The organism is Corynebacterium sp. c3Ub_189, from assembly GCF_039907195.1.
Lineage (GTDB): Bacteria > Actinomycetota > Actinomycetes > Mycobacteriales > Mycobacteriaceae > Corynebacterium.
Map to the genome: position 1 here is coordinate 1 of NZ_JASBOF010000003.1, position 57344 is coordinate 57344.

Here is a 57344-nt window from a genome sequence, read left to right on the forward strand (position 1 = left end):
TAATAAGATTGCGGAGCACAAGGATCTCAACGACGGCAAGCAGACCGTTAACTCCAAGGAGGATAGGCCTTCTGAGTCCACGACTCCGTCTACGACTACGACTGACGTCGTGCCGGATAAGCCTGGTCACGGTGGCGAGGGTGAAACCTCTACGCCTTCTTCCTCTGAGGATTCCTCTACCTCGACGACTAGCGAGACCAGCGAGTCTGAGGAGCCGGGTGACTCTGAGAGTGAGAAGCCTTCCGAGTCTGAGGAGCCGGGTGACTCTGAGAGTGAGAAGCCTTCCGAGTCTGAGGAACCGTCTGAGTCTGAGTCCAGTGAGCCTTCTGAGTCCGAGTCTGTAGAGACCACGTCTTCTGAGGCTTCCGAGACCTCTGAGTCTGACAAGCCTTCGGACGGCGAGTCGACGACCCCGGATAAGCCGACCGAGCCTTCTGAATCGACCGAGCCTAACGAGCCGGGTACCCCTGGTGACGACGAGAAGGACACCCCGAAGGTTTCCACCAACGCGGACTTCGAGGGCGGCCTGCGTGAGGTTGTTGCTGGTGCCAAGATTGTTGACAAGGTCACCTATGAGGGTCTGGTTCCGGGTAAGGAATACATTCTGGATGCCCAGCTGATTTCCAAGGAGGACGGCAAGACCGTTCTTGGTGAGACTAAGGGCCACAAGTTCACCCCGGATGAGGCTAACGGTACTGAGGCTGTCACCATCGTTGTTGATGACAGCGTGACCGAGCCGGTTGAGGCTGCGGTTGCCTTCGAGACGCTGACCTCCACCCAGGTGGATAAGCACGGTGAGGACAACCCGACCGATGAGGACAACCCGAACCCGGTTGGTGAGCACAAGGACATCAACGACAAGGATCAGACTGTCCCGAAGAAGTCCCCGAAGATCAGCACGAATGCTGACTTTGAGGATGGTTCTCATGAGGTTGTTGCTGGTGCCAAGATTGTTGACAAGGTCACCTATGAGGGTCTGGTTCCGGGTAAGGAATACACCCTGAAGGCTGAGCTCATTAACAAGAAGGACGGCAAGTCTGTTCTGGGCAAGGGTGAAGTTACCTTCACTCCGAAGGAGTCCAACGGCATGGAGCCTGTCACCATCACCGTGAACGATGATGTGAAGGAGCCTGTCCAGGCTGCGGTTGCCTTTGAGGAGCTCACCTCTACTGAGGTCAATGACAAGGGTGAGGACACTCCGGATACCACTCCGGAGAACCCGAACCACATCGCTGAGCACAAGGACATCAACGACAAGGATCAGACCGTAACCTCGCACGAGGTTCACGATCAGGACACCCCAGGCGGTTCTTCGGATGGTTCCTCTGACGGTTCTTCCCATGGTTCCTCCAAGGACAGCAAGTGGTGGCTCATCCTGATTCCGGGCATCGGCTTGGGCAAGATCATCAAGGATCACTTCGACCACAAGGATCATGGCAACCACAACGGTGGCCACGGTGACAACACCGGTAACCACGATGGTGGCAATGGTCACGAGGTCCAGGGTCAGGATGCTCTTAAGGGCGGCAACTCTGACAATGGTCACGAGGACAAGGGTCAGGATGCTCCTCAGGGCGGCAACTCTGATAATGGACACGGCCGTGGCGTCGAGGTCCAGGGTCAGGAACCTGAAGAGACTGGCAACGCACTGCCATCCAACGCCGACCGCGTTGAGATTAAGTCCGTTCCGTCCGGCGCAACCGAGCTTGAGCCGGGTATGCAGGATTACATCAAGTAGTCCATAAGCATCGGTGAGGCGGCCCGCGGGTCGCCCCACCGGGGTTGAGACTTAAACACCAAAAATCCCCTCCAGGGTGTGACTGCACACGCTGGAGGGGATTTGCATATAACCTGCACAAGGTAGACAAATCGAGGAAGTAGAGGAAGCTAGCTATGGGAAAGCACGCGCAACCACAGCAGCCGGAAGACAATGGAATGTCGCAGCATCCGGCGAGTAGGGAAGAAGGGGGCGTCGGCAAGCAGGGCATGGGCCGTGGCAAGCTGATCGCTATTATCGCGGCCATCGTTGTGGTGGCATTGGTCTTGTTGCAGGTAGTGCTGTACCTGGCGCGCGATGATGAGGATGAGGATGGTTCGGCGCCGGAGACGGTAGCCAGCGAGAGCGCCTCGGAGGAATCCGGGCCGAAGTCCGATGCCTTCGTGGATGATTCGGGCCAGCAGGAGCACGAGTATGAGGCCGCGCCTGGTGAGTTCAAGGGCTTTGAGGGCATGTCCGTGGGTATCGATGGCGAATATGCGGCTGTAGACCCCGTACAGGTCACGGACCAGGGCGTGCTGCTTCCGCCACACGACGTCACCCGCGTGGGCTGGTACTCCGCCTCCGCTGTACCGGGTGAGCCGGGCAATGTGGGCTCGAGTGTGATTACCGGCCACATTAACTACCAGGGCCAGGGAACCGGTTATGCGGAGAAGTTCACCAAGCTGAAGAAGGACCAGGAATTCACTGTGGTCATCGACGGCCAGGAGCGCACCTTCCGCGTGACCGAGGCGCCGTACCGCCTGCCAAAGGGCTCCGGATTCCCGGACGTGGTCAACGATAAGGAAGGCGAGAACCGCCTGGTTCTCATTACCTGTGGCGGCCAGTTCGTTGGTGGCGCGCTGGGTTATGAGGACAACATCATTACCGTGGCGGAGCCGGTAGGCGAGCCAGAGCAGCCCGCCGAGCAGCCGGCAGAGGAGGCACCGGCTGAGGCACCTGCAGCCTAGGCTGAAACTCCTACGGCGCCCTGCGGAATTGCCCACAGGGCGCCTTCGCCTATCCGGCTCACCTGGCATGTAGGTGGTGGGGTTGGGGCCTAAATATGAAATAATTTAAGGCAGTAAACGCCGCTGCCTGCGGCTTAGAAGGAGCATTTTCATGGATAATCCAGGCGAGATCGCCGGTCATATTGGCACGCCGCTGACCAGCAATGCCACCAAGGTATTGCTGCTGGGCTCGGGCGAGCTGGGCAAGCAGCTGGCCATGTCCTTCCAAAACTTGGGCTTGGAGGTCCACGCGGTGGACTCGTATGCGGGCGCGCCGGCGCACCAGGTGGCGCAGTATAGCTACGTCGCCGATATCAAGGACACCGGGCGCATCCTGCAGTTGGCCCAAGAGATTCATCCGCATTTTGTGGTTCCGGAGGTAGAAACCGTTGCGGTAGAAGCGCTGGAGGAGATGGAGGCGCATAGCGACGCCGTCGTGGTCCCCTCCGCCCGCGCCTGCGCCATGACGCAGGACCGCCAGTGCGTGCGCGAGGTGGCGGAGAATATTGGGCTGCCGGTTTCCGCGTATCGCTTTGCTAGCTCCGTGGAGGAGCTGGAAGAAGCGGTGGGGGAGCTGGGCTTTCCGTGCATTATTAAGCCGGATGTGTCCACCTCCGGCAAGGGCCACATGATTGCTCGCGACGAGGAGGATGTGCGCACCGCGTGGGAGACCGTGCGGCGCGTCTCCTCGGATTCGCAGCGCGTCGTGGCCGAGCGCTTCGTGGACTTTGACCTCGAGGTCACCCTGCTGGCCATCCGTTCCATCGATCCGGCCACGGGCAAGTTGGCCACGTGGTTTAGCGAGCCTATCGGCCACCGCCATGAGCGCGGCGACCTCGTGGAGGAGTGGCAGCCTACCGGCATGAGCGAGATCGCGCTGGAAAACGCGCGTTCGGTGGCCGCGCGCATCTCTAATGAGTTGGGCGGGCGCGGCGTGTACTGCGTGGAGCTCTTTGTCGCGGGCGATGACGTGTACTTTTCCTCCGTGTCCCCGCGGCCCTCGGATACGGCGATGCTGACCTGCTATACGCAGCGTTTTTCCGCCTTTGACCTGCATGCGCGCGCGATTTTGGGCTACCCCATCGACGCCACCCTGGTCACCCCTGGCGCCAGCGTGGTGATCCACGCGGATGAGGAGCTGAATGAGGTGGCCTATACCGGCATCGCCGCGGCCCTCAACTACGCCGAGACGGACGTCAAGCTCTTTGGCAAGCCCGGGGCCTACAAGGGCCGTCGCATGGGCTTGGTGTCTGCCACCGCGGAAAGCGCGGAGGAGGCGCGCGACCGCGCAGCACTAGCCGCGCACAAGATCGAGGTGACCTCCACGCCGGGCCTTTTGGCCCAGGGCGGTGCGCGCGGCATCGATCCAGAGGCCGAGAACGTTCCCGATATCGAAGTTGTGGAGTACGAGGGCGGCGTGGAGCTCGACCCGAAGCTCGCCTCCGGCGTGGACGACGCCGACTAAGAAGCGGGGCGCAGCATCGGCTGGTGGGGGACTCCCTCATCATCAAATGGCTCGCCAATCGGCGTGAAGCCGAAGGAGGCGTAGTAGTCCACGAGGCCGGCCTGCGCCTCCAGATAGAGCGGCTTGCCTGGGTGCATGCGCTCGCCTAGGTCGACGGCCGCCTGGAACAGTTCGTGGCCGAGGCCCGTGCCACGCGCGGCGGGCGCGAGCGCGAAGCGGCCGATTTGGACGCCGGCGGCGTCGGAAAGCGCGGCGTCAGTGGGCGCGGCCGGAAAGACGCGGGCCGTGCCAAGCAGGTCATGGGAATCCGCATCCCAGGCCAGCAGGTGCACGGTCTGGGGGTCGGCGTCGGTGGCGTCAATCTCGGCGTACGGGCAGCGCTGCTCGTGCACAAAGACGTCCACCCGCAGCTTGTAGAGCTGGTGGACGTCCAAGGCCGCCAGTTGCCCTAGGGGCGCGGCGGAAATGATATGCGGCACGGTTTAGGCCTGCGGTCCGGCGTGCTTGACCATCTCGTCCCACTCGACGATCTTGATGCGCTCGCGGCCGTGGGCCTCGCCGGCGGCACGCTCAGCGGCATCCAGGCGATGCCAGCCTTCCCAGGTGGTCACGGCGATATCGCGGGAGGCCAGGAAGTCCAGGATATCCTGCGGATCGCGCTTGGTGGCCGGCTCCAAGTCGCCGGCCTTGTAATCGGCGATGAGCATGGTGGTGGTGTCCTTGGCATCGGACTTGGTATTGCCGATGAGACCTACTGGGCCGCGCTTAATCCAGCCGGTGGTGTAGAGGCCGGGGATCTTTTCGCCATCGACATTGGCCAGCACGTGGCCGCCGTCGTTGGGCATGGTGGCCTGGGTTTCGTCGAAAGGTACGCCGTCGACGGACTGCGGGTGGTAGCCCACTGCGCGGTAGACCGCCTGCACCGGCCACTCGGTGAATTTGCCAGTACCGGTTACAGTGCCATCGCCGTTGAGCTCGGTGCGCTCGGTCTTAATGGCGGTGACGTGGCCGTCCTCGCCCAGTACCTCTACCGGGGACTCGAAGAAGTGGATATAAAGCTTGTGCGGGGCATCGCCCGGCTCGCGCATGGCGTAAGACTCTAGGGTCTGGCACACCAGGTCAGTGGACTTGGCGGCGCGGCGGGCCTCTACAGAAGCCTCGTCATACTCGATGTCCTCAGGGTTGACGATGACCTCGATGGTCGGGGACTCGTCCAGCTCCTTAAGCTCCTTTGGCGTGTACTTAGCCTGCGCCGGGCCGCGGCGGCCAAAGACGTGGACCTCCTTGGCGCGGTTCTTCTTCAGCGCTGCGTACACGTTATCCGGGATCTCAGTAACCAGCAGCTCATCTGCGGTCTTGGCCAAGATGCGGGAGACGTCGAGGGAAACATTGCCCACGCCGACGACGGCAACGGATTCTGCCGAGAGATCCCAATCGCGCTCGAAGTTGGGGTTGCCGTCATAAAAGCCCACGAATTCGCCGGCGCCATGGTTGCCCTTGAGGTCCTCGCCCGGGATACCCATGCGCTTATCGGCGGTAGCACCGGTGGCGAAGATGATGGCGTCATAATACTCGCGCATCTCCTCGACGGTGATGTCCTTGCCCACCTCGATGTTGCCCAGGAAGCGGATCTCTTCCTTCTCCATAACGTTGTGCAGGGACTGCACGATGCCCTTGATACGCGGGTGATCCGGTGCCACACCGTAGCGGATCAAACCGAACGGCGTCGGCATCTTTTCAAAAAGATCGATCTGCACATCGAGGTCGGATTTCACTAGAAGGTCAGAGGCGTAAATGCCTGCCGGGCCGGAGCCGACCACGGCGACGCGCACTGGGGTAGTCATGTGCTTAGGGTGTCCTTTCTTTCGTTTTGCTGCATATTCTACGCGGTCACTATGCGATAAAAACCACAGCATTACTAACCCCAGTTTAGGGAGGTTACGATAGGGCATAGGAGGGGGTAAATCGCGTACAGTGGAATAGTCACCGCGTGTTAATAACTGTGACGTATGACATGAAGTTATGACGCGCGTTAATTGTGTTCAAGTGACCGTGAATGAAAGGTAATTTGCATGTCTGCATCCCATTCCGCAGTTATTAGCGCTATTGGCCGGGGCTTCGATGGCCTCGACGTGCCGGCCCTGGCACAAGAACTGGGCGCGGAGTTCATCCGCCTCGAAGACTTCGATGCTACCGTCAGCGCCGTCCTGGCTAACGCGCCTGCCGCCGAGAACATCGTGGCGCAGGGTACCGGTGATATCGCCTTCGATGCCGAGGCGGCTGCTGCCCTTGGCCTGCCGCTGGCCATCATTTCCGGCGCCCCACAGCGCACCGGCGAGCTTGCCCAGCACAATGCGGAATCCCTGGGTGCCACCGTAGCCGGCATCTTCACCGACCTGGAAGCGGTCCCGGGCGCACTTGCCGCGCTTGGCGACGTCTCCCCGGTCATGTCCGCAGACCTCTTCCAGAAGCAGCTCATCGACCAGGCCCGCGCCGCCGGTTCCCACATCGTCCTGCCAGAGGGCGACGATGACCGCATCCTCGAGGCTGCCCACGTGGTGCTGCGCGATAAGGTTGCCAAGCTGACCATCCTGGGCAACGAGGCCGATATCAAGGCCCGCGCCGCTGAGCTCAAGCTCGACTTGGCTGGCGCCGATATCATCAATCACCTCGAGTCCCCACTGGCAGAGGAATTCGCCGCTGATTTTGCTGAGCTGCGCAAGAAGAAGGGCGTTACCCTCGAGCAGGCTCGCGAGACGATGCAGGACATCTCCTACTTCGCCACCATGATGGTGCACAAGGGCTTGGCCGATGGCATGGTCTCCGGCGCTGCTCACACCACCGCGCACACCATTAAGCCTTCCTTCCAGATCATCAAGACCAAGCCGAACGCTTCCGTGGTCTCCTCCATCTTCCTGATGGTCATGCGCGGCCGCCTGTGGGCCTTCGGTGACTGCGCCGTCAACCCGAACCCCACCGCCGAGCAGCTGGGCGAGATCGCCATTGTCTCCGCACAGACCGCCTCCCAGTTCGGCATCGACCCGCGTGTGGCCATGCTGTCCTACTCCTCCGGCACCTCCGGTTCCGGCCCGGACGTTGACCGTGCAGTGGCCGCCGTGGAGGCCGCCAAGAAGCTGGATTCCTCCGTCAAGGTGGATGGTCCGCTGCAGTTCGATGCCGCCTGCGATCCAGGCGTTGCGGCTAAGAAGATGCCGAATTCTGAGGTTGCCGGTCAGGCAAACGTCTTCGTCTTCCCGGATCTTGAGGCCGGCAATATTGGCTACAAGACGGCACAGCGCACCGGCGGTGCGCTCGCCGTGGGCCCGATCCTGCAGGGCCTGAACAAGCCGGTTAACGATCTGTCGCGTGGCGCGACCGTTCCGGACATCATCAACACCGTTGCAATCACCGCTATTCAGGCTGGAGAGAAATAAATGTCATACGTTCTGGTCCTTAACTCAGGTTCTTCCTCCGTTAAATTCCAGCTGGTCGATCCCGAGTCCAGCGCCACGGATACCCCGCTGGTCTCTGGCCTGGTCGAGCAGGTTGGCGAGCCCCTCGGCGCCGTCACCGTCAAGACCGGTGGCGAGAAGTACAAGGAAGAGCTGGAAATCCCTACTCACTCCTTCGGCCTTGAGCGCGCTTTTGCCATCATGAGCGAGCACAACGTTGGCCCGACCGACGTGGATGTTATCGCCGTTGGTCACCGTGTTGTTCACGGCGGCCGCCTCTTCTCCGAGCCACAGCTCATCGTGGACCAGATTGAGTCCATGATTGAAGACCTCATCCCGCTGGCTCCGCTGCACAACCCGGCCAACCTGGACGGCATCCGCGTGGCCCGCAAGATGCTGCCGGATATTCCGCACGTTGCCGTCTTCGATACCGCGTTCTTCAACACCCTGCCGCCGGCAGCTGCGCTATATGCCATCAACAATGAGGTGGCATCCAAGTACGATATCCGCCGCTACGGCTTCCACGGCACCTCTCACGAGTTCGTCTCCCAGCAGGTGCCGGCCCTTTTGGGTCGCGACCCAATGCACACCCACCAGATCACTCTTCACCTGGGCAACGGTGCTTCTGCTGCGGCCATCCGCAATGGCCGCGCCATCGATACCTCGATGGGCCTGACCCCGTTGGCCGGTCTGGCTATGGGCACCCGTTCCGGTGACATTGACCCGGGCATCATCTTCCACCTCGTCCGCGAGGCGGGCATGAGTGTGGACGAGATTGACACCCTGCTCAATAAGCAGTCCGGTGTCAAGGGCATCTCCGGTGTCAACGACTTCCGTACGCTGCGCGAGCGCATCGACAACGAAGACCAGGACGCGTGGCTGGCCTACAATATCTACATTCACCAGCTGCGCCGCTTCATCGGTTCCTACATGATTTCCCTGGGCCGCGTTGACGCCATCACCTTTACCGCCGGTGTGGGTGAAAACGATACCGAGGTGCGCCAGGATTCCCTCTACAACCTGGATATGTACGGCATCCACTTTGATAAGGAGCGCAACCTGGTCCGCTCCGACCAGCCGCGCATGATCTCCACCGAGGATTCCCCGGTCAAGGTCTTCGTTGTGCCGACCAACGAGGAGCTGGCGATCGCCCAGAAGTCTGCCGAAATCGCCGCTATGGCGCGTGAGGCTGGCATGTACAAGTAAAGATTCTCACGTCTAGCTAGCGGCTGGAATATGAATAAGGGGCGTGCGGTCCGCAAGGGATCGCACGCCTCGTTTTTGTCTCTGAACCTAGTACAGCAAATGTTTCGTTTATTTCGGTTATTTTGTAAGGTGAGGGTATGAAGGACTTACAAAATGGCGGGGCAACTCGGGATACCAGCCCAGCGGAAGAGGCTTTACTAAGGCTCAATTCTGTGTTGGAGGCAAAAGATTCACCGGCACCAGTGGATATATTCGTGCAAGGAACCGAGCAAATAATCGCAATTCCGCGAGAAATCGCTGAAACCCTGCAGAAAGTTCTCGTCATTGAAGCGGCAGGGAAATCGGTCCGCGTAGTGCCCGAGGAATCCGAATTCACCACGCAACAGGCAGCAGACTTTCTCAATGTTTCGCGGCCACACGTTGTAAAGCTCATTGATGAAGGGAGCCTTCCCGGCTACAAGGTTGGTTCCCATCGGCGCGTGAGTCTTGCGGATCTGCAGAAATACAAGAATGAAAGAGATGTCCGTCAGCGCCGTGCCGTAGCTGAATTAACAGCCTTATCGGAGGACCTGGAGCTATATTAGTGGGGCGGCTGTACGAGCCTGTGTAGCGATTAGAAGGTGGTGACCGGGCGGACCTGGTTGGCAAGGTCAACGAGCGCGTAGCGGTGGCGGCTAAACGGCGCTTGGCGGGCGAGGGCACGGAGGGTCTCGGACAAGCCGGTGCGCAGGCCACGCTGGGTAAAGGCGTATTCGAAGAGGTCGTTGGGGGAGGCGGCGCGCGATAGATCAGCGTTGCGCAGGAAATTCAGGCCAGCGGAAATGACGGCGATCTTGATCTGGAGGAAGCGCGGCTCGTTGGTGGGGACCTCTTCGAGGCGTCGGGCAGCGCGGCGAATGCGGGATTCGGAAAGGTCCTGGACGATGAGCTGGAGGATCGTCGTCAAGCGGGCCATGCGGTAGTGGCGCGACGCATTGGGAACCTTGTCGAGGACCACGACGGCTACCTCCACCTGGCCCTCGGAGCGCAGCTGGCGGGCGAGGCCAAAGGAGGAGGAGACGGTGGTGGGGTTGGTAGACCACACGATCCCGTAGAGGCGCATGGAGTTAAAACGCAGCGCGGCCGGGTCCTCCGTGACGTGGTTCCAAATTTCGGGTTGGCCCTCAAAGGCGGAGTTGGGGAGATCAGCCAGGGTGGAGTGCATATTGGAGCAAGCACGGGCCACGGTGGGGTCAATGAGAGAGGTATCGCTGTAATCGAGCTGTTGCAGGATGAGCTCGTTGATGGCGGCGATGGCGAGCTTGGGGGCCGCCTCGCCCGGCAGGAGGTCGAGGACGGTGGAGAAGTATTTCTGGGCGTCGCGGTAGTCGTCGTGAAGCAGCTCGGTAATTCCGGCGTACCACTGGAAGCGCCAGTCTTGGCCAAGGCGGTCTTCGATGGAGCTTAGCCACTGGCGGGCCTGGCCGGTATAGCCCAGGTCAATCATGGAGCGGACCACGCCCAGCGGGATTTCGGCGGAGTGTTCATACTCGGGGGTCTGCATGGCCTGGCGGAGGGTCTCCAGGGCTTCCTGTGGCTCGGCATAGGAAGCACCCTGGAGGAGGCCGGCGCCCACATCGTCGCGGTCCAGCAGCGGGGTGGGCAGCGCGGAGACAACCTCGGGGGCGGTGATTTGGACGGTGCGATCGATGCCGTCGATAAGCTGGTCGGTGCGAAAGACCAGGTGTTTGGTGCCAAAAGTGGTACGTTGCGGCGAAAAGAGCGAGTGCTGGGACGGATATTGGAGGCCGTCGCGGATGGCAATGACCTCGCGCAGAACGCCGTAGAGCTGGGTGCGCAGCTCTTTGATGGAGGTAAAACGGCGCTTTGGGTCCGGGTCGGTGGCGCGCTGTAACAGGCGGTACAGCGAGAGGAAGCGGCGCAGCTCCGGCTCCTCGGTGGGGGTAGGAATGCCCGGCAGATAGACGCCGTCTTCAGTAGGCAGCTTGAGGCAGAGCGCAGCCAGGGTACGGCCGATGGTGTAGATATCGCTGGCGATGGAGGGCCCTTCGGTGGCTACCTCTGGGGCCTGGTAACCCTTGGTGCCGTAAATATAGCCAAAGGCGCCGATTCCGGAAACCGCTCCCAAATCAATGAGCTTGACCTGGTCCTCGGTGACGATGATGTTATCGGGTTTAAGGTCGTTGTAGACCACCCCGCGCGAATGCAGGTATTCCAGCGCAGGCAGGATTTCTAAGATATAGGCGATGGCGATATCAACCGGCAGGAGCTTATCGGGTTGCTTTTTGCGCCTGTTTCTTAGCGACGGCCCGCCAACGTACTCCATGACAATAAAGCCACCGGGTACTCGCTCGTCATCGATAAAGTTGAAAATCTTGACGATACCGGGGTGGGTAATATCCGCGAGAAACTCGCGTTCGGCCACCGCAGCGGCGGTTTCGTCGGCCGATTTTTGGGCCTGCATACCTTTGAGAACCACCACTCTTCCCGAGACAAAGTGGTCATTGGCCAGGTAAATCCATCCCATGCCGCCATGGGCGATAACGCCCAAGATTTCGTACTGGCCGGCCACCACGTCACCGGGCTGCAGCTGCGGCGGCGGGATCTTTTTGCCGGATGTTTTCTCGGCCGGATCGATCAGGGCATCGGTGGGTTCGGACGGGGTGATAAAGGGCAGCCGCACCATGCCATCGGCCACGCGGCGCTCGGTGCGGTGGGTGCCGCGACGCTCACGGAAGGTATCGAGCGCGCGGCGGCGCGAGCGTTGCGAGGAATCCTCTTGGGCCTTCTGGGCGCGCTGCTGTTCGCGTTGGGCGCGGATATTATCCAGATCCGCCAGAAGGCTGGAGATGTGGTCTGGGTCGATGGAACCATCGCCATCTTCATCGTCGTCCGCGAACGGATCGAAAGCCACAGCAGCGGTGCCGGTTTCCTCCCCGGACTCCTCATCGGCGAAGGGGTCAAAGGCCACGGCCGCAGTGCTCTCTTCCTCTTCGTCCGCAAAGGGGTTGAAAGGAACGGCGGCGGTGGCGGGGCCATCGTCCAGCGCATCCGGCTCCTGCGCGGAATTGGAGGCATTGGTGGGCTGGCGGAAGGCGCGCTGGGTATCGAGGTTCTCCGGTTCGATGTACTCGAGCTCGTCGTCGCTAAAATTCGGGTTATGGCTCATGGCTTAGCGTCCTCCTCGATGTACTTGCCGGCCGGCAGGGTGGGCTCTTCCAAGTAGGCGCCGAGCCACTCCTTAAAGATTGCGGACCACGTGCCGTCGCGGCGGACGCGCTCGAGCGTGGAATTTACTTGGCGCAGCAGCGGGCGGGTGTCATGCTGCTTGCTGGGGCGGCGCACGGCCACGCCGTAGTTCTCGGTCTCTAGCGGCTCGCCCACGATGGAGGTATAGGAGTCTTGGGCGGCCATGCCGGAGAGCAAGGCATCATCGACGACGATGCCGTCGGCCTGGTTAAGCTGCAGGGCCATCAGGCAATCGCCCCAGGAACGGGTAACCAAGAGATCGGACTTGGGGGCGTGCTCGCGGATGGTATCCAGCGCGGTGGACGCGCCTACGCCGCATAGGGTCTTACCGGCGGCGTCTTTCACGGACCTAATGCCGGAATTGGTGAGCACCAGCATGCGGGTTTGGGTTCTCATATAGGGAATGGAAAAGGCCACGTCGCGCTCGCGCTCAGGGCTAATGGTCATGGTGCGCACAATCATGTCCACCGCGCCGGTATTGAGGGCATCGACGCGGTCGGAGGATTCCACGAAGCGGAAGTCCACCTTATTAGGATCACCAAAGATATCGCGGGCAATCTCGCGGGCGATATCCACCTCGAAGCCGCGCACGTCGCCGGAGGCGGCATCGCGGTAGCTCATCAAATTATTGGAACGATCCACGCCCACGATGAGGCGTCCGCGCTTGACGATGTCCGGCACCCGCTCCTTTGCCTTCTTATCATCCGGGCGGTAGCTGCCCTTGATTTCCTCATCAGAGGCGCGGTGAGCTGCGGTAGATCCGGCCTTTTCAATTTCCGCTCCTTCCGGCAGCGGCGGGCCTGGCCGGGAATCGAGGGCGTGCTCGGCGGGCGCCTCCAGCGGAGGGGCGGTGCGAACGTCGCAGGAGCTCAGTGGAAGCGCGGCGCAGACGCAGGCAAGCGTGGCGAGGGTAAGGCGTGTGCGGCGCATTAGAGGTACTCCTGCAATCGGGGACGGATGCCCAGCCACACGGCAATAATGGCGCACAAGGTCAGCAGGAACACGGCCGAGGACACCGCAGTCATGGCGGTCAGGCCGCGCTCCAAGTAGCTGCGCATGGCGATGCGCGCCTGGCCGATGAGATCCGAAAGCTCCGCGTCGAGCTCATCATAGGAACGCGCCGCGGTCATCTCGCCATCCTTGGGCTCGGTGGCCGTGGCCTGGTAGATGGCCTCGTCATAGTCGCCCTCCTTAAGCGCACCCATGAGCTTGTCGTGAGTGCCACGCCACTGCTCGGCGGCCGCCCGGGCACTATGGATGAGTTCTGGGTCGGTGACTTCCACGTCCTCATCATTGAGCGCTTCCTCATAATCCTCCAGGGCCGCTTCGATGGAGTTGATGGAGCTGGAAAAACGCACCATCGTATCCTTCTCGGAGGAGCGCAGCACCAGCGCCAGGGTCTCGGAGGTGCGCGCCTGCTGGGCCTCAATCCGCGAGGCCGTCAGCGAATCCCACGGGCGCGAGGCGGTTTCAAACCCCTGGTGGCCGGTGGACCAGGTGGCGAGGTTGGATAGCGCCACCCAGGAGATGGCCAAGAAAAGCAGCACGCTGGCCGTTAAGAAGCCGCGGTTAAAACGCCGGCGGGTCTGGCGCCACAGCCACCATTGGGCCACGGCTAGGAAGAAGAGCGCCGCCAAGAGGCCGGAGAGCGGCACCCATTGCGGGGAAGTGAGCTTTTGCTGCTGCTGATTCACCTTGGCGGTGGTCAGCTGGAACAGTTCGGAGGCAGCCGGCAGGATACGCTCGCGCATCAGCGCCGAGGCATTGGACATATAGGAATTGGCCACCGCATTGCCCGCCCGGTGGTTGGAGCGGGCCTTTTCCACCATCGCGGTATAAACGGGAAGCTCGCGTTGGATAAAGGTCACCAGCTCACGGACGCGACCATCCTCTTTAGTGGTACCCAGCACGGATTCGGTGGCTGCCACGGAAGCCGCATCAATGGCCTCGTTATAGCTATCGCGGTTGCGCTCCGATTCCACGCCGGCCTGCACAAAGCCGGTGGTGGCCACGGTATCGGCCACCGAGAGCGAACTATAAAGGTGGTGCGCCGCGTTCGACATCGGCTCGGTGGTGCTCAGTAGCTCGTCCAAGTCGGAGTGGCGGGCGGCGGAAGATTGGGACATCGATAAGCCGGCGGCACCTAGGGCTACGGTGAGAATGAGCGTGACCGTAAAAAGCTTGCCTGGGGTGGTGGAGGCGAAGTAGTAAAAGCGGCGCAGCAGGCGCGCCGGGCCCGCGAACCATTCCATGGCGCGGCTACTGAGCCCGCTGAAGGCCGGGCCGGTGGGCGCGGTAACCTCATCGAGCCAGTGATCGCTCGGGTGAGCGTGCTCATCGTGCACGCTTTCTGCCCGGACTGCCTGCTCGGTCATTCACTTAGAATAGCGCCCGCAGTGTGCTGGGCGCCACCATATACCCGCGTGTGTGGCTAGGATAGGCAGCATGCATAACCCTCACAGTGGAGACGGCTGGGCGGCAGGCCCCGGCGGCATTCGCGTCTGGGGAAAATTTGGTGCCGCCGGCCTGTTCCTCGTCGCCGGGCGCAAGGTGCTCCTCCAGCACCGCGCCGCGTGGACCAATCACGGCGATACCTGGGGGATTCCGGGTGGTGCCCGCGATTTTACGGAGACGCCCACCCAGGCCGCTCTGCGTGAAACCCATGAAGAATGCGCGATTGCACCCCAGGACGTAGAGGTGCTCGACGCGCGCGTAACGGCCGGGCCCTATCCCGCGGCGGGGGATCTGCCGGGGGAGTGGACCTACACCACCGTCCTAGCACGCACGCGCACCGGCGCACCGCTTCCTACTACAGCTAATGAAGAGTCCTATGAGCTGCGCTGGGTGCCTTTTGAGGAGGTAGAAAGCCTCCCCCTTTTGGCCGCCTTCCGTCACGCCTTTCCCGCCCTGCGGGAGAGTGTGGAGACATTGAACAGGTAAAGTTGCCGGATTTATGGCACGCTAGTGCCATGATCGAAGTAGAAGGACTGACTAAACAATATAAGTCTGTCCGCGCCGTTGATGATCTCACCTTTCAGGTAAAACCCGGTATGGTCACCGGGTTCCTGGGCCCCAATGGCGCGGGCAAATCCACCACCATGCGCATGATCCTGGGCTTGGATACGCCCACGGCCGGCAGGGCGCGCATCAACGGCAAGCACTACCACGAGCTGAAGGATCCCCTGCGTGAGGTAGGCGCCTTGCTCGATGCCAAAGCGGTGCACCGCAACCGCAGCGCCGCCAACCACCTGAAATGGATTGCGCAGTCCAACGGCATTTCTACTTCCCGCGTTGACGAGGTCTTGGGGCTGGTAGGGCTTTCCGACGTCGCCGGTAAGAAGGTCGGCGGCTTCTCCCTCGGCATGGGCCAGCGCCTGGGCCTAGCCGGCGCGCTGCTCGGTGACCCGGGCATCCTCATCCTGGATGAGCCGGTCAACGGCCTTGACCCGGAGGGAATTCGCTGGGTCCGCCAGCTCGTGCGCGCCCTAGCCGATGAAGGCCGCACCATTTTGATTTCCTCCCACCTGCTCTCGGAGATGTCTCAGACCGCCGATCACCTCGTGGTCATTGGTAAGGGCCGCTTGGTGGCGGATCAGCCCACCTATGACTTTGTGAAGGACCACTCGCAGTCTTCCGTGCTGGTGCGCTCCGATCACCTCGATGCCTTTGGCTCCGCGCTGCGTGCAGAGGGAATCGCCTTTACCGAGTCCACCGACGAGGAAGGTCGCCCCCGCCTGGTGATTTCCAACCAGACCACCGATTTTGTGGGCCAGCTGGCCTACTCCACCGGGGTGCCGCTCAATGAGCTCAGTCTGAAGCGCGCCTCCTTGGAGGATGCCTTCATGGAGCTTACTGGCGACGCCGTCCAGTACCACGGCTCCACCGGTGCCCCCACCCCCGGAACCGCTGGCGCCGCCACTCCGTTCGCTCGACCCACCCAGCAGGAGGTTTAATTCGCCATGCTGAATACCTTGAAGTCCGAATGGACCAAGCTGCACACCACCCGCTCCTTCTGGTGGACCACCTTCATCTTCCTCTTCTTTGTGTGGGGCTGGGCTATCTTGAATGCTCGCCTTACCCAACCGGCAGAAACCCCCGAGGATGCCGCGTTGGGCATGGGTGTTATCACCCCGGATGGCGCGGTGTCTGTTCTTTTGGGCCTTGGCCTGCCCGTGCTCATGATCCAAGCCATCATGATCGTGACCACCGAGTACCGCTATGGCACGCAGACTATTACGTTTATGGCTACCCCGCGCCGTTGGTCGGTGGCCTTGGTCAAGCTGCTCATGTACGCGGTTATCGCGGCCGCGCTGACCTTTATCGCCGTGGCAGGTGCTTACCTGCTTACCGAGCTTTTTGCCCACGATGAGGTAGCCGCGCAATTCCACCCTTGGGACGATGAGATGGGCCAAAAGCAGCTGTGGAAGTACCCCCTAGCCGCCGCGCTCCTTGTCCTCTTCGCACAAGGCCTAGGACTGCTGCTGCGCTCTACGGCCGGTGCCGTGGCTATCGGCCTCATCCTCTTCCTTGGCGTGGACAATCTCGTAGCCACCATCCCCAAGGTCGGCAGCAAGCTGGCGAACTTCATGCCGTTCAAGTCTTTCCAGTCGTGGCTGCTGGAAATGGAACCGGTTGATGCTCCGTGGAAGGAAAACTGGGGATTCTGCCTGGTATTTATTGCCTGGGCCGTTATCCTGTGGGGCCTCGGTGTCCTCTTGCTACAAAAGCGCGACGCTTAGGCATCTCACCGCTTAAGCTCTTTACCGCCCCGGTCGGCAGTTCATTCGCTGCCTACCGGGGCGGTTCTTTGTCTCTGCAGTTATTTCCGCTGCAGCTGCTGCAGCCGGTGCCCGCTTTATTGCAGCGCGGAGGTTAGGCGCATGACATTATCCACGTAGCGGCGGATGAAGCCGCGCTCATTCCACTCCTCAAGGGTCAGCTCGTGGCATACGGCGCGGTAATTGGCCACGAGCTGGTTGAACTGGTCAATGAGGTCTCCCTTGGCCACCAGCATGGTGGATTCATAGTTCAGGCCGAACGAGCGCGGATCCATATTGGAGGAGCCGAACATGCACAGCGGGTCGCGGCCGGGGTCATCCGGGTCGGTGATGATGAACTTGGAGTGCAGCACAAAGGGATAGGGGAATTGGTAGATGTGCACGCCCGCCTCCAGCAGCGCCTGGTAGTAGGAGGATTGGGCGTGGTTGACCATAAACTGGTCCGCCTTTGCCGATACATAAAGTTCCACGTCCACGCCCCGGTAGCAGGCGGTGGTCACGGCCTCCAGTAGGGATTCATCCGGGACGAAGTAGGGCGAGCACAGCACCAGCCGGTCTTTGGCGTGGTGTACCAAGGAGTTGAACATGCGCAGGTTGGGCTCCGTGGTGTAACCAGGGCCGGAAGGGATTATCTGGAGGTGGTTGGCGTCGGCAGTCTGGGCGTCGTCATATGGCAGCTCATCCAGTGGCAGGTTCTCTTCTGCCTCGAGGTACCAATCCACGGCGAAGATTGCGGACATGGAGGTCACAATCGGGCCGGAAAGCTCCACCATGTAGTCAATCCAGTAGCGGTCCTTGGTCTTGTACTGGCGCTTAATCATATTCAGCGAGCCAATAAAGCCCACCTTGCCATCGATGATGACCAGCTTGCGGTGATTGCGCAGGTCAGGGCGGCGGAAGCGGCCCTTGTGCAGCTGGATGGGCAGCATGAGATGCCAGTCGACGCCTATCTCCGTTAGCCGCTTGCCCAGCTTGAAGTAGCCCTTGTACTTGAAGCTGCCGATCTGATCCAAGAGCAAGCGCACCTTTACACCTCGGGCGGTAGCCCTGCGCAGCGACTCAAAGAAGACGTCTGTGGTCTCATCCCAGGACTGGATGTAGATCTCGATGGATACGTACTTCTCGGCGCGGTCAATAGCGGCGGCAATGGCGCGAATGGACTCGTCATAATCCGCGTGCAGGCCCAGGTTGTGGCCCACCAATGCTGGGAACCCAGTCAGCTCGCGGTTAAGCCGAATAACCGACTCTACTTCCGCTGAAAGGAGGCCCTGCGGATGATCCGGGGTGCGGGCCGTGACGTTTTCAATCTGCTCGTTTGCTTCTTGCTGGATGCGGTGGCGACGCCGGTTGATATACGGCGAGCCCATGAGCAAAAACAGCGGCAGGCCGATAAACGGCAGCACCAGAATTGCCAGCAGCCACGCGGTCGAACTGGAAGGTCGGCGGCCTTCGGGCACGAAGCCAACGGCAATGATCTTGATGCCGTAATCAAGGATCAGGAATACGAGCTGCCAGAAGCTGAGATCAAGAGACCAAGACATTTAACGCACGGAATTGAAATCGGGCAGATTGTAATCTGCGAGAAGCGGACAGTGATCGGAGGTTTTATCGCCGGCGCGCTCCACCATGTCTACCTGTGCGCCGGTCACATGCTTGGCAAGCGGGGCTGAAGCCAACTGGAAGTCAATGCGCATGCCTTCGTTCTTCTGGAATCGCATGCCTTTGTAATCGAAGTAGGTATAGCGCTGGTCCTCCGTGAACCGGCGGGTAACCTCCTCGAGGCCTGCTTCTTCCAGCATCTGGAACGCGGCGCGCTCTGGCTCGGTGACATGCGTCTTGCCACGGAATGCCTCAATATCCCACACGTCTTCATCGCGCGGGGCAATATTGAAATCACCGGTCATAAGCAGTTTGGACTGCGCATGATTTTCCGCATAGCGCGCCAAGTGATAGAGAAAGTCCAGTTTGTAGTCATAATGGCGATCCGTGATCTCGCGGCCGTTGGGTACGTAGAGAGACCAGATTTCTACGCCACGGACGTGAGCCCCGAGTGCTCGGGCCTCACGGTCCTGCGGCTTTTCCGGATCCTTGGCAAAGCCCGGCTGGCCCGGAAAGCCGACCAAGACCTCCTCGGGCTCTTCCTTGGACACAATGGCCACGCCGTTCCACTGATTGAGCCCGTGGCAGGTGACATGTAGGCCCGCGTCCTCGAAGGCCTCGCGTGGAAACTTATCGTCTTTCACCTTAGTTTCCTGCAGGCACAAAACATCGATGTCGTGCTTGGAGATAAGGTCCAGCGCCCGCTGTGTGCGGGTACGAACGGAGTTAATATTCCACGTGGCGATGCGCATGCCATATAGGTTACCTGGGTAGTGAGTCAAGCTCACTACCCAGCCCACAAGGAACAGCGGGCAGTCCCATAAGGCTCACCGCCCAGACCGGGGAAGGACGCAGCGCGGGGCTCAGTCCCGCAGGCGGGCGTAGATGCGGCGGTGTTGTTCGATGAAACCGAGCTTCTCCGCCAGTCGCACGCCGGCGATATTCGAGGCCGGCACGGTGAGGTAGGCGTGCTCGGCGCCGTTGTCGTGGCCCCAGTGCAGCAGGTGCTGGAGTGCGAGCGTGCCGCATCCGCGGCGGCGGAAGTCCTCGGCCACTTCGACGGAAGAAAGACCCAGCCACGTGGTGCCATCGCCGGATTCGCTCAGGGTGCCGCGGGCAATGGCGATGGTCTCGCCATCAAGGACTAGGCGGCCAAAGCCGAGCGTTCCCTCGACGTGGGCGTCAAGACTCTGCAACGCCTCGGCAGGAAGGGCCTCGGTGTGGGATTGATACATCGCCAGCCACTCGTCGTCGGGCTGGGCAGTGAGGTGGAAGGTGGGGGAGGAAGAGGGGGCGTCGGCAAGCGAGGGCAGATCCCGCAGGACCATGGCGAGGATCTCTGGCTCGGTCTCCCAGGCGGGGTCGGCGAGCAGGCGCTCAGCCGGCTTGCCAATGCGCTCCGGGACTAGCAGGCGCACCGGAAGATCGTGGCGGGCGTAGAAGGCCTTAATCTCCTCCAGTGGCACTGGTGTAAAACCGGCCGAAGGCCCCACGGGCACGGCCGAGTTGGAGTGGCCGGAAACCCCGTCGCTCGCGCGCAACAGCCAGGAACCGTCGTTGGTCCAGGCGTGGTCTGTGCCGGGGAAGGCCGCGGCCGCGGCAACCTCGACGGCGCGGATATCGGAATTGCGGACCATACGCGGAGAGAGCCGCTTGATGATCTTCAGCTGCTCTGGCGGGATCTCCACCGCATCTAAGTCGGAAGGGTAGCCGCCGACCTCCTGCGGGCGAATGACCAGCGGATTGAGGCTGAGCACGTGCCCAATGACATCGCTATGGACGCCGCCGAAGTCGCGCCGGGCCACCACGCGCTCGCCTACCTGGACGGCATCGGAGCGGAAAATGCGAGACATTAGTCGTCGTGGCCGAAGGGATCGGCGTCCTCACCCGGTACCCAGGAATAGCCCGGCTCAGTCCAACCATTGCGCTTGATGGCTTTTTTGGCCTGGCGCTTATAGCGGCCGATGAGGGTATCGGTGTAGAGGAAGCCATCGAGGTGGCCGGTCTCGTGCTGCAGGCAGCGGGCGAAAAAGCCATAGCCCTCGACGGAAATGTCATTACCGTTCTCGTCCTTGCCGGTCACGCGCGCCCAGTCGGCGCGGCCGGTGGGAAAGCCCTCGCCCGGCACGGAGAGGCAGCCCTCGTCATCGGAGCCGTCGTCGGCAGGCATGGTCTCTGGAATCTCGGAGGTCTCCAGCACGGGGTTAATAACGCAGCCCTTGCGCATGCCCGCCTCCTCGGACGGCAGCTCGGTGCCATTGGGGCCGTCCGTATCGGGGCAGTGGTAGACAAAGAGGCGCTTGCCAATTCCTACCTGGTTAGCGGCCAAACCTACGCCATTGGCGGCGTCCATGGTTTCATACATGTCTGCAATGAGCTGCTGCATTTCCGGGGTGGAAATCTCGGATTCTTCCACCGGTTGGGTGGGTTCATGAAGCACGGTCTCGCCGTGGATAACGATGGGGCGAATAGTCATGTCTTACAGTTTAGGCATGAACCCCTTGTCTGACCTAGACGCCGCCATTTTGGACTTCGAGGAAACCGCGCCGCGCAGCATCGGCCGCAAGGAAGAGGCTATCCGCGCGCAGCTGGACATCTCCCCGGTGCGCTACCACCAGCGCCTTAACCTGCTTCTCGACGCCCCCGCGGCCGCCCAATCACATCCCCTCCTGGTTGCACGGCTGCGTCGGCTGCGCGAAGAGCGGGAAAACACGCGGCGCGCCGCGCGGGGAAATCCCCCATCTAGTTAATGCTGGGTACTAGTGTTGCGTATGTGACTAATGTGAATCCGGAAAATTCAACCGACAAGGTATCCGACGAAACCCGCGCCGGCTCCGCTGCCGGTGCGTCTGCTTCCCGCGCAGCTAAGCGCCCCGCTGGTGGCGGCGCGCACGCCAAGAAGGGCGGGCTGCCGCTGCGTGGCCTGGCTATGGTCCTCATCGCCGTGGCCGTCATGCTTGGCCTTTGGGCTTTGTACTCCATGACCTCGGGAGACGATGACTCCACCGTTGCCTCCGAGAGCAAGCAGGAAAACTCCACCGGTTCCACCATCGGTGCCGCGCCCGAAGGATCTGCCGGCCCCGACGCCGCAGGCTCCCGTGCCCCTGGCGCTTCCGAAGGTGCTAGCGCCCCTGCCCCCGCACCGGCGCCCGCACCAGGTGAAGGCGATGCTGCAGGCGACCCGGCCGCTTCCGGCGCTGCCGATGAGCGAGCCGCGGCCAAGGGAGATGCCGCCGCAGGTGAAGAAAACGCCCACTCCGCCGCGCGCGACCGCAACGATATTAAGGTCAGCGTTCTCAATAACTCCGGCGAGGTAGACAAGGCCAAGAAGGAAGCCGATTCCCTCAAGGGCGGAGGCTTCAAGGTTGGCTACGTGGGTAACCTGCCTGGCGATGTCCTCACCGTTCCAAAGACCACCGTCTTCTTCCCAGAAGGCGATACCTCCGCTGAAGCACTGGCTAAGGAAGTAGCCGCCCGCTACCAGGCTGATGTCGCCCCGATGAATCGCGACCTGCCTAAGGAAGCAACCGATGACGGTGCCGTCGTCGTCGCTCTGGCGGTACCGCAGGCCTAAGCAAGCCGCGCACCTGACTTAAAGTCCAAGGCCATCCGGCCGAAGAGCAAGCACCATAGTTCTTCGGCCGAACGCCTTGGACTTTTGTGATCTGAACGTTTCCGCGCCCGCACGTCCGCCGGTGTGAACAGGTTAAATAAAATTCACTCCTTAATACCTGTCACCCGTTAAGCTGAATGGGTGAAGATCCCGGCAGAACAATTCGCCCGCTCTCCCGAACCAACGCTCGGCGTGGAATGGGAGGTGGCGCTCGTGGACCGCGAGACGCGCGACCTTGTCCCGCGCGGCGCGGAACTCATTGACCTCGCCACTGCAGCCCACCCCGAGATTCATCTGGAAAAGGAATTCCTCCAGAACACGGTGGAGCTGGTCACCGGCATCTGCCATACCGTGCCGGAAGCCATCGCTGATCTGAGCACTTCCCTGAAAGCAGTGGAAGAAGCAGCCGACAAGCTGGGCATAGACATCTGGGCCTCTGGCGGCCACCCGTTTACGGACTTTCGGGAGAACCCGCTTTCGGATAAGCCCAGCTATCAAGAAATCATCTCGCGCACCCAGTACTGGGGCAAGCAGATGCTGCTATGGGGAACGCACGTGCACGTGGGCGTTAGCCACGAGGACCGCGTATGGCCCATCATCAATGCATTGATGACCAAGTACCCCCACCTGCTAGCCATTTCTGCGTGCTCGCCTGGGTGGGAGGGCCTAGATACCGGCTATGCCTCCAACCGCACCATGCTGTACCAGCAGCTGCCCACCGCAGGCATGCCGTATCAATTCCGCGATTGGGCCGAGTGGCAGTCCTATATGCGCGACCAAGCGATTTCCGGCGTTATTAACCACACCGGTTCCATGCACTTTGATATTCGGCCGGCGTCCAAGTGGGGCACGGTGGAGGTGCGCGTCTCTGATGCGACGTCCAACCTGCGCGAGCTGTCCGCCATCGTGGCGCTGACCCACTGCTTGGTGGTGTACTACGACCGGCTTATCGACGCCGCGGAGCCCCTTCCCACCCTGCAGCCCTGGCACGTCGCAGAAAATAAGTGGCGCGGTGCCCGCTATGGCATGGATGCGCTGGTGATTACCTCCCGCGAGACCGATGAGGCCTGGGTCAAGGATGAGCTAGCACAAATGGTAGAAGAGCTCGCCCCCATCGCCCGCGAGCTGGGATGCTTTAATGATCTGCAGCTTATCCACGAAATTATTGATGGCGGCGCCGGCTATGAGCGGCAGCGCCGTCTCTTCAAAGAGACCGGCAGCTGGCGCGAGGTGGTCGAGGAGACCTGCCGCGAGTTGCATACCTTCCGCCCGCTCTAAAGCGACAGGAAGGTTGGCCCGGGGCTAGTCCTCGGAGCGCGAGTGGCGACCGTAGGCCGGGGTATCGGGGATATCGGTGATGTCCTGAGCCGCCGGGAAGGCGCGCGTTTCCGGCCCTACCGCGGGCATTTCTGCCGTTTCATCGCTGACGGGTTGCGCTGCCCGTGGATGGCCCTGGCTCCTCCGGCTCGTAGCTGCCGTATTAAACGAGCGCGCCGGGAGTGCCTCGGCCTCCGCGGAAGCAGGTTGCGCGCCAGCGGTCTGCGCGGCATCGAGCTGCGCGCTAGCGGGCTGCGCAGGCAGGTGGTGGCGGCCTGGGGCGGGCGCTTCCTCTTCCGGCTGGGTGCCAGGGATAAAACCCCACACCGCGTAGAAGGCGATAAAGAGGACGCCGGCGCCGGTGAAGGCCAACATTCCCCACGGCTGCAGATCCCAGTGGTTGAGCGAGCGGCTAGCAGCAGACAGCCACACGGGGGCGGAGATGAACGGCAGGGTCACCGCACACATCGCCAGCACCGATACGAGGCCAGCGACCTGCGCGCCAAGGATGCCGGGCAGGCGCTTGCCCAGACCCTGGTTGACGGCAACCAGCACGACGATGGCCAGCGGCACCGTCCACACCCAATGGTGATACCAAGAGAAGGGGGAGACCAAGCAGGAGCTGATGCCAGCAAGCGCAAGTGCGGCGGAATTATTGCGGTGCTTCATCGCGGTGCGCAGCGCCAGGCAGGTCAAAATGAAGACCACGACCACGGCGGCGAGCCAGATCCAGCCGCCATCGATGCCCCACGCGCGGACCATCACCGAGCGAATGGACTGCGCACCTGGGTTGGTGTGCTCGCCCACGCGGGAGGACTTAAAGATAGCGTCGGTCCAGAAATCGGCGGCATCCGGAATGGTGACGAAACCAATGGCAACGGTCACTGCGAAGGTAAGGATGGCGATGATCGCTTGCCACCAGCGCTTCTGGAAGAGCAAGACCAGACCCATATAGGCCGGGGTGAGCTTCATACCCGCGGCCAAACCAATTCCGATGCCCGGCAAAGCGCGCTTGCGCGGGAGGATGTCCAAGGCCACCAGCAGCATCAAAAAGATGTTGATCTGGCCAAAGAATAAGGTGCCGTGCACCGGCTCATTCGCCGGGGTGCAGCACAGCAGCAAAAGGCCCAGCAGCCACATTGCCGGGGAGAGCTTGAGACCGCGCTCGCGCAGGACCAGCATAATAACCGTGAACAAGGCGAGGGCGGTGCCGCCCTGCCAGAGAAGGATCAAGGGGGCGTCGGCAAGCCTGGAAAGCCACGTGAAAAGAGTTCCGGAAAAGGGTGGATAGGTAAAAGGCAGGTCGCCTATGTAAGCGTTATCGTAGAGATCCGCGCCTTGGGCCACCTCTCCGCCGGCGAGCCAATAAATCTTCAGATCCAGGGGAACGCGCCACACAAAGGCGCTATTGCCGTCGAAGATACTGAAGCGGTAGACGATGACGCCGATAAGAGCGGCGAGCACAGTCACCACAGTGGGAAGCCCATAAAGCTTTTTCACGGTGAAAAGCGTCTCCTACTTGCGGCGCAGCGACTTCGCGGCGGGTCGGTCGTTGCGGGACATGGTTTCCTCGGTGCCGTACAGACCCTCGCGGCGTGCAATACGCGAGGTGCGCTGCGCGGTTACCGGGCTAGTGAACATGGCAAACAGTACCAGCAAAACGAGCATTCCTAAATCCCCCCGCTCGGCAACGCTGAAGGATTCCGCGCCCGTGATGCGGATGATTGCGCCAAGAATGGTGAGGATAAGACCGGTGGTCTGTGGTTTGCTCACCGCGTGTACGCGCGACATCGTGTCCTTGAACCGGGCGACGCCGATGGCTGCGGCCAAGGTGAGGACGCTGCCGCCAATAATGAGGATGAGCGAGAGTACATCTGCAATAAAGGACCAGCTCATTGGCTATCCCTCTTCCTAAACCTGGTGACGGATACGGTGGAGATGAATCCCAGCAGCGCAATGACCAGCATGGCTGAGACCACGGTCGTGTTAAGCGACCAGCACATATAGGTAGCCAGCGCGCACTGGAACATCGCGGTAAAACCATCCATACCCACTAAGCGGTCCAGCGAATTGGGGCCGGTGACAATGCGCCAGACGGTGATGAGGAAGGAGACCACCAGCAGCGCGGCGGCCACCAGCAAAATTGCGTTATAGATCTGGGGATCCATTAGGGGTGGCTCCTTTCAAAGATTTCGATGAATGAGGCCTCCAAACGGGCCACAGCATTGATTTCACGCTGGATTTGTTCCTCATCGTGGGCATCCAAGATATGGACGGTAATCATGCGGTTTGCAATATCGATATCGGTCACCGTGCCGCCTGGCTGCAGGTTATACAGCGTCACCGCCAAAGAGATAGCAAACTCATTATCCAAGCGCATGGGCAGCTCCAAGATGGCGGTCTTGGGCACCGGCTGCGGGCGCACGGCCAACCATCCCACCTTGAGCGAGGCGTAGAACAACTCCCAGAACCAGCGGATCATGAAGGCAATGAGCTTGCCCCAAGAGACGTCAATGCCGGCGATAGGCATGGCCGGCAGCGGCAGGGCAAAGACAATGACGACGCCGATGATCAGCCCGGCCACGAGGTTGCCCACGGTGACCTCGCCCATGAGCATGCACCACATGACTACCAGCCAGACGATGAACCACGGGCGGAAGCGGTGGCGCAGGCCGGAAAAGCGCGTGTTAGTCATCGCTAATATCCTTCCTCTTGGCGGCATCCGGGGACTTTACGTCGGTGGAATGCGCATCGCGTCCACCGGCTTCCGGGTCGGTGCGGGCATCCAAACCCGCTGAATCCGGCGGCTCCACCTCCGGGGAAGGGTTGCGGCGATTCTTATAGGAATCAGCGCCGCCGGTGTAGCGCTCCTTCTGGTTGAGGTGGCGGGTGGGGTCATCCGCGCGGTCGCCCAGTACCGCGTACTGGTAAATGGACGTATCCTGCGCGGATTCGGCCGCGCGTGAGGTGATACCGGAAATCGGTCCGGCCAAGAAGGTAATCGAGGTAGACGCTGCCACCAGCAGGGTCGTAGAGGCGATCATGCCAAAGGGCACCCTGCCTACATCCTGGCGAGAAGAAAATTCCACCTCATCGGTGATATCGGAAAGCGGGGCCGGGCGGGCGAGCGCCACGTTGCCTTCCGGGGCATCGGCGCGGTCGCGTTGAAAGCCCTTGGCCCACACCAACATCATGACGTAGAGGGTGAGCAGCGAGGTAACCACCGCACCGACGATGAGCACCCATGCCATCCAGGAGCCTTCATTCGCACCGGCTTGCAGCAGGATGACCTTGCCCAGGAAACCGGAGAACGGCGGGATGCCGCCCAGGTTAATGGCAGGGATGAAATACAAGATTCCGATGAGCGGGGCAGAATACATTAGCGAGCCCAAACGGCGCAGCGAAGACGTTCCGGCCTGGCGCTCGACCAGTCCGACCACGAGGAACAGCGCAGTCTGGACCAGAATGTGGTGTACGGCGTAGAAGATGGCGCCGGAAAGCCCTTGCGCGGTACCGAGCGAAACGCCGAAGATCATGTATCCAATGTGGCTGACCAGGGTAAAAGACAAAAGACGCTTAATATCGGATTGCGCGATGGCGCCCAAAATACCCACCAGCATCGTGGCGAGGGCTACCCACATGAGCACGGTATCGAGTCCCCCGGCAGTGAAAATGGAAGTGCGGGCGCGGATGATGGCGTAGACACCCACCTTGGTTAGCAGGCCGGCGAAGACGGCCGTGACTAGTGAAGGCGCCGTGGGATACGAGTCCGGCAGCCAGGCGTCTAGTGGGACCACTGCTGCCTTAATGCCAAAGGCTACGAGCAGCGTGGCAAAGATCGCGGTGCGGGTGCCTTCCGGAATGTCCTGCATCCTCTGGCCAACCTGCGCCATATTCACGGTGCCCACAGACGAATACACAAAGCCCAGCGCGAGCAAGAAAATCATCGACGAGGCCATGGACACCATCACGTAGCCCACGCCGGCGCGAACTCGACCGGCTGAGGCACCTAGGGTCAACAGCACATAGGACGCCACGAGGAAGACCTCGAATCCCACGTAGAGGTTGAAGAGATCGCCGGCCAAAAAGGAGATATTAACGCCCATGGTCAGCAGCATGTAGGTGGGCAGGAATACGGCCACCGGCTCGTCCTTGGTGCCATCGCGCACGCCCTGGGAAATGGCGTACCAAATGACAGAAAACAGCACTACGGAGGAAGTAAAGAGCATGACCGCAGATAGGCGATCCGCCACGAGCGTGATGCCCACCGGGGCGTCCCAACCTCCTATCTGCAGGGTTTGGATGCCTTCAAAATCCGCAATGAGGATGAGGACGGCATTAACCACCGCGGTAATGAGCAGCGAGAAAAACACGATCTGGCGCTGCGCATTGGGAATGCGGCCAAAAATCAATGCGAGGGCCGCGGCCACTGCGGGGATGATAATCGGCAGCGGAATGAGGTATCCGATGTAGGGAAAGAGGGCATCGACAAGCGGCTGGACGGTTTCACTCATCGCGGGCCCCCTTTACTGGTTCCTCGAAGGATGCAGGGCCGAAGTTATCGCCTTCTTTGGTTGCGCGGCCCGTAGTGGGATCGTTGGAGGCATCGTGGTCCGGGCTGGCGGCCGCATTGCCGGGGCGTGCGGCCTTGGCGGCAATGGCGGTATCCTCCGCGTCATCCTCAATGACATCGTCCGTGCGGTAGCGGTACTGACGGTAGGCCAAGGTCAGTATGAAGGCTGTCAGAGCCATGGAAATGACGATGGCGGTCAGAATCATTGCCTGCGCCAGCGGGTCCGCAATCTCGGCGCCGAAAGGCTCCGACTCGCGGCCATCGATAGGCGGGGAACCGGCCGAACCACCGGACTGCAGCAAGAAGAGGTTGGCGCCATTGCCCAAAAGCAACAGTCCAAGCAGCATTTTGGTCATGGCGCGGTCCAGGAGTAGGTAGACGCCCGCGGCTACGAGCACACCGGCGGCCAAGAGGAGGAAGAGGTTGGCTTCCATTTATTTCTCCTTCCCTGTGGTGGCGGTTGTGCTTGCTGTAGCGGCTTGTTTCTTTTCCTTGCGTTGGGCCCGTTGCGCCTTTTGCTTGGCGGTGCGTTGGCGTTGCTGCCGGGCCAGCGAGCGGGCGCGATCACGGGCACGTTGCTTACGCATATCCTCTTCCTCATCCAACTTGGCGCCCAAGGAATTCAGGATGTAGAGCGTGAGCCCCACGACGATGAGGTAGACACCTGCGTCAAAGACCAACGCTGAAGGCAGTGAAACCTTGCCGATGAGCGGAATCTCCGGCGAGGTGTATCCGCTGGTAAGCGGCGGGTGCCCAAAGAACATCGGGGTCACCGTGGCCAGTGCGGACAGCAAGAGACCGGTGCCCATGGTGCGGCCGGCATCGATAGGCAGGGTTTCTTCCAGCTCCGCGCGCCCACCAGCCAGATAGCGCAAGATGAGCGCTAGCGCTGCGACGAGGCCGCCGGCAAAGCCGCCGCCAGGGGCATTGTGGCCGGCGAAGAAGAAGTAGAAGGACAGTGCGACCATGGACGGAAAGAGCACGCGCGTGGAGACATCGATCATCAGCGAGCGGTTGAGCGCTTGCTCTGATTCCACCCCGGCGGCCAGCCACCGCCGGCCGGTAACCCGCAGGGTGGGACGGCGGCTTTCGCGGCCGAAGGATTGGGTGCGATAAATCAGAGAGACCACGCCCAGTGCGGCGATGATGATCACCGTGATTTCGCCAAAGGTATCCCAGGCGCGCAAGTCCACTAGCAAGACGTTGACAGCATTGGCGCCGTGTCCAATCTCTTTGGCCAGATCCGGCATGAACTCGGAGATGGGCTTAGACTGACGTGCGTTAATAGCAAACATCGCCACCACGGTGACGGTAAGGCCCGTGCCCACGGAAAGCCACGCGCGCAGGCGCCCCATCTTGGGGTCCTGCTTCCACTCGGTGGAGGCCGGCATGCGGCGCAGAACCAGCATGAAAAGAACCATCACGATGGTCTCAGTCAGCAGCTGCGTCAGCGCCAAGTCCGGCGCACCGTGTAGCGCGAAGATGAAGGCGAGGGTATAGCCAGTCACCCCGACGATGATCACGGCTGATAAACGATTATCGGTGACCGTGGCGGCTACGGCGGCCACCATGATGATGAAGGCGGCGACGATCTGCCAAGGATTTTCCGCCACAATCATGCGGATATCGGTGAGATCGCCCTTGATGATCATAGCCAGTGGCAGCAGCATCAATGTGGCAAAGATAACCGTCAAGTTCAGCTGCAGGGAGCCGCGCTGCGTGGTTGCCGTCGTGCGCAGCGAGAGCTGGCGCAAAAGAGCGATGACCGAATCATAGGCATCATCCGCATTGCCCAGCGCAGGATAGGCGAATTGCCACTTGACCAGGACCTGGCGTTGCCAGTGCATAATAATACCGCCCACGATAATGAGTGCGGAGAGGCCGAGTGCCACGGTAAGTCCATGCCACAGGGCTAGTTCGCTATGCTCCTTCGGGGCGAAGGTGGAGTCGAGATGCTGGTCAAAGGCGGCCGATAGGGGCTTGGGGAACACACCAAGTGCCACGGTTAGGGCAGTGAGCAGGGCAGGAGAGAGCCATAATCCCATAGTTACGGGATGCATCTTGGCGACGGCCTCTGTCGGCTCCGTTCCATTGACCTCCTTCTTGGTGGCAAAGGCACCCCACAAAAAGCGCAGAGTATAGGCCATCGTGAGGATAGAACCGAGGACATAGGCCACAAGCATCATATTGCGTGGCATGCCGGCCAAGAGCTCCTCGTGCATGGTGGCTTCCAGCACGGCCTCTTTGGCCACGAAGCCAAATAGAGGTGGGACGCCGGCCATGGAGAACCCGGAAATGATCGCAATGCCGAAGAGGAATGGTTCTTTGCGCCCCAATCCGGATAGCTTGGTGATATCCCTTGTGCCTGAGCAGTGATCGATAGCGCCGACGACCATAAAAAGCGCCGCCTTAAATAGCGAGTGTGCAAAGGTCAGCGCGAGACCGGCCTGCATGGCTTCCCGCGAGCCTACGGCCATGATGGAGGTGATAAACCCTAGCTGGGAGACGGTGCCATAAGCCAAAATCAGCTTCAGGTCGCGCTGCTTGAGCGCCATCCAGCCGCCGAGCAGCATGGTAAATACGCCTAGGGAGATAACCACCACGTGCCAGGTGGCCACCTCATACATTGAGGGCGCCAGGCGCCCGATTAGGTAGATGCCGGCCTTAACCATCGCGGCGGAGTGGAGATAAGCGGAGACTGGAGTCGGTGCCGCCATCGCGCCGGGGAGCCAAAAGTGCGCCGGTGCAATTGCAGACTTTGTCAGTGCGCCCGCCAAGATGAGCACGATGGCCACCGTGACATAGGGCGTCTGCGCAAAGTTCTCATAGGCGGAGATATCACTAAAGGTCCACGCCCCAGTTTGCCGTCCGAGCAAGATAATGCCCATGAGCATGGTTAGCCCGCCCAGAGCGGTGACCATCAGCGCCTGCTGTGCCGCGCGACGGGAGGAGGCTCGTTCCGCATAGTAGCTAACCAAGAGATAAGACAGCAGGGAGGTAATCTCCCAGAACACGTACATGAGCAGGAAATTGTCCGCGGCCACTAGACCAAACATGGCGGTGGCAAAGCCCACCATTTGCGCCGCGAACATGGCCAAGCGGCGCCGCGTGCCGTCGAAATAGCCCCAGCAGTAGACCAATACCAACGCGCCCATGCCCAAGATGATGAGGCTAAATAGCGCGCCTAGTCCGTCTAAGCGGAGGTCAAAACTTAAGTTCGCGGACGGCATCCATTCCACAGTGTGCTCAACTGCGCCACCGTCTGCGAAGGTGCCGCGCAGAAAGTGCATGAGCGTCCACACAAAGCCTGCGCCGGGGACTAAGGCCAAAATTCCAAATGCCGGGCGACCCATTCGCATGATGAGCAGCGGTGCTACCAGGGTGGCGGCGATGAGAGTACCCAGGAGTATTAGCACGTTGGTTACTGCGCTCCTTTTGGTTGTGTCACGTTCTCTTGCCCCGCTGCCGCGAATACCACGAGCATCACAACTAATGAGGGACGAGAACATTCACGAGCCGCACGCCGCTGAGTACGCCGCGGTGGCATAGTGCAAGCAACATGGCCGAGCGCGGGGCCAACTTTTGCCATTTTACCGGCTTTTCTACGGCTTTGAAAGAATTATTTTTGGCACTGTAATTATATGCTGCTGTTTTGCGGCATAAAGAAACCCCGCTCCTTGGGGAACGGGGTACGCCGCAGTGCCGCGGCGGTAGGTAGGGCCCAGGCTGGGCTAGGGGGCGCAAGCCTTAGGAATAGCGCTGCAAGAAGAGTGCTTCCGCGGCGGCGATGTTTTCGATCTCGGTGGGGTCGACGGACTCATTGGCGGAATGGATGGTGCACTTTGGCTCCTCCACGCCGTAGAGAGCGATCTCCGCGTTGGGGTGAGCCTCTTGCAGCTCGGTGGTCAGCGGGATGGAACCGCCCATGCCCTGTGCGGCGGTGTCCGTGCCATAGGACTCGGAAAGGCACTCGCCCAGTAGCGCAGCGGCGGGCTTTTCTGGATCGGTGGCAAAACCGGCATTGGCCTCAAGCACTTCGGCCTTAACGTGGGCGCCCCATGGGGTGTGGGCGCGGAGGTGATCACAGACGGCGTCGGCAATCGCAGCGGCATCGGCACCGGCCGGAACGCGCAGGTTGAGCTGCGCGGAAGCGGTGGCGGGCACGGCGTTGACGGCTTCTGCCACCGGGGTGGAGGTAAAGCCAGTCACGGTAATAGCCGGGCGGGACCAGACCATGTTGGCCACCGGGGTGGCACCGGCCGGGTCGTCCTCGCCCATAATCTTGGTGCCCTCCAGCAGCTGCGCATCGGCGCGGAAGGCCTCGGCCGGGTACTCCTGGCCGGACCACTCGGCGGTGGTATCCACTCCGTCGATAACGGTGCGGCCGTACTCATCGGACAGGGAGTCGATGGCGCGCATCAGCGCCTTGGCGGCATCCGGTGCCGCGCCGCCAAACTGGCCGGAGTGGACGGCGGAGGCCAAGGTATCGACCTGCACGCCAATCTGCGCGCCGCCGCGCAGGGACGTAGTCAAGGTCGGCTGGCCCACAGCGGCGTTGCCCGCATCGGCGATGAGGATGGCGTCGGCAGCAAAAAGCTCCGGGCGATCCTTGATGAGCTGGGATAGGCCCTCGCCGCCGCGCTCCTCGGAGCCCTCGATGAGGTACTTCAGGTTCACCTTGGTACCACCGTTATTGTCCACCGCGCGCAGGGCGGCCAAGTGCATGGCCACATTGCCCTTACAGTCGGCGGCGCCGCGGCCGTACCAGCGGGTGGAGCCATCAGCGGCCTCACGCTCGGTCAGGGTGAATGGATCGGATTCCCAAGCCTCGCGGTTGCCGGCCGGCACCACGTCATAGTGGGAGTACAGCAGCACCGTCTTGGCGCCCTCATCGCCCTTGCGCTCACCCAAGATGGCGGTGGAGCCATCGGCTGTGGTGATGGTTTCCACGCTCACTCCAGCCTCTTCCAGTGCGGATTTAACCCACTGGCTTGCGCCCTTGGTCTGGTCCTCCAAACCTTCCTCGTCGTGGACGGAGTTAAAGGCCACGAGCTCGCTGAGCTGGCGGAAAATGGTCTCGCGATCGTTGCGAATGCTTTCATTAAGTGCAGTCATGGTCTCTACGGTACCCGCCCGCCCCAAGCTATAGAGCAACCGGAATAGGAAAACGCTGGGGTGATGAACTAAAATTTATTCATTCCACCCTGTGCGGATTCTGTCCGTTCGGATACAAACCGGGGTTAAAACCGGAGTGAAACGGGCAAAAACGGGCGTTGCTGGCTGTAGCCTGCTACGCGGGGTGAGACAAGAAACTTTCATAGCCGAGAATAGAAAGGACCTGGCATGGCGAACGCATCATCCGCCGCAGGTTCCAAGGCCTCCCTGCCCGAGCTGACTCTGCGCGGCATCATAATCGGTGGCCTGATTACCCTCATCTTCACCGCCGCCAATGTGTACTTAGGCCTGAAGGTGGGCTTGACCTTTGCTACCTCCATCCCGGCCGCCGTGATTTCCATGGCGGTGCTGCGCCGGTTCAAGGGCCACAACATTAAAGAAAACAACATCGTGCAGACCATTGCCTCTGCCGCAGGCACCTTGTCCGCCATCATCTTCGTCCTCCCAGGCCTGGTGATGGTGGGGTATTGGCAGGGCTTTGGCTTCGTACAGACGGCCGGCGTGTGCATCATCGGTGGCGTGCTGGGCGTGATGTATTCCATCCCGCTGCGCCGCGCTTTGGTCACCGGCTCCGACCTGCCCTACCCGGAGGGCGTGGCCGCGGCCGAGGTCCTCAAAGTAGGCGACGAGAACGCCGATGGCGCCAGCCATGAGGAAAATGCCAAGGGCCTGCGCGTCATCGTCGCGGGCGGCATTACCTCGGCCGTCATGGCGCTGCTGACCGCAATGAAGGCCGCCGCCTCCGAGGTCACCGCCTATTTTAAGCTCGGCGCCGGCGCGACCACCCTGGGCACCAGCCTGTCCACCGCGCTTATCGGCGTGGGCCACCTGGTGGGCCTGCCGGTAGGCATTGCCATGCTGGTAGGCGTGGTGATTTCCTACTTCATTTTGCTGCCTATCTTCACCACCGGCGATATTACGGGCGCCACCGCGCTTGCCGACGTCGTCGATACCACCTTCTCCGATGACATCCGCTTCATCGGCGTGGGCACCATGGCCATTGCCGCCATATGGACCCTGCTGAAGATCGCCGCTCCCATTGCTGTGGGCATCCGCCAGTCCCTAGCCTCCTCGCGCGCTCGCAAGTCCGGCTCCGCCGTGGACGTCACCGAGCGCGATATTCCCTTCCCCTATGTCGCCACCACCATCGTGGCGTTCATGGTGCCTATCGCATTGCTGTTGTGGGACTTTGTGCGCGGTACCGATATCCACGACCACATGGCAGTGCTTATTACCGTCTCTGTCCTCTTTACCCTGCTGGTGGGCCTGATTATCGCCTCCGTGTGCGGCTACATGGCCGGCCTGATTGGCGCGTCTAACTCGCCAATTTCCTCCATTGGCATCATCGCCGTGCTCGCTGCCTCGCTGCTCATCGCGGCTGTCACTCGCGGCACCACTGCGGATCCTTTGTCTTTGGTGGCCTACACGCTCTTTACCGCGGCCATCGTCTTTGGCATTGCCACCATTTCCAATGACAACCTGCAGGACCTCAAGACCGGTCAGCTCGTCGGCGCCACTCCGTGGAAGCAGCAGGTAGCGCTCATCATCGGCGTGGTCTTCGGCTCCCTGGTCATCCCTCCGATTCTGCAGGTCATGCTCAATGGCTTCGGCTTCCAAGGCATGGAAGGCGCAGGCGAAGACGCCCTGGCGGCCCCGCAAGCCGCCCTGATGTCCTCCGTTGCCTCCGGCATCTTCGATAGCTCGTTGGATTGGAACCTCATCTTCATCGGCATGGCCATTGGCGCTGTCCTCATTATTATTGATGAGCTCCTGCGCAAGTTCACCGATAAGTACTCGCTGTCCCCGCTGGCCGCCGGCATGGGCATGTACCTACCGGCCGCCCTGACCATCGTCATTCCCATCGGTGCCATCTTGGGCACCTTCTATGACAAGTGGGCCGCGAAGCAATCCCACCCGGAGTTTGCCAAGCGTATGGGTACCCTCCTGGCCACCGGCCTTATCGTGGGTGAGTCCCTCTTTGGCGTGGTCAATGCCGGTATCATTGCCGCCGCTGGCGGCGAGAGTCCGCTGGAAATCTTTGAGGGTGGTGCCTCCGCCACCGTGGTGGGTGTGATCCTCTTTATTGTCGCGCTGACGTTCATCTACCGCTGGACCAAGCGCACGGTGAAGAGCTCCTAGTTCCTGATTCATTCCTTATATAATGGCGTCCCTTCGCGGGGCGCCATTTTTTCTTGCAGTCGCGGTAGGAGAGTGCCAGAATGGTCGTTAGCACTCGCACAGTATGAGTGCCAGATAAATCTACATCGTTGTGGTTGAGGTTGGTTCACACTCACCAGCCATGCCGTCGCGGGCGTCCGCAGCGAGAAAGACGTGAGTGTCGTCCTCAATAAACCAAGGAGCACAAACACAATGGCAAAGATTATCGCTTTTGATGAAGAGGCCCGCCGCGGCCTTGAGCGCGGCCTGAACACGCTTGCCGACGCCGTCAAGGTCACCCTCGGCCCCAAGGGTCGCAACGTCGTCCTGGAAAAGTCCTGGGGCGCTCCGACCATTACCAACGACGGTGTTTCCATCGCTCGCGAAATCGAGCTCGAGGATGCTTACGAGAAGATCGGCGCCGAGCTGGTCAAGGAAGTTGCCAAGAAGACTGACGACGTCGCAGGCGACGGCACCACCACCGCAACCGTGCTGGCACAGGCTCTGGTACGCGAAGGCCTGCGCAATGTGGCCGCAGGTTCCAACCCAATGGGCATCAAGCGCGGCATCGAGACCGCAACCAAGAAGGTTGTGGACTCCCTGCTGTCTTCCGCCAAGGAAGTAGAAACCCAGGAGCAGATTGCTACCACCGCTGGCATCTCCGCCGCTGACCCAGCAATCGGCGAGAAGATCGCTGAGGCTATGTACACCGTGGGCAACGGCTCCGTAAACAAGGACTCCGTTATCACCGTGGAAGAGTCCAATACCTTCGGCGTTGACCTCGAGGTAACCGAAGGCATGCGCTTTGATAAGGGCTACATCTCCGGTTATTTCGCTACCGATATGGAGCGCCAGGAGGCGGTCCTGGAGGATCCGTACATCCTGCTGGTCTCCTCCAAGATCTCCAACATCAAGGACCTCGTCCCGCTGCTGGAGAAGGTCATGCAGTCCGGCAAGCCGCTGCTCATCATCGCTGAGGACGTTGAGGGCGAGGCCCTGTCCACCCTCGTTGTGAACAAGATCCGCGGCACCTTCAAGTCCGTTGCGGTTAAGGCACCGGGCTTCGGCGACCGCCGCAAGGCCACCCTGCAGGACATGGCCATCCTCACCGGCGGCCAGGTCATCTCCGAGGAGGTCGGCCTCTCCCTCGAGACCGCCGAGCTCGAGTACCTGGGCCAGGCACGCAAGGTTGTCGTCACCAAGGACGAGACCACCATCGTTCAGGGTGCTGGCTCTCAGGAGCAGATCGACGGCCGTATCAAGCAGATCCGTGCCGAGATCGAAAGCTCTGACTCCGACTACGACCGGGAGAAGCTGCAGGAGCGCCTGGCTAAGCTTTCCGGCGGCGTTGCCGTCCTCAAAGTCGGTGCCGCTACCGAGGTCGAGCTCAAGGAGCGCAAGCACCGCATTGAGGATGCAGTCCGCAACGCAAAGGCTGCCGTGGAAGAGGGTATCGTTGCCGGCGGCGGCGTAGCACTGCTGCAGGCCGCTTCCGTCCTGGATTCCCTGGATGACCTCAAGGGCGACGAAGCTACTGGCGTCAAGATCGTCCGCGAGGCCCTGTCTGCACCGCTGAAGCAGATTGCACACAACGCTGGCCTGGAGCCGGGCGTTGTTGCTGACAAGGTTGCCTCCCTGCCAGCAGGCGAGGGCCTGAACGCTGCTACCGGTGAGTACGTCAACCTCATGGAGGCTGGCATCAATGACCCGGTTAAGGTCACCCGCTCCGCTCTGCAGAACGCTGCTTCCATTGCAGCTCTGTTCCTGACCACCGAGGCTGTCGTCGCCGACAAGCCTGAGCCGGCCGGCGCCAACAACGGCATGCCGGACGCTGACGCTATGGGTGGCATGGGCTTCTAGGTCCAAACCCCGATAGGTCTAGGAGACAGGCTCAGACAAGGCCCTTAGCGGCCTTCTAGCCCCTTTTGAGCGCCCCGCTTCTGTGCTTTAGAGCGCATGAGTCGGGGCGCTTCGGCGTGTCTGCACCACTTTGCTTAACCAATGCGATAAAGCAGCACTGCGTCTTCACGGAAAGGTTTTCCGAAATCGCTCGTCATAGAAGGTTTCGATTTGGGCCTTAGTGCAAAGAAAACTCAGGCAATCCACTGCGGAAAATGATGCGCCAATCGCCACCACAGCTTTTAACACACGAACCATGCGCCCCATTGACCCCGTATAGGGGTAACTGGAGGGGTGGAATTTAAAAAAGTTTTTCGCTCACAGCGGGCGGGTTTTGCGTCTATCTATCGGCTGTTACACCGGAAAGCGTTACAGTGCTAAGTTCAATTTTGCCCAATTATTTCAAGCGTGATGTAAAGGGCCAGTTCAGGGGGCTTTCAATTAAGGTAAGAAGTTTTCAATGACTGCCATAAACTATAAACTGATTCTTATCAAGCTGCCTGCGTGTTGGGATATCTACGCAAATTTGACTTGATTTCGTTCAAACTTGTGCCAAAATATCTCTTGTGACGCCCACTGAGGGTGTCTGCAAACTGCAAACCCCTCCGCGGCAAATAGCTTCGGATCTATATGTAGGAGTTCAAACATGGATCTCTCCACCATCATCACTCACCTGGACAACTTTGTTACCACCTGGGAGGGCTGGGGCAAGGTCATCAACAATACCGCTGAGGCTCTGGGCAACGCTCTCGGTTTCATCGGCTTCCTCGGTGACAACCCGTCCTCTTCTGACTTTGCTCCGGCAATGTCCTCCCTTTCTTCCAAGTAATTAACCACCTATTCTAACTTTCAAGGAGAATTCAAATGTCTGATTTCCTGATGAGCTCTGCAAACTTCCTGGACACCGAGTGGGCTGCTCTGGTTTCCGATTTCAACTTCTACGCTGACATCATGAAGCCGTTCATCGAGATCGCTAAGGGCGCTTCCGACCTGCTCGGCATGTTCGCATAAGAACATCCTTCAGTTCTGAGCTTTAACGCTCGCTGAAGCAAGAAGGCCTACCGTTTCGGTAGGCCTTCTTTTTGTTTTGTTGGTCATTTGGGGGCAGGGGTAAAAGCGAAAATTTGGCGCGCTTGATGTCTACATTCGGGTTACACTAAATGCATGGCTGATATTAAAGACGACGACCTTCCCGAGATCGACCTGGCAAAAACTGACGGCTACGTCGTCGATGGAACCGATGAGGATGATCCTTCGCTAATCATGCCGGATGGTTCCCCGGTTCAGACTTGGCGTGAAAATTACCCCTACGATGAGCGTATGACTCGCGATGAGTACGAGTCTGTTAAGCGCGCGCTGCAAATTGAGCTGCTGAAGTGGCAGAACTGGACCAAGGAGACTGGCCAGCGCCATATCATTCTCTTTGAAGGTCGCGACGCGGCCGGCAAGGGCGGTACCATTAAGCGCTTTAATGAGCACCTGAACCCACGTGGTGCCCGCACTGTGGCACTGGAGAAGCCCTCGCCACGTGAATCTACCTCGTGGTATTTCCAGCGCTATATTGAGCACTTCCCGGCCGGTGGCGAAATCGTCTTCTTTGACCGCTCTTGGTACAACCGCTCTGGCGTGGAACGCGTTATGGGCTTTTGTACCGAAAGCCAGCACGCGGAGTTCCTCCGTGAGGTACCGATGTTGGAGAATATGATCCTCGGCTCGGGAATCTCTCTGACTAAGTTGTGGTTCTCTGTTACCCGTAAGGAACAGCGCACCCGCTTCGCTATCCGCCAGATCGACCCGGTGCGCCAGTGGAAGCTATCCCCGATGGACCTGGCTTCGCTGGATAAGTGGGATGACTACACCCGCGCGAAGGAAGAGCAGTTCCGCTACACGGATACGGAAGAGTCGCCGTGGATCACCATTAAGTCCAACGACAAAAAGCGCGCCCGTATTAACGCCATGCGCTATGTGCTATCCAAGTTCGAGTACACGAACAAGGACCACGAGCTGGTGGGCGAGGTCGATGAGAACATCGTCAAGCGTGGTCGCGACCAGATTGGTGACTAGGTTGAGCTAAATTAGCCGCACAATGGGCGGGAAACTCGGTAATTCCGGGTTTCCCGCTTTTTGTTTCGGGGTACCAAAAGGGGGTGAATAGGGAGGAATAGTTTCGCGGGAAATTGTGGATTTTAAAGGGTTATTTCCGGGCGGTTATGTTACGGAACCGTAGGTAACATTGTCGAAAACTATTTGTGGTCTCCGTCTTAGAATATTTAGCATCACTGTTATCTCAATCTCATCTAGCACAAGGATATGACCTACAGCACCATGAGGAGACAGTGATGATGAAGAAGCACGTAACCGCCTGCCTGACGGCGGCAGCAGTACTGGCGGCACCAGTTGCGGTATCTGGCACGCTCACGGCAGGGGCAATCGCCCAGGAAGCCCCGGCGCCTGCGCCCGCGGCAGACCAGAAACCAGACGTATTGGGGCGCCCAACTGTCTCGGAAAAGCAGGTATCCGATGAGGACGGCTACTTCTACAGCGCTCACGGCGAGGGCGTCAAGATCTACTACCGCAAGCAGAAGGTGGCCAACCCACGCGGTGCGGTGGTTCTTGCGCACGGGGTTTCTGAGCACTCGGGGCGATACGATTACGTCGCCAAGCGCCTGCTGGATGCGGGCTACAACGTCTACCGTGTAGACCACCGCGGCCACGGCAAGTCCGCTGGCGGCAGCGTGCCACTGGGGCACATCGATAACTTCCAGTACATCCTGGATGACTTTGACCATGTGGTGGACATGGCCAAGGAGGAAAACCAGGGAGTAAAGACCTTCTTGCTGGGCCATTCGATGGGCTCGCTGACCGTGGAGGCCTATGGCATCCGCGAGCCGGGCAAGGTGGATGGCATCATCACCAACGGTGGCGGTGCGCCACTGAACCTTTCGGGCAAAAATGTGGCCGGAAAGAATATCACTCCGGAGGATATTTCTGAGGCCCAGAAGAAGCTGGATCCGATCATCTTTGAGCGCTTGCCGCTGGCCCAACTCACCAGCTTTAATGCGCACTATGCACAGAACCTGATTCCGCACCGCACTGAAATCGGTGCCCAGTCGCCAGAGTGGAGCAAGGACATCAAGCTTTCCAACCCGTTTACGGATGGCGTCTCCACCAGCCAGGCGGTCAAGGACGAGTATGCCTCGAGCCCGCTCATCGCGCAGAAGACCAGCGCCGGTACCGCCCTGCAGTTGGCAGCAATCGCGAACTATGACGCCGTCAATGCGGATCTCTTCACCGCACCGACGCTCATCATGCACGGCACCAAGGACAGCATCGTGCCGCCGTACTTCTCCCAGGATTGGTACAACTCCATCTCTTCTGAAGACGTGGAGTATGTGACTTGGGAAGGCCAGAAGCATGAGGTCTTCAATGAGCCGGCTGCCGATCAGGCCCTCGATACCGTCGTGGACTGGCTCGACCGCCACGCCTAAAATACGTGGACCTCAAAGCGAGAACTCTTGGCAGGCATACAGTGCTTGCCAAGAGTTTACGTATATGTAACCGCCTCGTTGCCCAGGCCGGATAGAAATTGAATTATGAAAAATAAACTCTGTGCTTTCTCTTCTGTCCTGGCGCTCACCGGAATGGTGGGCGCGCCCATTGCGGCGGCCCAGTCCTCACTTCCTGGTTCCTCCTTTGGTTCTTCTTTGGGGTCATCGTTGGGATCTTCCTGGGGGTCTTCCCAGGGCTCGTCCGAGGGTTCCTCCGCGGGGGACGATGCGCAGCCGGGGGAAGGCGCTGAGTCGCGGGTGCTGTGGCAGGAAAGCTTCGACGGGATAGATACCCCGGCATGGTTTACCCACCGCGCGCCGGAGGGGTGGAGCGCGGACGTGCACGGCGTGGACTCGGGCGAGGCCCGCTGGAAGGGCTGGACCTTTGGCGATATGCGCCACTGGACCTGGGCATCTGGTACCGATATGCGCCACTATTTCACCCAGGCGCATGACACTTTCGCCATCATCGACAACAAGCAGCAGCGCTTGGCCGAGGGTGATTCCATGACCGCGGGATTAAAGAGCCCGGCCATCCCGGTGGCGGGGCAGGAGCGGGTGAATGTGGAATTCGACCACCATTACCGCCAGGGCAAGGACGGGCAAAATGCTACGGTGACGGTCTCTTTCGATGGTGGGGAAGCCCAGGAAATCGCCGCCTTCGACAAAGACGTATTCTCCAAGCACGAGTCCATTGGCGTGGACGTGCCGGCCGGCGCGAAGAATATGCAGGTTAGCTTCAGCTACAACAACGGCAATGATGACTGGTGGTGGGCGGTGGACAATGTGGGCGTCGTCAAGCCGCTCGGTGAGCTTCAAGGCTCGCCGCAGGCTACCGTGGACGTGCTTTCCGACGTCCAAGGCGACCCCCAAGACTACAAAGACGCGGTCCGCCAGTTAAACGGCATGGAGGATAAGGCCGGGGCGCTGGTGCTCAACGGCGACCTCGTGGACGATGGCTCGCAGCGGCAGTGGGATGCTTTCTTGGCCGCGCACAGCGAGGTGCCGCACGAATCGGGCAAGGAATTGTGGACCATCGGCAACCACGAAATGTATGGCAGGGAAGGATCTGAGACCTACCTGGAGCGCTTCCTCAAATACTCCGGCCAAGATAAGCCGTGGAAGGAAGAAGTGGTGGATGGGGTGCCGCTCATTTCGGTGAACACCGAGTTTTATTCCGATATTCTGCGCCACGGCAAGGAGCCGTTCCAGCGCATCAGCAAGGAGCAGCTCGACTGGCTAGATGCGCGCCTGGCGTATTGGGATGCCAAGGGCACACCGGCGCTGGTCTTTAGCCATCCACTGCTGCCGCAGACGGTTTCGATGTCCCATTCGGCGTGGTACCAGAATGACTTTGAGGACCTCGAGGCGCTTTCCAATGTGGTCAATAAGTACAACAACATCGTGTGGTTTAGCAGCCACAGCCATTCCTCGCTGCACCAAAATAACTGGTGGGGAACCCGCCGCTACGACGGTACCGGTGAGGCTGGCCGCACCGGCTTCCCAGTAGTCAACACTGGTGCCATCCTCAATGAGTACCTACCGGATGGCGATAATGACGAGAAAATTGTCAAGGAAAAGGAAGAGGCCTCCACCGGACTGCGGGTCAAGGTCTTTGCTGACCGCGTCCGGGTGGAGGCCTGGGACTTCAAATCCGGCGAAATGATTAAGTATCAGGACTTCGCGCGGTAGGGCGCAGGTTACTGTCGGCGGCCTAGCGCTCCCACGGCTCGATGGGGTTGCCCTGCCACACGGCGTTGGTGGGAACGCGGTCGCCGCGCATAACCAGCGAGCCGGGGCCTACGGTGGACGCAGTGCCGATGAGCGAGGCCGGCAGCGCCACCGAGTGGGCGGCCAGCGTGGAGCCGTCCTGGATGGTGACGGTATCTAGGCTCATCACGCGGTCCTGGAAAAGGTGGGTTTGCACCACGGTACCAGGGCCTACGGTGGCGGCCTCACCGACGCGGATGAGGTCCGTTTCCGGGAACCAGTAGGAATCGATCCACGCACCACGGCCGATTTCCACGCCGAGGGCGCGCAGGCCCAGGTTGATCTCGCCGGAGCCGTAGGTGTGCTGGAAGAACCACGGCGCGGCGACGACCTCCACGAAGGTATCCTGCAACTCATTGAGCCAAACAAAAGCGGACCACAGCGGGTGGTCGGCCGCGCGGTGCCTGCCCACGCAGATCCACTTCACCGCGACGGTGACGGCCATGGCCACCGCACCCATGCCCATGAGCACGAGGCCGGAAAGGAGCCAGGTGAGGGGGAAGCCGAGGGCGTCGAGAAGCGAGTCGTAGACGCTGAGGGTTGCCGCGAGCAGCATGGCAGAAAACATCGGTGCCAAAAGGCGCATGGTTTCCACCACGCCGCGGGCGGCCTTGACGGCAAAGCCCGGGTTATAGGTCAGCGCCTCACCCGAGTTGGCGGGGGAGTCCACCTCTACGGTCACGCGGCGCATGCGCTCTGGCGGCGCACCCCACCAGTTGGCGCCGGCCTTCGTCTTCTTCGGGGTAGAAGAAAGCACGGCAACCAGCGAGTTCTTGGATAGCTTGCGGCCGGGCGCGGTGATGCCGGAGTTGCCCACGAAGGAGCGCTTGCCCACCTTGGTCTCGCCGGTGCGCATCCAGCCGCCGCCGAGCTCGTAGCCGCCGATCATGGTGTCATCGGCCAGGAAGGCACCCTCTTTGACCTCGGTGAGCTTGGGGATCATGACCGCGGTGGAGATTTCCACGTTGGCGCCAATCTCCGCGCCGAGCGAGCGCAGCCACGCTGGGGTCAGCTGGGAGGCATAGAGCGGGAAGAGCTTGGTGCGGGCCTCGTCCATGAGGCGCTCGATGGCCCACAGGCGCCAGCCCTTGGCCGAGCGAACGGGTGCTACGCCTGGGCTAATTCCCAGGGAGAGAATGCGCACGCCCAGCCAGGTCTGCAGCATATAGGTGGCAAAGGCCGCGAGCGCGCCAACGGGCGCGAAGAAGACCGCACCGACGAAGCTATCGCCACCCGTGGAATGCACGAGGGCGAGGACGATGGCCGCGCCTACCGCCAGCGCAACAACCGGCTGGATGGCGAGAAGGATGGAGGTGGCGTCATAAATGGCCACCCACCACGGCCGGCGCTTGGGCGTATGGGATGGGAAGCGGTGCTTGGAGCGACCCACCTTTTGGGCAGGCGAGCCGGACCAACGCTGTCCGTCCTTGATCTTCTTGCGGCCGGTAACGGTGGAACCGGCCTCCACGTGGGCATACTTGCCCACCACGGTGCCAGGCAGCAGCGTGGAGCGTGCGCCCACGCGAGCGCCTTCCTTGACGTCGATGGCGCCCACGTGCAGGATATCGCCATCCAGCCAATAACCGGAGAGGTCCACTTCGGGCTCGATGGCGGCGTGCTTGCCCAGGGTGAGCAGGCCGGTCACCGGCGGCAGGGAGTGCAGGTCCACGCCGCGCTTGACCTTGACGCCGAGCGCGCGGGCGTAGTTATTTACGCGCGTGGCACCGGCCAGGGAGCTCGCGCCGGAGGCATTAGCCCAGCGCTCGGCCGCCCAGATGCGCAGGTGCGTCGAACCGCCGCGCGGGTAATCGCCCGGCTTAATGCCGGCCGTAATAAGACGTGCACCGTAGCCGCCGAGGGGGATGCGTCCGACTGGGGTGACAAAGACGATGAGCATGGCGATGACCAGCCACCACGGATAGGCCGCGGCCCACTCAAAGCCCAGCGATGCTGCCACGGTGGAACCCAGCATGAGCCATGCCAGCCAGCTGGAGGCGGCCAGCGTCATGACGGGAATCTGAATCAGGGTCTGGGCGAGGCGGGTGCCGAAGCCGACCTTGGTGACCTCGCGCATGGGGGCATCGGCAGCCGCGGGGCGCGGTTCGGCTCCCGCAATGAGCTCGGCCAGCGAGCCCAAGCGCGGGTGGTCGTAGAGGTCGCGCACGGCCACGGTGGGGTAGCGCTCCCTGATATGGCCCACGAGGGTCGCGGCCGCCAGCGAGGTGCCGCCGAGCGAGAAAAAGTCGGCGTTCTCGTCTTCCACGGACACGCCGAGGGTTTCTACCCACAGCTCCGCGAGCCACTTCTCGGTCTCGGTCAGCGTGGTCGATTCCACGCCCACTCCGGGCAGCGGCCACGGCAGGGCCTTCTTATCTACCTTGCCGGAGGTGCGCACCGGCAGTTCTTCCATCACGCAGATGCGCGGGACGAGTGCGGCCGGCATGGTATCGGCCAGGCGGGCGTGCGCGGCCTCGTGATCGAAGCCCTTGGCCTCATCCTCGAGGGAGACATAGCCCACCAGGACGGACTCGCCGCCGGGGGTCTTTTGCACGGCCACGGCCGAGTTATAGACGTTATCCAGGGCCGCAACGTTGGCTTCGACTTCGCCGAGCTCGATGCGGCGCCCGCCAATTTTCACCTGGTCATCCACGCGGCCGACGAAGTACAGCCCGTCCTCCTCCAGGCGCACGTGGTCACCGGTGCGATACGCACGCTGCCAGCCCATCGACTCCAGCGGGGCGTACTTCTCCGCATCCTTGGCCGGATCCAGGTAGGACGCCAGTCCCACGCCGCCGATCACCAGCTCGCCGACGCCGCCTAATTCCACAGGGATGCCCTGCTTATCGACGACCACCAGGTCCCACCCATTCAACGGCAAGCCAATGGACACCGGCCGTCCGGGCAGCATTTGCTGCGCACAGGCGACGACGGTGGCCTCGGTAGGACCGTAGGTATTCCACATCTCGCGGTCCTCGGTGGCCAGGCGGTCCACCAACTCCTGCGAGCAGGCTTCGCCGCCGACGATGAGTAGGCGGATATTATCCAGCGCCTCGGCCGGCCACAGGCCCGCCAGGGTAGGCACGGTGGACACGACGGTGATATCGCGGCGGATGAGCCACGGGCCCAAATCCATGCCGGATCGCACCAGGGATCGCGGTGCCGGAACCAAGCAGCCACCGTGGCCCCAGGCCAGCCACATTTCCTCGCAGGAGGCATCGAAGGCGACGGACAGCCCGGCGAGCACACGATCCTCCGGCCCGAGTGGCCCGTGCGGGTGATTGACCAAAAAGAGGCTGGCCTCGGCGTCCACGAAGGCGGCCGCGGAGCGGTGGCTCACGGCCACGCCCTTCGGCTTGCCGGTGGAACCGGAGGTGAAGATGATCCACGCGGTGTCTTCTGGGCGCGGGGCATTGGGGTTCTCGGCCGGCTCCTCGGCGGACCTGTCGGGGGCGTATGGGCGCGCGGAATCGCGCAGGAAGCGGAAGCCTTCATCTGTAAAGACGCCATCGATATCGGCCTCGCCGAAGACCATCTCGGCGCGCTCGTCTGGGTCATCGGCGTCGACAGGCACGTAGGCCGCGCCCGACGCCAGGGTCGCCAAAATGGCGAGGTAGAGCTCGCGCTTGCCGGAGGTCATCCGAATGCCGATGCGATCGCCCCGGCGCACACCATTGGCGTGCAGCTCGGTGGCCCACAGCTCGACCTCGTGGATGAGCTCGGAGTAGGTGATGATTTCGCCGTCGTCTAGCGCGGCGGCGTCTGGGTGCATCTCCGCGGTAGTGGTGATGATGTCCCACAGCGTACGCGGCCGCGGCGCCGCGCTACCTAGAAGGTACTGCTGCGGGACGAGCGATTCGGGGCCCGCCATTTATGCCTCGTCCTCGTCCGCGGCAATGATGGACTTGGCCAACTTTCGCAGGTGCTTGAGCTGCTTATTGGTGGACTCATCCAAGGCCTCGTCCTCGGCAGTGGCAACAAGCTCCGCCAGGTCCTTGTGGACCTTCGCGCCCTTCTTGGTGGACGCGACGATCTGGCGGCGGCGATCCTTCGGATCGCGCTCGCGCTTGGCCCAGCCGCGGTCCTCGAGGGCGTCGATAAGACGCACCATGTCAGAGGCATCAATGGCCAGGGTCTCGGAGAGGTAGGACTGCGACGCGGCATCCGCGTCCACCAGGCAGGTAAGGACCCAGTACTCGCGCAGCGTCGTCTGCTTGGTCTGCAGGGCAGCCTCGACGCCATCGCGGGTGCGGCGGCGGAGGCGCTCCAGCTGGAACGACGGGGATTCGAGTAGGGCAGTTGGGATTACAGAATTATTCGTGGAAGCCATACCATCATAATAATCCCAAAAGATTGGTTAAGGCCAATTAATCCGTTTCGATGGGAAGCCCGGCAGCCTTCCACTTATCCGTGCCGCCATCGACGTTAATGGTGTCCCAGCCCAGCGCATGCTCCAGATACTGGCAGACCTGCATGCTGCGGCCGCCTGCGTGGCAGATGACGTAGATGTCCTTGTCTGGATCGATTTCCTGGATGCGACCCGTAATCTCACTCATCGGGATATGGGTCGCGCCCTTCGCGCGCTCCACCGCCCACTCATCATTCTCGCGGACATCAATGAGCTGAGCGCCTTCTGGTACTTCAGTTGGTTGAACGTTTTTCATGTCTCATACCCTAGTCACGCATAGGTTCTTATGCTGCTCCGTGTTCCGCGTCCGAGAAGAGCCGTGAGCAACCAGGTGCGTCGAAAACTGTGTGCTCGGCCCGTTGAGTCAATTGCCTGTTCCAGCAGCTTTAGCTCTTGTCTCGCTAGACTTGTAGCCCAAACAGTTATCTGCTTCAGTGCTTAACCTCTTGTAGTCGAGGCTTAAAGTATGCCTTGGGCCAAGTCCTTGGCATCCGCGGTGGATGTGCGCAGGGCCTCAATTTCCAGCGGCAACCGAGGTGAATTCAGGCGAACCTGTCTTGGTCGTGATTAGAGTGGCGTACAGCCCACGGTACGGCTTGCTGTTCATAGTGAGAGTGGGTCTTCTCCGCCACGTTTTCAACATTCATCTGAGTTGAAAGGGAAATTTTTGATGCAAAGTCTTACAGGGATGCGGACAGAGCTTCGACAAGGCACGCTTGAAATCGATGGCATCACCATAGAAAGCCGTATCGGCGTGTTCCTCGAGCCTCACAGCGAATATAACCTGAGCCTTGAATTTGCAGTCCGTCAAGGAACGGCACCCACTGCAATGAGGCTTAAGACCTTTGGCGCTGAGTTCCTACTCATTGATAAAGAGACAGAAAACAGCATTCGTCTTACCGATGGCGTTAGCAATAGCGCAAGCTTTCGTCTGCGAACCGGACAAAAGTCAGGCTTGTTGAGTGTTTTCAACGAGTACCTGCATAGTTATTGGGAAGGTGTCGAACCCGCCTACGAATACATGACTGGCGATTCAGGGATTGTTATCACCAAAACGGAAGGCGACACCATTCACTTTGCCTGCAATAACCGCAGTCCACGGGAGCAGCTAGCGTTTGAGGACGTCACGGGGATGCTTACGGTTACGAAAGTTGGTTCAGCGGAAGATCATTTCATCGCCCCTGCAGAGGATGGATCGCCAATTCAACAATATTGCTTCATCGACAGCGGCGATGAAGCACCCGATGAGAAAAAGCTCGTTGATTTTGCCACTGCGCTTTCGGGCAAGACCTCCCCGAGAAGCGAAGCGGTCACTACCTTAATTGACAGGCTTGAAGGGCTTAACTACACCGTCATTTCTTCCGCAGACAATGCTGTCACCGTCGAAGTCGACATCTCGGATGAGGAAACCACCGAATTCGCTATGGTCGATGAGGCCCGATTGTGGAATCTCAACCTTGTGAAGGTTAAAACTCGCACCTTGCTGAATCAGAGCACAATCCGACCAGAAAGTTAGGCCACGACTGCTCAGAATTTGGATGCGAGGGACCGCGTGATTCGTCGTGTTGAAGAACGAATTTTGGCGGAGAGCACGCAGGTGCAAGCCACGGATCTGGCTGTGGCACTTGGATCGTCGGTTCGTGTGAGGAGTCAATGTTGTTCATGGCAAATAGCGCCGGAACATGGGGGTTGCGCGCTATTTACCGTGAGCGTCGTGCGGGCTGCCCGCGGCGATTCTTGAGTGGCGCATCGGGTCAAAGTGACGCACACGGCGCTGGCCCCGCGCAGGCCTGCGTGCGCGTTTTAACGGTGCGCGGAGAGGTACTCCAGAATCGCCTTGACGCGGCGGTTGTCCTCGCTGGGGTCTAAGCGAAGCTTGGTGAAGATGTTGGAGACATGCTTGGCCACCGCGGCGGCGGATAAAACGAGCTCGGCGGCGATGTCCTTGTTGGACTTGCCGCGGGACATTAATTCGAGAACCTCGCGCTCGCGCGGGCTGAGCTCGCCCAAGCCGCTGCGTCCGGAGCTCATGAGAGCTTGAGCCACGGTGGGGTCGATGACGGTGCCGCCCTGGGCCACCACGTCCAGGCTGGCCAGGAAGTCGCGCACCTCGGAGACACGGTCCTTCAAAAGGTAGCCGGTGCCGGCCTCGGGGGAGTCGAAGAGCTCCACCGCATATGCAGGGGCTACGTACTGGGAGAGCACCATGACGGGCAGGCCCGGGTAGGCGTTTCTCAAATTCACGGCGGCTTTCAAACCATCGTCGCCCATGCCCGGCGGCATGCGCACGTCCGTGATGACGATGTCCGGCAGGTCGTCGCGCAGTTTATCCACCACAGCCTCGAGCGAAGGAGCAGAGGAAGCCTGGCCCACTACAGAGTGCCCGCGGCGCTCCAACAGGCCGGCCAGGCCCTCGCGCAGAATGGCGGAGTCATCCGCTACCACAATCCTTAAGCTCATCTTTTACACTCCTGGCTGTCCGCGATCGAGAAGAAGGGGAATGGACCCGGCCACCCGGGTCGGGCCGCCAGGCGGTGAGGACAAAGACATTTCTCCACCGAAGGCAGCAAGACGCTCGGCCATCCCCGCCAGGCCGTGCCCGGGGACGACCTGTGCGCCGCCGTGGCCCTCATCCACCACGGTGATGCGCAGCGAATCGTCCGAGGTCACCAGCACCGAAACTGGCGCGCCCGGCGCATGCTTGGCCGCATTCGTCAAAGCTTCCGTGCCGAAGAAATAGCCGCAGGCCAGCACGGAGGCGGAGAGCTCAGGCAGAGGATGCGGGGCGAAGACGCTGACGTGGGGGCCGTGGGAGGAGGCGGCGTCGGCAAGCGCGGCGACCAGGCCGTGATCCTGCAGCACCTGTGGGTGAATACCGTGCACCGTGGCGCGCAGGGAATTCAGGCCGCGGTCCACGTCCTGCTTTGCAGCGGTGAGGAGCTCGGTGAGGTCAGCGGGGGCGTCGAGAAGAGCCTCGCCCAACTTCATGCTCGCGGCCACGAGGTATTGCTGCGCGCCGTCGTGCAGGTCGCGCTCGATGCGGGCGCGCTCCACCTCGTAGGCGTCCGCGATGGCGCGCCGCGAGGCCGTGAGCTGCGCAATCTGCTGCGCCTGCTGCTGCTCGTGCGTGGTGGGTTGGGGCTTTTTACGGAACACGGTTCACAGCATAACGGGCGCCCCGAACTGCAGGGGTAGTGCTGGCACTACCTTAAAGAGCAACGCTAGGGCTGTTCTTTCCGCGGGCCCGGCACGGTGGAATGAGAGACATGGCAAAGACACTTTCCCTGACAGACATCACCAAGGATTTCGGCGGCGGCCCGGTGCTCGCTGGAATCTCCCTCGACATTGAACCGGGCGAGCTCGTGGCCGTCATGGGGCCGTCCGGCTCCGGCAAATCCACGCTGCTGCACTGCATGTCCGGCGTGCTGACGCCTACGCACGGCAGCGTGCGCTACGGCGACGAGGAGCTCTCCGCGCTTGGCGACGGCCCCCGCTCCCGCACCCGCCTGCGCAACTTCGGCTTCGTCTTCCAAGACGGCCAGCTGCTGCCGGAGCTCAGCAACGTGGATAACGTGGCGCTGCCGGCCATGCTTAACGGTATGGGGCGGGGTGCGGCCCGCAGGCGCGCGATGGAGCTTCTCGATCAGCTGGGCCTGGGTGGCCTGGCGGACCGCCGCCCGGCGCAGGTCTCCGGTGGCCAGGCCCAGCGCGTGACCATTGCGCGTGCGCTGGTGGCGAACCCAGGCGTTGTCTTCGCCGACGAGCCGACCGGTGCGCTGGATCAGTCCACCGGCCACGAGGTCATGCAGATGCTCACCACCATCGTGCGCCAGGCCGGGGCGAGCCTGGTCATGGTCACGCACGACCCGAAGGTGGCCGATTGGATGCAGCGCCGCGTGGAGATTCGCGATGGCATCATTCACGACGACCGCCGCCTGGGGTGATTCGATGAACACCGCCACCTTGGTCTATTACCTGCAGCGCGAATCCATTCGCGCGCGCTCGGGCACGGGCATCGTCTCTCTATTGGCGATTGTGAGCCTGACCATCGGTTCCGCCATCGCCTTTTTGGTTGCGGGTGGTACCTGGATGTTTTGGGAGCGCGCCCAGCACGTCGAGGACGCCGCGCCCGCCCTCAAGGAGGCCTTTGGCAACGAGATGGAGGCCTTCCTCTATCCCTGGTTCGCCCTGGCTCTCTTTGCCTGCGCGTTCATTCTTCCCGCGCTGTTTAACCTCACCTCGCAGGCCGCCGTCCTGGGTGCGTCCGGCAGGGAGCAGCGCCTGGCCACCCTGCGCCTGCTGGGCTTAAGCTCCAGTCAGGTGGAGCGCATGGCCATTGTGGAAACCGGCCTCCAGGCGGTGATCGGCATCGTGCTCGGCGGGCTGATTAGCCTACTCGTCGCACCGGTCTTTACCCAACTGGACTTCCAGATGCGGCCCATTGACCTGACAGAGATTCTGCTGCCCTGGTGGGGATATATAGCTGTGGCCGGCGTGCTCTTTCTCCTGGCCATCGGCGCGGCACTGTACGGCATGCGCCGCGTGCGCGTGAGCCCGCTGGGCGTGGCCAAACGCCAGATGCCCGCGGCCTACCGCTGGTGGCGCGCCATCGTCTTCCTCATCATCGTGGCAGTCGGCGGAGTGTTCCTCACGGGCAAGGCGGGCCCGCCCACCGCGATGGTCATCGTGGTCATGTTTGGCATGCTGATGAGCATCAACCTCATCGCGCCTTTCATCCTGCAGCTGGGCGCGCACGTCTTCTCCCTCCTCCCCGGAACCGCGCACTTCGTGGCCTGCAAGCGCGTGGCGGGCAATGCCCGCCCGGCATGGCGGCGCAGCGCTGCCATCGGCTTCTTCGGCTACCTGGCCGGCTTCCTCGTCGCCGCGCCCCTGGGCTCCGATGCCTTGGCCTCGGTGCTCAAAGAAGATCCCGGGATGAACGTGGTGTTCAAGGACATCTCCACTGGCGTTGTACTAACCCTCGTCTTCGGCTTCACGTTGACCACCATGTCCATCATCCTGGGTCAGGTTTCCGGCATCTTCGAGGACAAGGAGCTCATCCGCTCTCTGGATTTGATGGGCGTGCCGCGCGGCTTCCAGTTCCGCTCCGGGGCGCTGACCGTCATGGGGCCGGTCGTGGCCTTGAGCTCCTTCGGTTTTCTCTTCGGCGGCGGAATTGCTTCGCTGATGTTCTTCTCCAACGTCGAGCAAAGCGACGTCGATGTGAGCGCTCGCCTGCTTATGGCCTTCGGCTTCCTGGCGGTGGGCTGGGTGGTCACGCTTCTTGCCATTGTCCTTGTTGAACCGTTGCGCGGCTACGTGCTGCGCACAGGAGGTCGAAAAGAATAAAAACTGTGCTGAAAATTTTGGCGGACTCTTCGGCGTTGCCTTTATCGCGGTGCTCGCCGCCGTGTACTTCCTCGGCCCCTCCTATGGCGGGGCGCTGCTGGGCAAGCCCTATATTCCTTTCAACACCAGCGAAAAACGTATAAACACCGCGATGGTGGATACCGCAGCGTATACCGGAATCTATGGCGAGAGCGAAGAATTTCAGCGCGCCCGCGAGGCCTTCAAAGAGGACCCGACCAACGCGGAGCTCCTCGTTGCCGCCATCGACGCCGCCTCCTCCGCCGAAGTCACCCTCCTGACCTTCCGCGGCCTGGACAACGTGCGCACCTTCGGCGAGCCGACCGCCGGCTACGCCTCCGCCAACGTGGTGCTGGATTACCCGGACAGCCGCTCGCTCATGCTCACTACTGCCAAGGACAAGGCGTGCACGGGCGAGGAGTTCGCCGAGGACCCCATCGCTCCTGATACCCCGGAATCTGAGCTCGACGGCTCGCTTGCCTCCCATTGTGGCTCCTAAGGCGCGGTTTTCGTCCACGGGTGCCTTTGGCGTTCACGGCAAATAACGCCCCGAAACACGCAATTTTTCGCCACTATTTACCGTGAACGACAGTGATTAGTCGGAAAACGCGAAAGGTACGCTTCGGCGCGCGGTGGGAAACCTCTTCGGTCTCCACCGTCTGCGGAAACGTACCTTCACAGTGCCGCCGTTAGCGTGCGGCAGAAGCGCTTACTTGAAGCGAGCCTTTGCCTCGTCGAGGATCTTCTCTGCCTCGGCCTTGTCGTCCCAGCCGGAGCCGGTGACTTCCTTGTTCGGCTCCAGGTCCTTGTAGTGGACGAAGAAGTGCTCGATTTCGTCCTTGATGTGCTGCTCCACATCGTTGATGTCCTGGTAGCGCTCCCAGCGCGGGTCATCGATGACGGCGAGCAGCTTATCGTCGCCGCCGGCCTCGTCGGTCATCTTGAAGACGCCGACGATGCGGGCCTCAACTACAACGCCCGGGAAGACCGGCTCCGGCAGGATGACCAGGGCGTCGAGCGGGTCGCCATCCTCGCCCAGGGTGTGGTCGATGAAGCCGTAGTCAGCCGGATAAGCCATCGGGGTGAACAGGTAACGGTCGAGGTAGACCTTGCCGGACTCGTGGTCAACCTCGTACTTGTTGCGGGAGCCCTTCGGGATTTCAATGGTTACTTCAACGCTCACAGCGATGTCCTCCATGGGGGATTGGGTATCAATTACTGCCCATAGTCTAGCGCGTTGCGGATTCGCGCTAGGGTTAAAGGCAATGAAAGCAAAGCATGTTTGGTGGTCAGCGACCGCGCTCGTGGTAGCAGCAGCGGTCGGAGGTACGGCTGCGCTGGGCGTTACCCTTCAGCGCGAATACGGCGATCTCTCGCACGGAGAGGCGCAGGCGGTCGAGGCTCCTGAGGAGCCGTTGAGCGCAGCAGAGCCGGGCGAGGTGGACCTGGATGCGCTGAGCGCGAAGCTGGATGAGCTCGCTAAGAATAAGGACCTTGCCACTTTCGGCGGCGAGGTGATCGATACCGAAACCGGTGACGTGGTGTGGCAGCGCGACGCAGATAAGCGGCTTACCCCGGCCTCGTCCACGAAGGTCCTCACCACTGCGGCGGCGACGTTAGCGCTGGATGAGAATGAGAAAATCACCACCAAGGTCTACCGTGGGTCAAACGAAAAGAACGTGGTCATCAAGGCCGCGGGCGATGTGTGGATGACGCACGAACAGCTCGACGATTTGGCCGAGCAGATTTCGAAAAACGTCGAGCAGGTCGATGGTGTCTACATCGATACCTCCGTGTGGTCCGGCGAGGCGCAGGCCCCGGGCTGGGATCCGGAGAACGTGGACGGCGGCTTCGTCGCGCCGATGGAACCGGCCATGCTCTACGGCGGTCGCTTGGGCGCGACGACGGGTGATGTGCCGAGGAGTCATGAGCCTGCTTTGGACGTCGCTAAGCAGCTAGGCGATCGCCTCGGCGCGGGCAAGGTAGGCATGGGCTCTGTGGCAGAGAATGCGCAGGAGGTGGCGAGCGTGGATTCGCCGCCGCTAGCGGACCGCGCCCGAGAAATGGTGCGCCATTCCGATAATGTCATGGCCGAGGCCATTGCGCGCGAGCTGGCGGTTTCCCGCGGTAAGGAAGCCAGCTTTGAGGGCGATACGCAGGCCACGCTCGAGGTGCTGCGGGAGCAAGGATTCGACGTCGAGGGCGTGGATATTAAGGACAATTCCGGGCTCTCGGTGGACAATCGGCTCACGGCCGGGCTGTTGACGCAGCTCATTAATGGCGCGGTCAAGGATCCGCGCCTGCGCCCGCTGGTGTCCTACCTGCCGGTGGCCGGCGGCGATGGCACGCTGTACGAGCGCTATGGCGATTCCGCGGCCAAGGGCTATGTGCGCGCCAAGACGGGCACGCTGACCGGGGTCTCGGCCCTAGCCGGCACCTCGCAGGGCAATTCCGGGCGCGTATATGCCTTTGCCTTCCTTGTGAATGACGGCGATATCTTGGCCGCCCGCAAGGCTCAAGACGCATTGGCTTCCGCACTGCATGAGTTCTAATAAGCCCTTTTGGCCGCGGGTTTCGCCGCACTTTCTAGCGTGTCGGCGCGGCGTGCGCGCCGCGGGCCTTGACCACGCAGTGGCGGTGGGGCTGTCCGGGGGCGCGGATTCGCTGGCTCTCATGGCGGCGCTCGTGGCGGAGGGGCACGACGTGCTTGCGCTGTGCGTGGACCACGGGTTGCAGGACGGCTCGCGGGCGCAGGCAGAGCGCGCGGCCGAACAGGCGCGAACGCTGGGCGCGCGGGCGGAGGTGCTTAGCGTTGAGGCAGGCGCTGCAGCGGGGGCGGAGTCGATGGAGGCGGCCGCACGGGTGGCGCGGTATCGGGCACTGGCCGCCGCGTGCGCGGGCGAAGACTTAGAGGTGGCCGTGGCACATACGGCCGATGACCAGGCGGAAACGCTGCTGCTCGGCGCGCTGCGTGGGCGGGTGACCGGCATGGGCGAGCGCAGCGAGGTGGAAGGCGCCCGCGTGGTGCGGCCGCTGCTGAACGTGCGCCGGGCCGATACCGAGGGCGCTTGCGCGGAGCTGGGCTTTTCGGCGTGGCAGGATCCGCAGAATGCGGACACGAATTTCCGCCGCGTGGCGCTGCGCCGCGAGGTCATTCCGCAGTTGAGCCGCATCATCGGCGGGGACGCGGTGCCAGCGCTGGCGCAAGCCGCAGGCGACGCCGCGCTTGACGACGCCGCCCTGCGCACCCCACCCACCACCGACTGCGCTGAGCTGGCGGCGATGGCGGAACCAAGGCGCCGGCGGGCAATCGCGGCGTGGCTGGTCAGCGAGGGAGTAGAGGTAACAAGGAGGGGAGTGGGGGACGTCGGCAAGCTGTGCACCCACTGGCACGGGCAAGGCCCGGTGGCCGTGCGATCGGCGCGGGAGGTGGGGCAGAGGTTGGAAGTAGCCCGTATAGGTGGCAAACTGGCACTATTGTCTGGTCATTAAAGGAGCGCACACGTGCACGACAAGAAAGACTTCGCCGTTCCCGCAAACCGCTACGGTGACGATGTAGAAGCAATCCTCATTGGAGAAGAGGAACTGCAAAGCCGCGTCCAAGAACTCGCGGATATGGTCTCGGAAAAGTATGCCGACTCTGAGCAAGACCTCCTGTTGGTCTGTGTGCTCAAAGGCGCCGCATTCTTCCTCACGGACTTTGCGCGCAAGCTATCTATCCCCTCCGAGCTGGAGTTTATGGCCGTATCCTCCTACGGTGCCTCCACCTCCTCGTCCGGCGTGGTGCGTATTTTGAAGGATTTGGACCGTGATATTGCCGGGCGCAACGTGCTCATCGTGGAAGACATCATCGATTCGGGCCTCACGCTGTCGTGGCTCATCCGCAACCTGGAAGGCCGCAACCCTGCCTCGCTGAACGTGGTCACCCTGCTGCGCAAGCCGGAGGTAGTCAAGGCCGATATTGACCTGCTGGATGTGGGATTTGATATCCCGAATGAATTCGTCATCGGCTACGGGCTGGACTTTGCGGAACGCTACCGCGATCTGCCTTACGTGGGCACCCTCCACCCCGATGTCTATACCACCAACTAAAATCGCGCAGTAATGAAAAACAACAAGATTCTTCGCTACGGCGGGATTGCGGCCCTCATCCTTATCGCGCTGTACGCTTTTACCTTCTTTAGCAACGACGCCCGCGGCTACGTGCAAGCGGATACCTCCGTTGCGCTGACCCAGCTCAAGGACAAAAACGTCGATGAGGTGGAAATCGATGACCGCGAGCAGCGCCTGCGCATCAAGCTCAAGGACGAAATCACGGTAGACGAGCGCGACGGCGTGCAGGAGATCGTGGCCAAGTACCCGGCCCGCGCCTCCGAGCAGGTCTTTAACGCCGTCAAGGATTCCGGTGCCGAGAAGTACCAGACCAACGTCACGCAGGAATCCTTCTTGGGCTCCATGCTCAGCATGCTGCTGCCGATGCTCATCCTCTTCGGCGTGCTCTTCTGGCTCATGTCCCGCATGCAGCAGGGCGCTGGTGGCATGTTTGGCATCGGCGGTTCCAAGGCCAAGGAACTGACCAAGGATATGCCGACCAATACCTTTGAGGACGTGGCCGGCGCGGACGAGGCCGTGGACGAGCTGCAGGAGATCAAGGACTTCCTGGAAGATCCCACTCGTTACCACGAGCTGGGTGCCAAGATTCCGCGTGGCGTGCTGCTTTATGGCCCTCCGGGTACCGGTAAGACCTTGCTTGCCCGCGCCGTGGCTGGCGAGGCCGGCGTGCCGTTTTATTCCATCTCCGGTTCTGACTTTGTGGAGATGTTCGTCGGCGTGGGTGCCTCCCGCGTGCGCGACCTGTTCAAGCAGGCGAAGGAAAATAGCCCCTGCATTATCTTCGTGGACGAGATCGACGCCGTGGGCCGCCAGCGCGGTTCCGGTACCGGCGGCGGCCACGATGAGCGCGAGCAGACCCTCAACCAGCTCCTGGTAGAGATGGACGGCTTTG

Annotated in this window: 50 protein-coding genes (1 of these 50 running past the window's edge); 27 read left to right on the forward strand and 23 right to left on the reverse strand. The window is 61.2% G+C overall.

Annotation, left to right across the window (positions count from 1 at the left end; translation table 11 throughout):
• From QKD99_RS02140 to purT, 3 genes are all read left to right on the forward strand, one after another.
• On the forward strand, positions 1-1738 hold a 1738-nt coding region (locus QKD99_RS02140), incomplete at its 5' end, for a VaFE repeat-containing surface-anchored protein (protein ID WP_347950584.1).
• Positions 1739-1893: 155 nt separating this feature from the next.
• Complete coding sequence (locus QKD99_RS02145; protein ID WP_297845386.1) at positions 1894-2727, forward strand: class F sortase; 834 nt, start codon at positions 1894-1896, stop codon at positions 2725-2727.
• Positions 2728-2878: 151 nt separating this feature from the next.
• A complete protein-coding gene (gene purT, locus QKD99_RS02150) occupies positions 2879-4231 on the forward strand; it encodes a formate-dependent phosphoribosylglycinamide formyltransferase (RefSeq protein ID WP_347950585.1) in 1353 nt (450 codons plus the stop codon).
• Here purT and QKD99_RS02155 read toward each other — a convergent pair.
• On the reverse strand, positions 4228-4710 hold the full coding sequence (locus tag QKD99_RS02155) for a GNAT family N-acetyltransferase (protein ID WP_347950586.1): 483 nt from the start codon (positions 4708-4710) through the stop codon (positions 4228-4230). The genes purT and QKD99_RS02155 overlap by 4 nt on opposite strands.
• Before the next feature lie 3 nt (positions 4711-4713).
• The gene (locus QKD99_RS02160; protein WP_347950587.1) at positions 4714-6075 is read right to left on the reverse strand and encodes an FAD-dependent oxidoreductase; all 1362 of its coding nucleotides are present in this window, start codon (positions 6073-6075) and stop codon (positions 4714-4716) included.
• 228 nt (positions 6076-6303) lie between these two features.
• Between QKD99_RS02160 and pta the strand changes: the two genes are divergently transcribed.
• The 3 genes from pta (at position 6304) to QKD99_RS02175 (ending at position 9473) form a co-directional block, all read left to right on the forward strand.
• Positions 6304-7665, forward strand: a complete 1362-nt coding sequence (gene pta, locus QKD99_RS02165; RefSeq protein WP_347950588.1) for a phosphate acetyltransferase — start codon at positions 6304-6306, stop codon at positions 7663-7665.
• Positions 7666-8889: an acetate kinase gene (locus QKD99_RS02170; protein ID WP_239273389.1), complete on the forward strand. Its 1224-nt coding sequence runs from the start codon at positions 7666-7668 to the stop codon at positions 8887-8889.
• Between the two features lie 137 nt (positions 8890-9026).
• Positions 9027-9473 (forward strand): helix-turn-helix domain-containing protein, encoded by a 447-nt coding sequence (locus tag QKD99_RS02175; protein WP_049377940.1) that lies wholly within the window; start codon positions 9027-9029, stop codon positions 9471-9473.
• A gap of 29 nt (positions 9474-9502) precedes the next feature.
• Here the strand turns inward: QKD99_RS02175 and QKD99_RS02180 are convergent, their stop codons facing one another.
• Genes QKD99_RS02180 through QKD99_RS02190 form a run of 3 tightly spaced genes read right to left on the reverse strand, consistent with a single transcriptional unit; the run spans position 9503 to position 14513 of the window.
• Positions 9503-12058, reverse strand: coding sequence for a tetratricopeptide repeat protein (locus QKD99_RS02180; RefSeq protein WP_347950589.1), 2556 nt, complete (start codon positions 12056-12058; stop codon positions 9503-9505).
• Complete coding sequence (locus tag QKD99_RS02185) at positions 12055-13068, reverse strand: glutamate ABC transporter substrate-binding protein (RefSeq protein ID WP_347950590.1); 1014 nt, start codon at positions 13066-13068, stop codon at positions 12055-12057. The genes QKD99_RS02180 and QKD99_RS02185 overlap by 4 nt, the downstream gene beginning before the upstream one ends.
• Positions 13068-14513 (reverse strand): hypothetical protein, encoded by a 1446-nt coding sequence (locus tag QKD99_RS02190; protein WP_347950591.1) that lies wholly within the window; start codon positions 14511-14513, stop codon positions 13068-13070. Before QKD99_RS02190 ends, QKD99_RS02185 begins: the two co-directional genes overlap by 1 nt.
• A gap of 70 nt (positions 14514-14583) precedes the next feature.
• Here QKD99_RS02190 and QKD99_RS02195 point away from each other — a divergent pair, with 70 nt between their 5' ends.
• The 3 genes from QKD99_RS02195 to QKD99_RS02205 are packed head-to-tail and all read left to right on the forward strand — an operon-like array spanning position 14584 to position 16877.
• Entirely contained in the window at positions 14584-15078 is a 495-nt protein-coding gene (locus QKD99_RS02195; RefSeq protein WP_347950592.1) for an NUDIX hydrolase, read from the forward strand.
• A gap of 29 nt (positions 15079-15107) precedes the next feature.
• Positions 15108-16091: an ABC transporter ATP-binding protein gene (locus tag QKD99_RS02200; protein ID WP_347950593.1), complete on the forward strand. Its 984-nt coding sequence runs from the start codon at positions 15108-15110 to the stop codon at positions 16089-16091.
• A 6-nt stretch (positions 16092-16097) separates the two neighbouring features.
• The gene (locus tag QKD99_RS02205; RefSeq protein ID WP_347950594.1) at positions 16098-16877 is read left to right on the forward strand and encodes an ABC transporter permease subunit; all 780 of its coding nucleotides are present in this window, start codon (positions 16098-16100) and stop codon (positions 16875-16877) included.
• Positions 16878-16993: 116 nt separating this feature from the next.
• Here QKD99_RS02205 and cls read toward each other — a convergent pair whose 3' ends face one another.
• The 4 genes from cls to QKD99_RS02225 all read right to left on the reverse strand — a co-directional run bounded on the left by cls (position 16994) and on the right by QKD99_RS02225 (position 20991).
• Complete coding sequence (cls, locus tag QKD99_RS02210; protein WP_347950595.1) at positions 16994-18457, reverse strand: cardiolipin synthase; 1464 nt, start codon at positions 18455-18457, stop codon at positions 16994-16996.
• The gene (locus tag QKD99_RS02215) at positions 18458-19267 is read right to left on the reverse strand and encodes an exodeoxyribonuclease III (RefSeq protein ID WP_347950596.1); all 810 of its coding nucleotides are present in this window, start codon (positions 19265-19267) and stop codon (positions 18458-18460) included.
• Positions 19268-19378: 111 nt separating this feature from the next.
• Positions 19379-20368: a GNAT family N-acetyltransferase gene (locus QKD99_RS02220; protein ID WP_347950597.1), complete on the reverse strand. Its 990-nt coding sequence runs from the start codon at positions 20366-20368 to the stop codon at positions 19379-19381.
• Positions 20368-20991 carry a peptide deformylase gene (locus QKD99_RS02225; RefSeq protein ID WP_239278272.1) on the reverse strand — a complete coding sequence of 208 codons (624 nt, stop codon included), beginning with the start codon at positions 20989-20991 and terminating at the stop codon, positions 20368-20370. Before QKD99_RS02225 ends, QKD99_RS02220 begins: the two co-directional genes overlap by 1 nt.
• Between QKD99_RS02225 and QKD99_RS02230 the strand changes: the two genes are divergently transcribed.
• The 3 genes from QKD99_RS02230 to QKD99_RS02240 all read left to right on the forward strand — a co-directional run bounded on the left by QKD99_RS02230 (position 20990) and on the right by QKD99_RS02240 (position 23406).
• On the forward strand, positions 20990-21265 hold the full coding sequence (locus tag QKD99_RS02230) for a DUF3263 domain-containing protein (protein ID WP_284814485.1): 276 nt from the start codon (positions 20990-20992) through the stop codon (positions 21263-21265). The genes QKD99_RS02225 and QKD99_RS02230 overlap by 2 nt on opposite strands.
• A gap of 23 nt (positions 21266-21288) precedes the next feature.
• On the forward strand, positions 21289-22089 hold the full coding sequence (locus QKD99_RS02235) for a LytR C-terminal domain-containing protein (protein WP_347950598.1): 801 nt from the start codon (positions 21289-21291) through the stop codon (positions 22087-22089).
• A gap of 180 nt (positions 22090-22269) precedes the next feature.
• Positions 22270-23406: a glutamate--cysteine ligase gene (locus QKD99_RS02240; protein WP_347950599.1), complete on the forward strand. Its 1137-nt coding sequence runs from the start codon at positions 22270-22272 to the stop codon at positions 23404-23406.
• A gap of 24 nt (positions 23407-23430) precedes the next feature.
• Here the strand turns inward: QKD99_RS02240 and QKD99_RS02245 are convergent, their stop codons facing one another.
• The 8 genes from QKD99_RS02245 to QKD99_RS02280 all read right to left on the reverse strand — a co-directional run bounded on the left by QKD99_RS02245 (position 23431) and on the right by QKD99_RS02280 (position 33133).
• Positions 23431-24945 carry a glycosyltransferase 87 family protein gene (locus QKD99_RS02245; RefSeq protein WP_239273378.1) on the reverse strand — a complete coding sequence of 505 codons (1515 nt, stop codon included), beginning with the start codon at positions 24943-24945 and terminating at the stop codon, positions 23431-23433.
• Between the two features lie 15 nt (positions 24946-24960).
• Positions 24961-25341, reverse strand: coding sequence for a monovalent cation/H(+) antiporter subunit G (locus tag QKD99_RS02250; protein ID WP_239273377.1), 381 nt, complete (start codon positions 25339-25341; stop codon positions 24961-24963).
• Positions 25338-25613, reverse strand: a complete 276-nt coding sequence (locus tag QKD99_RS02255; protein ID WP_005325614.1) for a monovalent cation/H+ antiporter complex subunit F — start codon at positions 25611-25613, stop codon at positions 25338-25340. The genes QKD99_RS02250 and QKD99_RS02255 overlap by 4 nt, the downstream gene beginning before the upstream one ends.
• Complete coding sequence (locus QKD99_RS02260) at positions 25613-26140, reverse strand: Na+/H+ antiporter subunit E (protein WP_239273376.1); 528 nt, start codon at positions 26138-26140, stop codon at positions 25613-25615. Before QKD99_RS02260 ends, QKD99_RS02255 begins: the two co-directional genes overlap by 1 nt.
• Positions 26133-27959: a Na+/H+ antiporter subunit D gene (locus QKD99_RS02265; RefSeq protein ID WP_347950600.1), complete on the reverse strand. Its 1827-nt coding sequence runs from the start codon at positions 27957-27959 to the stop codon at positions 26133-26135. Before QKD99_RS02265 ends, QKD99_RS02260 begins: the two co-directional genes overlap by 8 nt.
• A complete protein-coding gene (locus QKD99_RS02270) occupies positions 27952-28452 on the reverse strand; it encodes a Na(+)/H(+) antiporter subunit C (RefSeq protein WP_347950601.1) in 501 nt (166 codons plus the stop codon). Before QKD99_RS02270 ends, QKD99_RS02265 begins: the two co-directional genes overlap by 8 nt.
• Positions 28453-31434, reverse strand: coding sequence for a Na+/H+ antiporter subunit A (locus tag QKD99_RS02275; protein WP_347950602.1), 2982 nt, complete (start codon positions 31432-31434; stop codon positions 28453-28455). It lies immediately after the preceding gene.
• Between the two features lie 331 nt (positions 31435-31765).
• Entirely contained in the window at positions 31766-33133 is a 1368-nt protein-coding gene (locus QKD99_RS02280; protein WP_347950603.1) for a dipeptidase, read from the reverse strand.
• A gap of 228 nt (positions 33134-33361) precedes the next feature.
• On the opposite strand from QKD99_RS02280, the gene QKD99_RS02285 reads away from it, so the two are divergent.
• The 7 genes from QKD99_RS02285 to QKD99_RS02315 all read left to right on the forward strand — a co-directional run bounded on the left by QKD99_RS02285 (position 33362) and on the right by QKD99_RS02315 (position 42489).
• Positions 33362-35332, forward strand: coding sequence for an oligopeptide transporter, OPT family (locus tag QKD99_RS02285; protein WP_347950604.1), 1971 nt, complete (start codon positions 33362-33364; stop codon positions 35330-35332).
• A gap of 231 nt (positions 35333-35563) precedes the next feature.
• Positions 35564-37210, forward strand: coding sequence for a chaperonin GroEL (gene groL / locus QKD99_RS02290; RefSeq protein ID WP_086588229.1), 1647 nt, complete (start codon positions 35564-35566; stop codon positions 37208-37210).
• A 685-nt stretch (positions 37211-37895) separates the two neighbouring features.
• Positions 37896-38078, forward strand: a complete 183-nt coding sequence (locus QKD99_RS02295) for a hypothetical protein (protein ID WP_284767037.1) — start codon at positions 37896-37898, stop codon at positions 38076-38078.
• A gap of 35 nt (positions 38079-38113) precedes the next feature.
• The gene (locus tag QKD99_RS02300; protein WP_284767036.1) at positions 38114-38260 is read left to right on the forward strand and encodes a hypothetical protein; all 147 of its coding nucleotides are present in this window, start codon (positions 38114-38116) and stop codon (positions 38258-38260) included.
• A 153-nt stretch (positions 38261-38413) separates the two neighbouring features.
• The gene (ppk2, locus tag QKD99_RS02305; protein WP_005329883.1) at positions 38414-39313 is read left to right on the forward strand and encodes a polyphosphate kinase 2; all 900 of its coding nucleotides are present in this window, start codon (positions 38414-38416) and stop codon (positions 39311-39313) included.
• Between the two features lie 275 nt (positions 39314-39588).
• A complete protein-coding gene (locus QKD99_RS02310; RefSeq protein WP_347950605.1) occupies positions 39589-40737 on the forward strand; it encodes a lysophospholipase in 1149 nt (382 codons plus the stop codon).
• Between the two features lie 105 nt (positions 40738-40842).
• Positions 40843-42489 carry a metallophosphoesterase gene (locus tag QKD99_RS02315; protein WP_347950606.1) on the forward strand — a complete coding sequence of 549 codons (1647 nt, stop codon included), beginning with the start codon at positions 40843-40845 and terminating at the stop codon, positions 42487-42489.
• A gap of 22 nt (positions 42490-42511) precedes the next feature.
• Here the strand turns inward: QKD99_RS02315 and QKD99_RS02320 are convergent, their stop codons facing one another.
• From QKD99_RS02320 to QKD99_RS02330, 3 genes are read right to left on the reverse strand one after another with little or no spacing between them, the layout of a single operon-like run.
• Positions 42512-46435, reverse strand: a complete 3924-nt coding sequence (locus tag QKD99_RS02320) for a Pls/PosA family non-ribosomal peptide synthetase (RefSeq protein WP_347950607.1) — start codon at positions 46433-46435, stop codon at positions 42512-42514.
• Entirely contained in the window at positions 46436-46894 is a 459-nt protein-coding gene (locus tag QKD99_RS02325; protein WP_005325642.1) for a MarR family transcriptional regulator, read from the reverse strand.
• Between the two features lie 37 nt (positions 46895-46931).
• Positions 46932-47228: a rhodanese-like domain-containing protein gene (locus tag QKD99_RS02330; RefSeq protein WP_005325643.1), complete on the reverse strand. Its 297-nt coding sequence runs from the start codon at positions 47226-47228 to the stop codon at positions 46932-46934.
• A gap of 414 nt (positions 47229-47642) precedes the next feature.
• Here QKD99_RS02330 and QKD99_RS02335 point away from each other — a divergent pair, with 414 nt between their 5' ends.
• A complete protein-coding gene (locus QKD99_RS02335) occupies positions 47643-48488 on the forward strand; it encodes a hypothetical protein (protein ID WP_347950608.1) in 846 nt (281 codons plus the stop codon).
• Positions 48489-48775: 287 nt separating this feature from the next.
• On the opposite strand, the gene QKD99_RS02340 is transcribed toward QKD99_RS02335, so the two are convergent.
• Both QKD99_RS02340 and QKD99_RS02345 read right to left on the reverse strand, forming a co-directional pair.
• Positions 48776-49432 carry a response regulator transcription factor gene (locus tag QKD99_RS02340; protein ID WP_005325645.1) on the reverse strand — a complete coding sequence of 219 codons (657 nt, stop codon included), beginning with the start codon at positions 49430-49432 and terminating at the stop codon, positions 48776-48778.
• Between the two features lie 3 nt (positions 49433-49435).
• Positions 49436-50128: a histidine kinase gene (locus tag QKD99_RS02345; RefSeq protein WP_005325646.1), complete on the reverse strand. Its 693-nt coding sequence runs from the start codon at positions 50126-50128 to the stop codon at positions 49436-49438.
• Positions 50129-50238: 110 nt separating this feature from the next.
• Between QKD99_RS02345 and QKD99_RS02350 the strand changes: the two genes are divergently transcribed.
• The 3 genes from QKD99_RS02350 to QKD99_RS02360 are packed head-to-tail and all read left to right on the forward strand — an operon-like array spanning position 50239 to position 52838.
• Positions 50239-50916, forward strand: a complete 678-nt coding sequence (locus QKD99_RS02350; RefSeq protein WP_347950609.1) for an ABC transporter ATP-binding protein — start codon at positions 50239-50241, stop codon at positions 50914-50916.
• On the forward strand, positions 50882-52321 hold the full coding sequence (locus tag QKD99_RS02355) for an FtsX-like permease family protein (protein ID WP_347950610.1): 1440 nt from the start codon (positions 50882-50884) through the stop codon (positions 52319-52321). The genes QKD99_RS02350 and QKD99_RS02355 overlap by 35 nt, the downstream gene beginning before the upstream one ends.
• Positions 52322-52370: 49 nt before the next feature.
• Entirely contained in the window at positions 52371-52838 is a 468-nt protein-coding gene (locus QKD99_RS02360; protein ID WP_005325650.1) for a S41 family peptidase, read from the forward strand.
• Positions 52839-53048: 210 nt separating this feature from the next.
• On the opposite strand, the gene QKD99_RS02365 is transcribed toward QKD99_RS02360, so the two are convergent.
• Entirely contained in the window at positions 53049-53537 is a 489-nt protein-coding gene (locus QKD99_RS02365; RefSeq protein ID WP_347950611.1) for an inorganic diphosphatase, read from the reverse strand.
• 67 nt (positions 53538-53604) lie between these two features.
• Between QKD99_RS02365 and dacB the strand changes: the two genes are divergently transcribed.
• The 4 genes in view from dacB to ftsH are tightly spaced (at most 12 nt apart) and all read left to right on the forward strand, a layout consistent with a single transcriptional unit that may run on beyond the window.
• A complete protein-coding gene (dacB, locus tag QKD99_RS02370; RefSeq protein WP_347950612.1) occupies positions 53605-54891 on the forward strand; it encodes a D-alanyl-D-alanine carboxypeptidase/D-alanyl-D-alanine-endopeptidase in 1287 nt (428 codons plus the stop codon).
• Positions 54881-55831 carry a tRNA lysidine(34) synthetase TilS gene (gene tilS, locus QKD99_RS02375; RefSeq protein ID WP_347950613.1) on the forward strand — a complete coding sequence of 317 codons (951 nt, stop codon included), beginning with the start codon at positions 54881-54883 and terminating at the stop codon, positions 55829-55831. The genes dacB and tilS overlap by 11 nt, the downstream gene beginning before the upstream one ends.
• Positions 55832-55843: 12 nt before the next feature.
• On the forward strand, positions 55844-56431 hold the full coding sequence (gene hpt / locus QKD99_RS02380) for a hypoxanthine phosphoribosyltransferase (RefSeq protein WP_204610938.1): 588 nt from the start codon (positions 55844-55846) through the stop codon (positions 56429-56431).
• A 12-nt stretch (positions 56432-56443) separates the two neighbouring features.
• A protein-coding gene (ftsH, locus tag QKD99_RS02385; protein WP_250412909.1) for an ATP-dependent zinc metalloprotease FtsH crosses the window boundary here: on the forward strand, positions 56444-57344 show its start. 1439 nt of this gene lie beyond the right edge of the window; only the first 901 of its 2340 coding nucleotides appear in the window; the start codon lies at positions 56444-56446; its stop codon lies off the right edge, out of view.

What these genes read in the sequence shown, in the direction of transcription:
- QKD99_RS02145 (WP_297845386.1), top strand. Translation starts at nt 1,894, where the DNA reads ATGGGAAAGCACGCGCAACCACAGCAGCCGGAAGACAATGGAATGTCG.
- purT (WP_347950585.1), top strand. Translation starts at nt 2,879, where the DNA reads ATGGATAATCCAGGCGAGATCGCCGGTCATATTGGCACGCCGCTGACC.
- QKD99_RS02160 (WP_347950587.1), bottom strand. Translation starts at nt 6,075, where the DNA reads ATGACTACCCCAGTGCGCGTCGCCGTGGTCGGCTCCGGCCCGGCAGGC.
- pta (WP_347950588.1), top strand. Translation starts at nt 6,304, where the DNA reads ATGTCTGCATCCCATTCCGCAGTTATTAGCGCTATTGGCCGGGGCTTC.
- QKD99_RS02170 (WP_239273389.1), top strand. Translation starts at nt 7,666, where the DNA reads ATGTCATACGTTCTGGTCCTTAACTCAGGTTCTTCCTCCGTTAAATTC.
- QKD99_RS02175 (WP_049377940.1), top strand. Translation starts at nt 9,027, where the DNA reads ATGAAGGACTTACAAAATGGCGGGGCAACTCGGGATACCAGCCCAGCG.
- QKD99_RS02180 (WP_347950589.1), bottom strand. Translation starts at nt 12,058, where the DNA reads ATGAGCCATAACCCGAATTTTAGCGACGACGAGCTCGAGTACATCGAA.
- QKD99_RS02185 (WP_347950590.1), bottom strand. Translation starts at nt 13,068, where the DNA reads ATGCGCCGCACACGCCTTACCCTCGCCACGCTTGCCTGCGTCTGCGCC.
- QKD99_RS02190 (WP_347950591.1), bottom strand. Translation starts at nt 14,513, where the DNA reads ATGACCGAGCAGGCAGTCCGGGCAGAAAGCGTGCACGATGAGCACGCT.
- QKD99_RS02195 (WP_347950592.1), top strand. Translation starts at nt 14,584, where the DNA reads ATGCATAACCCTCACAGTGGAGACGGCTGGGCGGCAGGCCCCGGCGGC.
- QKD99_RS02200 (WP_347950593.1), top strand. Translation starts at nt 15,108, where the DNA reads ATGATCGAAGTAGAAGGACTGACTAAACAATATAAGTCTGTCCGCGCC.
- QKD99_RS02205 (WP_347950594.1), top strand. Translation starts at nt 16,098, where the DNA reads ATGCTGAATACCTTGAAGTCCGAATGGACCAAGCTGCACACCACCCGC.
- cls (WP_347950595.1), bottom strand. Translation starts at nt 18,457, where the DNA reads ATGTCTTGGTCTCTTGATCTCAGCTTCTGGCAGCTCGTATTCCTGATC.
- QKD99_RS02215 (WP_347950596.1), bottom strand. Translation starts at nt 19,267, where the DNA reads ATGCGCATCGCCACGTGGAATATTAACTCCGTTCGTACCCGCACACAG.
- QKD99_RS02220 (WP_347950597.1), bottom strand. Translation starts at nt 20,368, where the DNA reads ATGTCTCGCATTTTCCGCTCCGATGCCGTCCAGGTAGGCGAGCGCGTG.
- QKD99_RS02230 (WP_284814485.1), top strand. Translation starts at nt 20,990, where the DNA reads ATGTCTTACAGTTTAGGCATGAACCCCTTGTCTGACCTAGACGCCGCC.
- QKD99_RS02225 (WP_239278272.1), bottom strand. Translation starts at nt 20,991, where the DNA reads ATGACTATTCGCCCCATCGTTATCCACGGCGAGACCGTGCTTCATGAA.
- QKD99_RS02250 (WP_239273377.1), bottom strand. Translation starts at nt 25,341, where the DNA reads ATGAGCTGGTCCTTTATTGCAGATGTACTCTCGCTCATCCTCATTATT.
- QKD99_RS02255 (WP_005325614.1), bottom strand. Translation starts at nt 25,613, where the DNA reads ATGGATCCCCAGATCTATAACGCAATTTTGCTGGTGGCCGCCGCGCTG.
- QKD99_RS02260 (WP_239273376.1), bottom strand. Translation starts at nt 26,140, where the DNA reads ATGACTAACACGCGCTTTTCCGGCCTGCGCCACCGCTTCCGCCCGTGG.
- QKD99_RS02265 (WP_347950600.1), bottom strand. Translation starts at nt 27,959, where the DNA reads ATGAGTGAAACCGTCCAGCCGCTTGTCGATGCCCTCTTTCCCTACATC.
- QKD99_RS02270 (WP_347950601.1), bottom strand. Translation starts at nt 28,452, where the DNA reads ATGGAAGCCAACCTCTTCCTCCTCTTGGCCGCCGGTGTGCTCGTAGCC.
- QKD99_RS02280 (WP_347950603.1), bottom strand. Translation starts at nt 33,133, where the DNA reads ATGACTGCACTTAATGAAAGCATTCGCAACGATCGCGAGACCATTTTC.
- QKD99_RS02285 (WP_347950604.1), top strand. Translation starts at nt 33,362, where the DNA reads ATGGCGAACGCATCATCCGCCGCAGGTTCCAAGGCCTCCCTGCCCGAG.
- groL (WP_086588229.1), top strand. Translation starts at nt 35,564, where the DNA reads ATGGCAAAGATTATCGCTTTTGATGAAGAGGCCCGCCGCGGCCTTGAG.
- QKD99_RS02295 (WP_284767037.1), top strand. Translation starts at nt 37,896, where the DNA reads ATGGATCTCTCCACCATCATCACTCACCTGGACAACTTTGTTACCACC.
- QKD99_RS02300 (WP_284767036.1), top strand. Translation starts at nt 38,114, where the DNA reads ATGTCTGATTTCCTGATGAGCTCTGCAAACTTCCTGGACACCGAGTGG.
- ppk2 (WP_005329883.1), top strand. Translation starts at nt 38,414, where the DNA reads ATGGCTGATATTAAAGACGACGACCTTCCCGAGATCGACCTGGCAAAA.
- QKD99_RS02310 (WP_347950605.1), top strand. Translation starts at nt 39,589, where the DNA reads ATGATGAAGAAGCACGTAACCGCCTGCCTGACGGCGGCAGCAGTACTG.
- QKD99_RS02315 (WP_347950606.1), top strand. Translation starts at nt 40,843, where the DNA reads ATGAAAAATAAACTCTGTGCTTTCTCTTCTGTCCTGGCGCTCACCGGA.
- QKD99_RS02320 (WP_347950607.1), bottom strand. Translation starts at nt 46,435, where the DNA reads ATGGCGGGCCCCGAATCGCTCGTCCCGCAGCAGTACCTTCTAGGTAGC.
- QKD99_RS02325 (WP_005325642.1), bottom strand. Translation starts at nt 46,894, where the DNA reads ATGGCTTCCACGAATAATTCTGTAATCCCAACTGCCCTACTCGAATCC.
- QKD99_RS02330 (WP_005325643.1), bottom strand. Translation starts at nt 47,228, where the DNA reads ATGAAAAACGTTCAACCAACTGAAGTACCAGAAGGCGCTCAGCTCATT.
- QKD99_RS02335 (WP_347950608.1), top strand. Translation starts at nt 47,643, where the DNA reads ATGCAAAGTCTTACAGGGATGCGGACAGAGCTTCGACAAGGCACGCTT.
- QKD99_RS02340 (WP_005325645.1), bottom strand. Translation starts at nt 49,432, where the DNA reads ATGAGCTTAAGGATTGTGGTAGCGGATGACTCCGCCATTCTGCGCGAG.
- QKD99_RS02350 (WP_347950609.1), top strand. Translation starts at nt 50,239, where the DNA reads ATGGCAAAGACACTTTCCCTGACAGACATCACCAAGGATTTCGGCGGC.
- QKD99_RS02355 (WP_347950610.1), top strand. Translation starts at nt 50,882, where the DNA reads ATGGCATCATTCACGACGACCGCCGCCTGGGGTGATTCGATGAACACC.
- QKD99_RS02365 (WP_347950611.1), bottom strand. Translation starts at nt 53,537, where the DNA reads ATGGAGGACATCGCTGTGAGCGTTGAAGTAACCATTGAAATCCCGAAG.
- dacB (WP_347950612.1), top strand. Translation starts at nt 53,605, where the DNA reads ATGAAAGCAAAGCATGTTTGGTGGTCAGCGACCGCGCTCGTGGTAGCA.
- tilS (WP_347950613.1), top strand. Translation starts at nt 54,881, where the DNA reads ATGAGTTCTAATAAGCCCTTTTGGCCGCGGGTTTCGCCGCACTTTCTA.